The organism is Bradyrhizobium sp. SOJA106, assembly GCF_059448745.1.
Map to the genome: position 1 here is coordinate 5,654,146 of NZ_CM182549.1, position 54,035 is coordinate 5,708,180.

General features: G+C 65.2%; 58 protein-coding genes and 1 riboswitch (2 of these 59 only partly in view). Of the genes, 24 read left to right on the top strand and 34 right to left on the bottom strand.

Annotated features, from left to right (window positions below; all coding sequences use genetic code 11):
* Positions 1 to 211 carry the 5' portion of an OsmC family protein gene (locus tag AC5V87_RS26675; RefSeq protein ID WP_456837619.1) on the bottom strand. 332 nt of this gene lie to the left of the window's left edge, so only the first 211 of its 543 coding nucleotides appear in the window; it begins with the start codon at positions 209 to 211; its stop codon lies beyond the left edge, outside the window.
* A 246-nt stretch (positions 212 to 457) separates the two neighbouring features.
* Between AC5V87_RS26675 and AC5V87_RS26680 the strand changes: the two genes are divergently transcribed.
* Positions 458 to 1,111, top strand: a complete 654-nt coding sequence (locus AC5V87_RS26680; RefSeq protein WP_456837618.1) for a TetR/AcrR family transcriptional regulator — start codon at positions 458 to 460, stop codon at positions 1,109 to 1,111.
* 122 nt (positions 1,112 to 1,233) lie between these two features.
* On the opposite strand, the gene AC5V87_RS26685 is transcribed toward AC5V87_RS26680, so the two are convergent.
* On the bottom strand, positions 1,234 to 2,433 hold the full coding sequence (locus AC5V87_RS26685; protein ID WP_495368193.1) for a TrmJ/YjtD family RNA methyltransferase: 1,200 nt from the start codon (positions 2,431 to 2,433) through the stop codon (positions 1,234 to 1,236).
* A gap of 339 nt (positions 2,434 to 2,772) precedes the next feature.
* On the opposite strand from AC5V87_RS26685, the gene AC5V87_RS26690 reads away from it, so the two are divergent.
* The gene (locus AC5V87_RS26690; RefSeq protein ID WP_495368194.1) at positions 2,773 to 3,987 is read left to right on the top strand and encodes an NADP-dependent isocitrate dehydrogenase; all 1,215 of its coding nucleotides are present in this window, start codon (positions 2,773 to 2,775) and stop codon (positions 3,985 to 3,987) included.
* A 128-nt stretch (positions 3,988 to 4,115) separates the two neighbouring features.
* Here the strand turns inward: AC5V87_RS26690 and AC5V87_RS26695 are convergent, their stop codons facing one another.
* Positions 4,116 to 5,342: a cyclic nucleotide-gated ion channel gene (locus AC5V87_RS26695; protein WP_495368195.1), complete on the bottom strand. Its 1,227-nt coding sequence runs from the start codon at positions 5,340 to 5,342 to the stop codon at positions 4,116 to 4,118.
* 6 nt (positions 5,343 to 5,348) lie between these two features.
* The gene (gene alaS / locus AC5V87_RS26700; RefSeq protein WP_495368196.1) at positions 5,349 to 8,030 is read right to left on the bottom strand and encodes an alanine--tRNA ligase; all 2,682 of its coding nucleotides are present in this window, start codon (positions 8,028 to 8,030) and stop codon (positions 5,349 to 5,351) included.
* A 222-nt stretch (positions 8,031 to 8,252) separates the two neighbouring features.
* Positions 8,253 to 8,341, top strand: a riboswitch (glycine riboswitch).
* Positions 8,342 to 8,487: 146 nt separating this feature from the next.
* Between alaS and gcvT the strand changes: the two genes are divergently transcribed.
* The 3 genes from gcvT to gcvP all read left to right on the top strand — a co-directional run bounded on the left by gcvT (position 8,488) and on the right by gcvP (position 13,054).
* Positions 8,488 to 9,636: a glycine cleavage system aminomethyltransferase GcvT gene (gene gcvT / locus AC5V87_RS26705; protein WP_495368197.1), complete on the top strand. Its 1,149-nt coding sequence runs from the start codon at positions 8,488 to 8,490 to the stop codon at positions 9,634 to 9,636.
* 9 nt (positions 9,637 to 9,645) lie between these two features.
* A complete protein-coding gene (gene gcvH / locus AC5V87_RS26710) occupies positions 9,646 to 10,014 on the top strand; it encodes a glycine cleavage system protein GcvH (protein ID WP_456837612.1) in 369 nt (122 codons plus the stop codon).
* Between the two features lie 175 nt (positions 10,015 to 10,189).
* Positions 10,190 to 13,054 (top strand): aminomethyl-transferring glycine dehydrogenase, encoded by a 2,865-nt coding sequence (gene gcvP, locus AC5V87_RS26715; protein ID WP_495371946.1) that lies wholly within the window; start codon positions 10,190 to 10,192, stop codon positions 13,052 to 13,054.
* 284 nt (positions 13,055 to 13,338) lie between these two features.
* Here the strand turns inward: gcvP and AC5V87_RS26720 are convergent, their stop codons facing one another.
* Together AC5V87_RS26720 and recA are read right to left on the bottom strand one after the other, a co-directional pair.
* Positions 13,339 to 13,962 carry a hypothetical protein gene (locus tag AC5V87_RS26720; RefSeq protein WP_456837611.1) on the bottom strand — a complete coding sequence of 208 codons (624 nt, stop codon included), beginning with the start codon at positions 13,960 to 13,962 and terminating at the stop codon, positions 13,339 to 13,341.
* 337 nt (positions 13,963 to 14,299) lie between these two features.
* Positions 14,300 to 15,388 carry a recombinase RecA gene (gene recA / locus AC5V87_RS26725; protein WP_456837610.1) on the bottom strand — a complete coding sequence of 363 codons (1,089 nt, stop codon included), beginning with the start codon at positions 15,386 to 15,388 and terminating at the stop codon, positions 14,300 to 14,302.
* Between the two features lie 486 nt (positions 15,389 to 15,874).
* On the opposite strand from recA, the gene AC5V87_RS26730 reads away from it, so the two are divergent.
* Positions 15,875 to 16,033: a hypothetical protein gene (locus tag AC5V87_RS26730; RefSeq protein WP_456837609.1), complete on the top strand. Its 159-nt coding sequence runs from the start codon at positions 15,875 to 15,877 to the stop codon at positions 16,031 to 16,033.
* An 802-nt stretch (positions 16,034 to 16,835) separates the two neighbouring features.
* Here the strand turns inward: AC5V87_RS26730 and AC5V87_RS26735 are convergent.
* Positions 16,836 to 17,093, bottom strand: a complete 258-nt coding sequence (locus AC5V87_RS26735) for a DUF2798 domain-containing protein (protein WP_456843299.1) — start codon at positions 17,091 to 17,093, stop codon at positions 16,836 to 16,838.
* 377 nt (positions 17,094 to 17,470) lie between these two features.
* Between AC5V87_RS26735 and AC5V87_RS26740 the strand changes: the two genes are divergently transcribed.
* On the top strand, positions 17,471 to 17,704 hold the full coding sequence (locus tag AC5V87_RS26740; RefSeq protein ID WP_495368198.1) for a DUF6894 family protein: 234 nt from the start codon (positions 17,471 to 17,473) through the stop codon (positions 17,702 to 17,704).
* A 9-nt stretch (positions 17,705 to 17,713) separates the two neighbouring features.
* Here AC5V87_RS26740 and AC5V87_RS26745 read toward each other — a convergent pair whose 3' ends face one another.
* Positions 17,714 to 17,968 carry a hypothetical protein gene (locus AC5V87_RS26745; RefSeq protein ID WP_456837607.1) on the bottom strand — a complete coding sequence of 85 codons (255 nt, stop codon included), beginning with the start codon at positions 17,966 to 17,968 and terminating at the stop codon, positions 17,714 to 17,716.
* A 107-nt stretch (positions 17,969 to 18,075) separates the two neighbouring features.
* Entirely contained in the window at positions 18,076 to 18,375 is a 300-nt protein-coding gene (locus AC5V87_RS26750; protein WP_456837606.1) for a hypothetical protein, read from the bottom strand.
* A gap of 365 nt (positions 18,376 to 18,740) precedes the next feature.
* Here AC5V87_RS26750 and AC5V87_RS26755 point away from each other — a divergent pair, with 365 nt between their 5' ends.
* Positions 18,741 to 19,205: a PaaI family thioesterase gene (locus AC5V87_RS26755; protein WP_456837605.1), complete on the top strand. Its 465-nt coding sequence runs from the start codon at positions 18,741 to 18,743 to the stop codon at positions 19,203 to 19,205.
* A gap of 227 nt (positions 19,206 to 19,432) precedes the next feature.
* Complete coding sequence (locus tag AC5V87_RS26760; protein WP_495368199.1) at positions 19,433 to 19,675, top strand: PilZ domain-containing protein; 243 nt, start codon at positions 19,433 to 19,435, stop codon at positions 19,673 to 19,675.
* A 44-nt stretch (positions 19,676 to 19,719) separates the two neighbouring features.
* Here the strand turns inward: AC5V87_RS26760 and AC5V87_RS26765 are convergent, their stop codons facing one another.
* Together AC5V87_RS26765 and AC5V87_RS26770 are read right to left on the bottom strand one after the other, a co-directional pair.
* Positions 19,720 to 21,825, bottom strand: coding sequence for a pyrroloquinoline quinone-dependent dehydrogenase (locus AC5V87_RS26765; RefSeq protein WP_495368200.1), 2,106 nt, complete (start codon positions 21,823 to 21,825; stop codon positions 19,720 to 19,722).
* Positions 21,773 to 22,003, bottom strand: coding sequence for a hypothetical protein (locus AC5V87_RS26770; RefSeq protein ID WP_456837602.1), 231 nt, complete (start codon positions 22,001 to 22,003; stop codon positions 21,773 to 21,775). Before AC5V87_RS26770 ends, AC5V87_RS26765 begins: the two co-directional genes overlap by 53 nt.
* A gap of 167 nt (positions 22,004 to 22,170) precedes the next feature.
* On the opposite strand from AC5V87_RS26770, the gene AC5V87_RS26775 reads away from it, so the two are divergent.
* Both AC5V87_RS26775 and AC5V87_RS26780 read left to right on the top strand, forming a co-directional pair.
* Positions 22,171 to 22,575: a hypothetical protein gene (locus AC5V87_RS26775; protein WP_495368201.1), complete on the top strand. Its 405-nt coding sequence runs from the start codon at positions 22,171 to 22,173 to the stop codon at positions 22,573 to 22,575.
* A 143-nt stretch (positions 22,576 to 22,718) separates the two neighbouring features.
* Entirely contained in the window at positions 22,719 to 23,045 is a 327-nt protein-coding gene (locus AC5V87_RS26780) for a hypothetical protein (RefSeq protein WP_456837600.1), read from the top strand.
* Between the two features lie 56 nt (positions 23,046 to 23,101).
* Here AC5V87_RS26780 and AC5V87_RS26785 read toward each other — a convergent pair whose 3' ends face one another.
* Positions 23,102 to 23,569, bottom strand: coding sequence for a DUF6691 family protein (locus AC5V87_RS26785; protein ID WP_495368202.1), 468 nt, complete (start codon positions 23,567 to 23,569; stop codon positions 23,102 to 23,104).
* A 5-nt stretch (positions 23,570 to 23,574) separates the two neighbouring features.
* Positions 23,575 to 24,003, bottom strand: a complete 429-nt coding sequence (locus AC5V87_RS26790; RefSeq protein ID WP_495368203.1) for a YeeE/YedE family protein — start codon at positions 24,001 to 24,003, stop codon at positions 23,575 to 23,577.
* A 169-nt stretch (positions 24,004 to 24,172) separates the two neighbouring features.
* On the opposite strand from AC5V87_RS26790, the gene AC5V87_RS26795 reads away from it, so the two are divergent.
* A complete protein-coding gene (locus AC5V87_RS26795) occupies positions 24,173 to 25,342 on the top strand; it encodes a GNAT family N-acetyltransferase (RefSeq protein ID WP_495368204.1) in 1,170 nt (389 codons plus the stop codon).
* 6 nt (positions 25,343 to 25,348) lie between these two features.
* On the opposite strand, the gene AC5V87_RS26800 is transcribed toward AC5V87_RS26795, so the two are convergent.
* Both AC5V87_RS26800 and AC5V87_RS26805 read right to left on the bottom strand, forming a co-directional pair.
* Entirely contained in the window at positions 25,349 to 26,014 is a 666-nt protein-coding gene (locus tag AC5V87_RS26800; RefSeq protein WP_456837596.1) for a DsbA family oxidoreductase, read from the bottom strand.
* Between the two features lie 82 nt (positions 26,015 to 26,096).
* On the bottom strand, positions 26,097 to 26,918 hold the full coding sequence (locus AC5V87_RS26805; RefSeq protein ID WP_495368205.1) for a helix-turn-helix domain-containing protein: 822 nt from the start codon (positions 26,916 to 26,918) through the stop codon (positions 26,097 to 26,099).
* A 102-nt stretch (positions 26,919 to 27,020) separates the two neighbouring features.
* On the opposite strand from AC5V87_RS26805, the gene AC5V87_RS26810 reads away from it, so the two are divergent.
* Both AC5V87_RS26810 and AC5V87_RS26815 read left to right on the top strand, forming a co-directional pair.
* On the top strand, positions 27,021 to 27,251 hold the full coding sequence (locus AC5V87_RS26810) for a hypothetical protein (protein ID WP_495368206.1): 231 nt from the start codon (positions 27,021 to 27,023) through the stop codon (positions 27,249 to 27,251).
* A gap of 37 nt (positions 27,252 to 27,288) precedes the next feature.
* Positions 27,289 to 27,687: a hypothetical protein gene (locus AC5V87_RS26815; RefSeq protein WP_495368207.1), complete on the top strand. Its 399-nt coding sequence runs from the start codon at positions 27,289 to 27,291 to the stop codon at positions 27,685 to 27,687.
* 98 nt (positions 27,688 to 27,785) lie between these two features.
* Here AC5V87_RS26815 and AC5V87_RS26820 read toward each other — a convergent pair whose 3' ends face one another.
* Positions 27,786 to 28,340, bottom strand: coding sequence for an SET domain-containing protein (locus AC5V87_RS26820; protein ID WP_495368208.1), 555 nt, complete (start codon positions 28,338 to 28,340; stop codon positions 27,786 to 27,788).
* Positions 28,341 to 28,496: 156 nt separating this feature from the next.
* Here AC5V87_RS26820 and AC5V87_RS26825 point away from each other — a divergent pair, with 156 nt between their 5' ends.
* On the top strand, positions 28,497 to 29,102 hold the full coding sequence (locus AC5V87_RS26825; protein WP_495368210.1) for a hypothetical protein: 606 nt from the start codon (positions 28,497 to 28,499) through the stop codon (positions 29,100 to 29,102).
* Between the two features lie 9 nt (positions 29,103 to 29,111).
* On the opposite strand, the gene AC5V87_RS26830 is transcribed toward AC5V87_RS26825, so the two are convergent.
* A complete protein-coding gene (locus AC5V87_RS26830; RefSeq protein WP_456837371.1) occupies positions 29,112 to 29,843 on the bottom strand; it encodes a TetR/AcrR family transcriptional regulator in 732 nt (243 codons plus the stop codon).
* 105 nt (positions 29,844 to 29,948) lie between these two features.
* On the opposite strand from AC5V87_RS26830, the gene AC5V87_RS26835 reads away from it, so the two are divergent.
* From AC5V87_RS26835 to AC5V87_RS26855, 5 genes are all read left to right on the top strand, one after another.
* A complete protein-coding gene (locus tag AC5V87_RS26835) occupies positions 29,949 to 31,346 on the top strand; it encodes a carotenoid oxygenase family protein (protein WP_495368212.1) in 1,398 nt (465 codons plus the stop codon).
* A 68-nt stretch (positions 31,347 to 31,414) separates the two neighbouring features.
* Complete coding sequence (locus AC5V87_RS26840; RefSeq protein WP_495368213.1) at positions 31,415 to 31,672, top strand: hypothetical protein; 258 nt, start codon at positions 31,415 to 31,417, stop codon at positions 31,670 to 31,672.
* A gap of 75 nt (positions 31,673 to 31,747) precedes the next feature.
* A complete protein-coding gene (locus AC5V87_RS26845; RefSeq protein WP_456837368.1) occupies positions 31,748 to 32,323 on the top strand; it encodes a hypothetical protein in 576 nt (191 codons plus the stop codon).
* Between the two features lie 12 nt (positions 32,324 to 32,335).
* Positions 32,336 to 32,890, top strand: coding sequence for an inner membrane-spanning protein YciB (locus AC5V87_RS26850; RefSeq protein WP_456837367.1), 555 nt, complete (start codon positions 32,336 to 32,338; stop codon positions 32,888 to 32,890).
* A gap of 107 nt (positions 32,891 to 32,997) precedes the next feature.
* Positions 32,998 to 33,294: a hypothetical protein gene (locus AC5V87_RS26855; protein ID WP_495368214.1), complete on the top strand. Its 297-nt coding sequence runs from the start codon at positions 32,998 to 33,000 to the stop codon at positions 33,292 to 33,294.
* A 101-nt stretch (positions 33,295 to 33,395) separates the two neighbouring features.
* Here the strand turns inward: AC5V87_RS26855 and AC5V87_RS26860 are convergent, their stop codons facing one another.
* The gene (locus AC5V87_RS26860; protein ID WP_456837365.1) at positions 33,396 to 35,051 is read right to left on the bottom strand and encodes a fumarate hydratase; all 1,656 of its coding nucleotides are present in this window, start codon (positions 35,049 to 35,051) and stop codon (positions 33,396 to 33,398) included.
* A 243-nt stretch (positions 35,052 to 35,294) separates the two neighbouring features.
* Here AC5V87_RS26860 and AC5V87_RS26865 point away from each other — a divergent pair, with 243 nt between their 5' ends.
* Positions 35,295 to 35,768, top strand: coding sequence for a hypothetical protein (locus tag AC5V87_RS26865; RefSeq protein WP_456837364.1), 474 nt, complete (start codon positions 35,295 to 35,297; stop codon positions 35,766 to 35,768).
* Between the two features lie 275 nt (positions 35,769 to 36,043).
* The gene (locus AC5V87_RS26870; RefSeq protein WP_456837363.1) at positions 36,044 to 36,217 is read left to right on the top strand and encodes a hypothetical protein; all 174 of its coding nucleotides are present in this window, start codon (positions 36,044 to 36,046) and stop codon (positions 36,215 to 36,217) included.
* Here the strand turns inward: AC5V87_RS26870 and AC5V87_RS26875 are convergent, their stop codons facing one another.
* From AC5V87_RS26875 to flgB, 11 genes are all read right to left on the bottom strand, one after another.
* A complete protein-coding gene (locus tag AC5V87_RS26875) occupies positions 36,218 to 36,502 on the bottom strand; it encodes a hypothetical protein (protein ID WP_456837362.1) in 285 nt (94 codons plus the stop codon).
* Positions 36,503 to 36,679: 177 nt separating this feature from the next.
* Positions 36,680 to 37,387: a glutathione S-transferase gene (locus AC5V87_RS26880; protein ID WP_456837361.1), complete on the bottom strand. Its 708-nt coding sequence runs from the start codon at positions 37,385 to 37,387 to the stop codon at positions 36,680 to 36,682.
* Between the two features lie 96 nt (positions 37,388 to 37,483).
* On the bottom strand, positions 37,484 to 38,164 hold the full coding sequence (locus AC5V87_RS26885) for a lectin (RefSeq protein ID WP_495368216.1): 681 nt from the start codon (positions 38,162 to 38,164) through the stop codon (positions 37,484 to 37,486).
* A gap of 145 nt (positions 38,165 to 38,309) precedes the next feature.
* On the bottom strand, positions 38,310 to 39,326 hold the full coding sequence (locus AC5V87_RS26890; protein ID WP_456837359.1) for a Tim44 domain-containing protein: 1,017 nt from the start codon (positions 39,324 to 39,326) through the stop codon (positions 38,310 to 38,312).
* A 247-nt stretch (positions 39,327 to 39,573) separates the two neighbouring features.
* Positions 39,574 to 42,159, bottom strand: a complete 2,586-nt coding sequence (gene cckA, locus AC5V87_RS26895) for a cell cycle histidine kinase CckA (protein WP_495368217.1) — start codon at positions 42,157 to 42,159, stop codon at positions 39,574 to 39,576.
* A 154-nt stretch (positions 42,160 to 42,313) separates the two neighbouring features.
* Entirely contained in the window at positions 42,314 to 43,393 is a 1,080-nt protein-coding gene (gene flhB, locus AC5V87_RS26900) for a flagellar biosynthesis protein FlhB (RefSeq protein WP_495368218.1), read from the bottom strand.
* A gap of 6 nt (positions 43,394 to 43,399) precedes the next feature.
* A complete protein-coding gene (gene fliR, locus AC5V87_RS26905; protein ID WP_456837357.1) occupies positions 43,400 to 44,170 on the bottom strand; it encodes a flagellar biosynthetic protein FliR in 771 nt (256 codons plus the stop codon).
* Between the two features lie 180 nt (positions 44,171 to 44,350).
* Positions 44,351 to 44,614, bottom strand: a complete 264-nt coding sequence (gene fliQ, locus AC5V87_RS26910; protein ID WP_011088555.1) for a flagellar biosynthesis protein FliQ — start codon at positions 44,612 to 44,614, stop codon at positions 44,351 to 44,353.
* Positions 44,615 to 44,735: 121 nt separating this feature from the next.
* The gene (gene fliE, locus AC5V87_RS26915) at positions 44,736 to 45,044 is read right to left on the bottom strand and encodes a flagellar hook-basal body complex protein FliE (protein WP_008142413.1); all 309 of its coding nucleotides are present in this window, start codon (positions 45,042 to 45,044) and stop codon (positions 44,736 to 44,738) included.
* Between the two features lie 16 nt (positions 45,045 to 45,060).
* Entirely contained in the window at positions 45,061 to 45,486 is a 426-nt protein-coding gene (gene flgC, locus AC5V87_RS26920) for a flagellar basal body rod protein FlgC (protein WP_495368219.1), read from the bottom strand.
* Between the two features lie 18 nt (positions 45,487 to 45,504).
* Entirely contained in the window at positions 45,505 to 45,909 is a 405-nt protein-coding gene (gene flgB, locus AC5V87_RS26925; protein ID WP_495368220.1) for a flagellar basal body rod protein FlgB, read from the bottom strand.
* Positions 45,910 to 46,270: 361 nt separating this feature from the next.
* On the opposite strand from flgB, the gene AC5V87_RS26930 reads away from it, so the two are divergent.
* The gene (locus tag AC5V87_RS26930) at positions 46,271 to 47,236 is read left to right on the top strand and encodes a flagellar biosynthetic protein FliO (protein ID WP_495368221.1); all 966 of its coding nucleotides are present in this window, start codon (positions 46,271 to 46,273) and stop codon (positions 47,234 to 47,236) included.
* Positions 47,233 to 47,991, top strand: a complete 759-nt coding sequence (gene fliP / locus AC5V87_RS26935) for a flagellar type III secretion system pore protein FliP (RefSeq protein WP_235545130.1) — start codon at positions 47,233 to 47,235, stop codon at positions 47,989 to 47,991. Before AC5V87_RS26930 ends, fliP begins: the two co-directional genes overlap by 4 nt.
* A gap of 173 nt (positions 47,992 to 48,164) precedes the next feature.
* Here fliP and AC5V87_RS26940 read toward each other — a convergent pair whose 3' ends face one another.
* The 5 genes from AC5V87_RS26940 to fliM form a co-directional block, all read right to left on the bottom strand.
* Complete coding sequence (locus AC5V87_RS26940; RefSeq protein ID WP_495368222.1) at positions 48,165 to 48,401, bottom strand: hypothetical protein; 237 nt, start codon at positions 48,399 to 48,401, stop codon at positions 48,165 to 48,167.
* 81 nt (positions 48,402 to 48,482) lie between these two features.
* Positions 48,483 to 52,199 carry a tetratricopeptide repeat protein gene (locus tag AC5V87_RS26945; RefSeq protein WP_495368223.1) on the bottom strand — a complete coding sequence of 1,239 codons (3,717 nt, stop codon included), beginning with the start codon at positions 52,197 to 52,199 and terminating at the stop codon, positions 48,483 to 48,485.
* A gap of 103 nt (positions 52,200 to 52,302) precedes the next feature.
* Positions 52,303 to 53,064: a MotE family protein gene (locus AC5V87_RS26950; protein WP_495368224.1), complete on the bottom strand. Its 762-nt coding sequence runs from the start codon at positions 53,062 to 53,064 to the stop codon at positions 52,303 to 52,305.
* Between the two features lie 9 nt (positions 53,065 to 53,073).
* A complete protein-coding gene (locus AC5V87_RS26955; protein WP_495368225.1) occupies positions 53,074 to 53,520 on the bottom strand; it encodes a DUF6468 domain-containing protein in 447 nt (148 codons plus the stop codon).
* On the bottom strand, positions 53,517 to 54,035 hold the 3' portion of the coding sequence (gene fliM / locus AC5V87_RS26960) for a flagellar motor switch protein FliM (protein WP_495368226.1). 684 nt of this gene lie beyond the right edge of the window; only the last 519 of its 1,203 coding nucleotides appear in the window; the start codon falls outside the window, past its right edge; its stop codon occupies positions 53,517 to 53,519. The genes AC5V87_RS26955 and fliM overlap by 4 nt, the downstream gene beginning before the upstream one ends.

Sequence of the window (54,035 nt, forward strand, 5' to 3'; positions counted from 1 at the left end):
CGAGTAACCCCGGCGGCTCGTCGACGATGTAGGGCGGCAGGTTGCGGATGTAGTTGGCGTGGCGGAATTTGCCTTCCGCGACCGTCTTGCACTTCAAGGTCTTGATGACCTTCGGATTCGCCTTGCCATTGGCGATCAGTTGCTCGAGGCCATTCTTGTCGATCGGCGCGAGGCAACCCGTCAGCACGGTCTTCTGAACGACGGCAGTCATCTTCTTCTCCCTGGCAGAAGTGAAAATCGGCAGGATACCGAACGGTCTGTTTTCTTGCATGGAGCGTGCCAGAGCAGCCCGAAAACGAAATGCGAAGCATTGTAGCCGCTTAGCCGCCGCTGCCTGCCGATTGACCAGCGCCCGCTTGCTCAAAGGCAATGCAGATGGGCGAGCCTCTGCGAATCTTTTCAGCGCGGAACAGATGCGGCTTGCTGATGCGGCGCGGCTGCGGGTAAGTTTGGACTCATGGCAAAAGCTTCATCGAAGAAGACTGCAAACGCGCCGCATTCGGGCGCAGGCGACGACGAGTCCGCACGTGGGCGCCTGCTCAGCGCCGCAACGCATCTGTTCTGCAAGAACGGCATCAACGCCACCGGCATCGACGCGATCATCGAGGAAGCCGGCACCGCCAAGACCACGCTGTACAAACTGTTCGGCTCCAAGACCAATCTGGTCAACGCGGTGCTGGAGAGCGAAGGCAAGCAGTGGCGCGAATGGTTCATCGGCGCCATGGAAGCGGGTGGCGGCGACGCGCAGGCGAAGCTGGCGCGCATCTTTCCGGCGCTGAAGAGCTGGTTCGCCGAAGAACGCTTTTACGGCTGTCCCTTCATCAATGCGGTCGGCGAGCACGACAAGGACGCCAAGCAATTCCGCAACATCGCGCTGAAGCACAAAAAGATCGTGCTCGGCCACATCGAGAAGCTCGCCGGCGAGCTCGGCTCCAGCGAGCCCGCAGTGCTGGCGCACCAGCTCGGCCTCATCATCGACGGCGCCATCGTCGCGGCGATGATCTCGCGCGACCCGGGCGTGGCCGATACGGCGGCGCTCACGGCCGGCCCCCTGCTCGGGCAGCCTAAGGCGAAGAAGAAGCGCGCGGCGGATCAGCTCGAGACGGTGTGATCCTGGCGTGATCTCGTAGGGTGGGCAAAGCGGAGCGTGCCCGCCATCTCTGCGACACACAAAGTGGTGGGCCCGGCGCTGCGCGCCTTTGCCCACCCTATGAGCCCTGTGCGCGACAAGACCTACGCGCTCTGCTCCACTATCCCCTGCAGCCGCACCAGCTCCGCCTCCAGATCGCGCTCCACGTCAGCGGCTCGGATATCCAGCACCCGATAGTCACGCGCCTCAAGCCACGCCCGCCGCGACGCGCGGTCGGAGGCGATGGTCTCACCCTCGCCTGCGTTCACCAGCTCGATCGCGATCCGGTGCGGGAAGGAGACGAAGTCCGGAATGTGGCGCCCCACCGGGGTCTGGCGCTTGAACTGGCCGGCGAAGCGGCGGTCGCGGGTGAGCGCCTGCCAGAGCAGGCGCTCGGCATCGGTAGGATTGCGGCGGAGCAGGCGCGCGAGCCCGCGCACGGTCGAGGCGCTGTCGGAGGCGCCGCCGGCCTGGCCATGCTCGGCGAGCAGCGCGCGCAGGCGCGTCGCCTGCTCGCCGTCGAGCACGCCGCCCTTGGCCGGGCCCTTGCGTCCCTCGGCGATCGCCATGACGACTCCGTGCAGCGTGTGCATGTCCTGCTTGGTCGGGTCCATCCGGGTGAAGATGTTGCGCAGGTTGACCAGCATGGTGTCGCGCTTCTCGGCCGGCCGCAGGAACTCCACCTTGTCGAGCTCGCGCACGAGGTTCTCGAAGAAGGCCTGGATCTGGTGCTGCGAGGCGCGCTCGGAACGCTCCGGCATGGCATGCGGCAGCGCGCCGGAGGTGGCCCGCTTGAACCATTCATAGCCGACCAGCAGCACGGCCTGGGCAAGGTTGAGCGAGGCAAAGCCCGGATTGACCGGGAAGGTGATGATGCGGTTGGAGAGCCCGACCTCCTCGTTCGTCAGCCCCCAGCGCTCCCGGCCGAACAGGATACCGCACCTGCCGCCGGTCGCGACGTGCCCGGCGATTTCGCTCGCTGCGGCCTCCGGACCGACCACGGGCTTGGCCTGGTCGTGGGGGCGAGCCGTGGTGGCGAACAAGAGGTCGAGGTCGGCGACCGCCTGCTCTACCGTGTCGAACAATTCGACGTTTTCCAGAATATGGTCGGCGCCGGCCGCGGCCCGCTGGGCCGCGATATTCGGCCAGCCGTCCCTGGGATTGACGATGCGCAAGCGGCTCAGCGCGAAATTGCCCATGGCGCGCGCGGCCATGCCGATGTTCTCGCCGAGCTGCGGCTCGACCAGGATGACGATGGGACCATCGAGGGACAGGCCCGCCTTGCTCTTGTCAGTCCCCGACATCTCGCTTCGCTTTCACACTGTCTCTCAAGGCCTTGGCAAGGCGCTCTCAGGAATAGATTCAAGGCCGGACGCAGGGCCGGCCATGGCCGTCAGCCTGTCGTTTGCCTGTCCTGACGAAATTCTCAAGAGAAATAACGGGGTTAGATTCGACTTTTGAATCTCCCCTGAAACTTCATCCGCCCCCGCCGGTAGACCCCGCCCGTCCCCCATCTGTGGAAGCTGGATGAGCTAAAAGTGCATAATCCCTTGGCTTTCGCCCGCTGCTATCAGGTGCTAAGAGGCGGCGGATCTTCACGTTGGCGCGCCACTAGCGCCGTTCCCAAGAGGGCTTCCCCGATCATGGCAAAAATCAAGGTATCCAATCCCGTCGTCGAACTCGATGGCGACGAGATGACCCGGATCATCTGGCAGTACATCAAGGACAAGCTGATCAACCCGTTCCTTGACGTCGAGCTGCTGTATTTCGACCTGGGCATGGAGTACCGCGACCATACCAACGATCAGGTCACCATCGACGCCGCCGAGGCGATCAAGAAGGTCGGCGTCGGCGTCAAGTGCGCCACGATCACCCCGGACGAGGCCCGGGTGAAGGAGTTCAATCTCAAGCAGATGTGGAAGTCGCCGAACGGCACCATCCGCAACATCCTCGGCGGCGTGATCTTCCGCGAGCCGATCATCTGCAAGAACGTGCCGCGCCTCGTTCCCGGTTGGACCAAGCCGATCATCATCGGCCGCCACGCCTATGGTGACCAGTACCGCGCCACCGACATCAAATTCCCGGGCAAGGGCACCCTCTCGCTGAAGTTCGTCGGCGAGGACGGCACCGTGATCGAGAAGGAAGTGTTCAAGGCGCCGGGCGCCGGCGTCGCCATGGAGATGTACAATCTCGACGACTCCATCATCGACTTCGCCCGCGCCTCGTTCAACTACGGCCTCTTGCGCGGCTATCCGGTGTACCTCTCGACCAAGAACACGATCCTCAAGGTCTATGACGGCCGCTTCAAGGACATCTTCCAGGAGATCTTCGACAAGGAGTTCAAGAAGGAGTTCGATGCCAAGGGCCTGACCTACGAGCACCGCCTGATTGACGACATGGTGGCCTCGGCCCTGAAGTGGTCGGGCGGTTATGTCTGGGCCTGCAAGAACTACGACGGCGACGTGCAGTCGGACACGGTGGCGCAGGGCTACGGCTCGCTTGGCCTGATGACCTCGGTGCTGCTCACCCCGGACGGCAAGACCGTGGAAGCCGAAGCTGCCCACGGCACGGTGACCCGCCATTACCGCGAGCACCAGAAGGGCAAGGAGACCTCGACCAACTCGATCGCGTCGATCTTCGCCTGGACCCGCGGCCTGTCGCACCGCGCCAAGCTCGACAACAATGCCGAGCTCGCCAAGTTCGCGGTGACCCTCGAGAAGGTCTGCGTCGACACCGTCGAGGCCGGCTACATGACCAAGGACCTCGCGCTGCTGGTCGGCGCCGACCAGCGCTGGCTCTCGACCACCGGCTTCCTGGACAAGGTCGCGGAAAACCTCGTCAAGGCGATGGCGGCGTAAGCTGCCATCCGCAATTTCGCCCGACTGGGCCAGACATCATCCCGGGCCGCGCCAAAAGCGCGGCCCGTTTCTTTTTCGAGAGCCATTGCGGAGACGCCGGCTACGTTTCAAGAAGAAAGGCTGGCCGCTCAGCGGTCCGTCCCTTCCTTCTCCGCCTGCGCCAGTTCCGCCGCCGCAAGATCGCCGGTCTCCTCCAGCCGCGCTTTTGCGGTTTCGTGGACGTGAGCGGCGAGCGTCGGCATGCGCGCGATCAGGGCGTGAAAGTCCTGGGCGTCGAGCAGCAGGAGCCGCGTCTTGCGCGTCGCCGTCACCGTGCCGCTGCGTTTGGTTTTATGCAGCAGCGCGATCTCGCCGAAGAAGGTGCCGTCGCCGAGCCGCACCTGCTGGCTCGGCAGCGATATCTCGACCTCGCCGGCGGTGATGAAATACATCGACGAGGCGACGTCGCCGCGGCGTACCAGCACCTCGCCCTGCTCGATGGTGCGCGCCCGCAACAGGCGCATGATGTCGGCGATCTCGGCGGCGGAGAGATGCGAGAACAGCGGCACCCGCGCCAGCATGCCCCAGGTGACGACGAAATCGCGCCGCCTCACCTCTTCCGCGAAGGCTGAGGAGATGATCGCGACCGGCAGCGCGATCATGGCAAAGCCCGAGATGATCGCGAACACCGAGATGAATTTGCCGAGCGGCGTCACCGGCACGACGTCGCCATAGCCGACGGTGCCGAGCGTCACGATCGCCCACCACATCGCCTGCGGGATGGTGCCGAGCTTGTCCGGCTGCACGTCGCGCTCGACGGCATAGAGCAGCGAGGCAAACGTCAGCACCACACCGAACAGGATGACGACGCAGCCGATCAGCGCTCTGCGCTCGGCATGCACGGCCGCGAGCAGCGAGCGCATCGCCGGCGAGTAGCGGATCAGCTTGAAGAACGGCAGCACGCCGAGCCCGGCCAGGGTCGCGTGCCGGCCGGTGGCGAGCACGATCGCAGCCGGCAGGAACGCCATGAGGTCGATGATGCCGAGCGCGGAGAAGGCATAAGAGAGCCGGTCGGAGAGCGCCGAGCCCTCGCCCTGGGTGTGCCCCGCCACCGTCCAGAGCCGCGCCAGATATTCAAGCGCGAACACGATCACGGCGAAGACGGCGATCGCGCTGAACAGCGTGTCGAACCGGGCGTCCAGCTCCGGCACCGAGGCCAAAATCATCGCGGCGACGTTGAGCACGATGACGCCGATGATGAGCTGGATGAAGCGCGATCCGACCGAATAGGCCAGCGGATCGTGCTCCAACAATTCGTAGAGGCGATCCCTCAAGTCGGGATCGGAAAGCCCACGTCCTCGCGGAACGAGGCGCATGGTGCTTTACGCAGCCCCCATGGCTTTTTCGATCGCAGCCAGCGCCTCGGTCGCCTTGGCGCCGTCGGGGCCGCCGGCCTGCGCCATGTCGGGCCGGCCGCCGCCACCCTTGCCGCCGAGCGCTTCGGAGGCAACGCGCACCAGGTTCACGGCGTTGAAGCGCGCGGTGAGGTCGGCGGTGACGCCGACCACGACGCCGGCCTTGCCGTCCTCGGTGACGCCGACGATCGCGACCACGCCCGAGCCGATCTGCCTCTTGCCGTCGTCGGCGAGGCTCTTGAGATCCTTCATCTCGATGCCTTCGACCGCGCGCGCCATCAGCTTGACGCCGCCGGCCTCGCGCACGCTTGCCGCTGCGCCATTGCCGCCGGCCGAGGCGCCGCCGCCCATCGCGAGCTTCTTGCGGGCATCGGAGAGCTCGCGCTCGAGCTTCTTGCGCTCCTCCATCAGCGCGGCGATGCGCGCCGGGACGTCGTCGAGCGAGGTGCGCAGCTCGTTGGCCGCAGTCTTCGCCAGCGCCATGGTGTCGTTGGCGTGCTTGCGCGCGTAATTGCCGGTCAGCGCCTCGATGCGGCGGACGCCGGAGGCGACCGCGCTCTCGCTGGTCAGCGTGATCAGGCCGATATCGCCGGTGCGCTTGACATGGGTGCCGCCGCAGAGCTCGACCGACCAGCCGAGCGCATTGGCGCCGCGCTCGCGCGCGGTCCTGCCCATGGAGACGACGCGGACCTCGTCGCCGTACTTCTCGCCGAACAGCGCGCGCGCGCCGGCTTCGCGGGCCTCGTCGACCCCCATCACGCGGGTGGTCACCTCGTCATTTTCCAGCACGACGTCGTTGGCGATGTCCTCGACGCGGGCAAGCTCCTCCGCCGTGATCGGCTTCGGATGCACGAAGTCGAAACGCAGGCGGTCCGGCGCGACCAGCGAGCCGCGCTGGGCGATATGGTCGCCGAGCACCTGGCGCAGCGCCTCGTGGATGAGGTGCGTCGCCGAGTGATGCGCGCGGATCGAGGAGCGCCTGCCGTGATCGACCTCGAGCTGCAGCGCGCTGCCGACCTTCACTTCGCCGCTCTCGACGGTGCCGATATGCACGAAGAAGTCGCCGAGCTTCTTCTGCGTGTCGGTGACGCGGAATTTGACGCCGCCCTCGCCGGTCAGAACGCCGGTGTCGCCGACCTGGCCGCCGGACTCCGCATAGAACGGCGTCTGGTTCAGCACGATCGAACCCGTGTCGCCGGCCTTGAGGCTGGCGACCTCCATGCCGTCCTTCACCAGCGCGGACACCACGCCTTCGGCGCTCTCGGTCTCATAGCCCAGGAATTCGGTCGCCCCGAGCTTCTCGCGCAGCGGGAACCAGATCGCCTCGGAGGCGGCTTCGCCCGAGCCCTTCCAGGACTCGCGCGCCTTGGCCTTCTGCCGCTCCATCGCGTCGGTGAACGCGGCCTGGTCGACGCCGATGCCGCGCGACTTCAGCGCGTCCTGCGTCAGGTCGAGCGGGAAGCCGTAGGTATCGTAGAGCGTGAAGGCGACGTCGCCGTCGAACATGTCGCCCTTCTTCAAGGACGCCGACTTCTCGTCCAGAATTGCCAAGCCGCGCGACAGCGTCTTGCGGAAGCGGGTCTCTTCCAGCCGCAGCGTTTCCTCGATCAGGTTTTCCGCGCGCATCAGGTCGGGATAGGCCTGGCCCATCTCGCGGACCAGCGCCCAGACCAGCCGATGCATCAGCGGCTCCTTGGCACCCAGTAGCTGCGCATGGCGCATCGCGCGGCGCATGATCCGGCGCAGCACGTAGCCGCGGCCCTCATTCGAAGGCAGGACGCCGTCCGCGACCAGGAAAGCCGAGGAACGCAAATGGTCGGCGATGACGCGGAACGAGGCGGCGTTCTGCTGGGTCGGTCCGCTGCCGAGCGCGGACGCGGTCGCGTCGATCAGATGACGGAACAGGTCGGTCTCGAACACGCTGTCGACGCCCTGCAGGATGCAGGCCATGCGCTCGAGGCCCATGCCGGTGTCAATCGAGGGACGCGGCAGATCGACGCGCTCCTCCTTCGTCACCTGCTCATATTGCATGAACACCAGGTTCCAGAACTCGAGGAAGCGGTCGCCGTCCTCTTCCGGCGAGCCCGGAGGTCCGCCCCAGATGTGATCGCCGCGGTCGATAAAAATCTCCGAGCACGGCCCGCACGGGCCGGTGTCGCCCATCGCCCAGAAATTGTCGGAGGTCGGGATGCGGATGATGCGGTCGTCGGAGAAGCCGGCGATCTTCTTCCAGAGGCCATGCGCCTCGTCGTCGGTGTGATAGACGGTGACGAGCAGCTTGTCCTTCTTCAGCCCGAAATCTTTCGTGATGAGCTTCCAGGCGAGCTCGATCGCACGCTCCTTGAAGTAGTCGCCGAAGGAGAAGTTGCCGAGCATCTCGAAGAAGGTGAGATGGCGCGCGGTGTAGCCGACATTGTCGAGGTCGTTGTGCTTGCCGCCGGCGCGCACGCATTTCTGCGACGTGGTGGCGCGCTGATAGGGCCGCTTCTCCACGCCGGTGAAGACGTTCTTGAACTGCACCATGCCGGCATTGGTGAACATCAACGTCGGATCGTTGCGCGGCACCAATGGCGAGGACGACACGATCTCGTGGCCGTTCTCGGCAAAGAAGTTCAGAAAGGTCGACCTGATGTCGTTGACGCCGCTCATGTTCATCCAATCGGGTGTGCTTGGACCCGCCGATTTGCCATCCAAACCTGTCGATTGGGCTGATATCTGCGGGCCAATGCGCTTTTAGACAAGGCCAGCTTCGCTGTCCAGAAACTGTGCAGAGAGATCAGTGGGTTGCCGCAGGCGCGCAATCCCGTTGAAAGCCAAAAGGAGCGCGTTGACAGGCTTGGCTCCCCTGTGGTCTCTACCCATCTGTATCGTACGGCCACGTCGGGAGAGACCGGCTTCATTGCCGGCGCCGAAGGAGCAACCGCCCCGGAAACTCTCAGGCAAAAGGACCGCGTGGCTTTGACGACATCTGGAAAGAGGCGCCGGCGGGCTTAGGGCCCGGATAGCGTCCGCCGACGGGATAATACTCTCAGGCACAGCGACAGATGGGGCTTCGACTGGTTTGTCTCGGGGAATCGTCCCCGGGGAACCGCCGAGGGCCCCTGTGATGCTTGTTCCAGACGACAAGAACTCCCTGAAGCGTACCCCTCTTTACGACCTTCATGTGTCGCTCGGCGGCAAGATGGTGCCGTTCGCGGGCTATGACATGCCTGTGCAGTATCCGGCGGGCGTGCTGAAGGAGCACCTCCAGACACGTTCATCTGCCGGCCTGTTCGACGTCTCTCATATGGGCCAGATCGCGCTCCGGCCGAAATCCGGGAGGATCGAGGACGCCGCCCGCGCGCTGGAACGGCTGGTGCCGCAGGACATCGTGGCGATCGCGCCCGGCCGGCAACGCTACGCCCAGTTCACCAATGAAGATGGCGGCATCCTCGACGATCTCATGGTCGCCAATTTCGGCGACCACCTGTTCCTGGTCGTCAACGCCGCCTGCAAGGACGCGGACGAGGCCCATCTGCGCGCGCATCTCTCGGGCGACTGCATCATCGATTCGCTCGCCGATCGCGCGCTGATCGCGCTCCAGGGCCCGAAGGCTGAGGCCGCGCTGGCGAAATTATGTGCAGAGGCTCCTGCCCTGAAGTTCATGGATGCCGGCCCGCATGAGGTCGCCGGCCTCGCCTGTTTCGTCTCCCGCTCGGGCTACACCGGCGAGGACGGCTTTGAGATTTCGGTCGCCGCTGCTGACGCCGAACGCCTCGCCAAGATGCTTCTGGAAAACCCGGACGTGATGCCAATCGGCCTTGGCGCCCGCGACAGCCTGCGGCTCGAGGCCGGGCTTTGCCTCTATGGTCACGATATCGACACCATGACCACACCGGTCGAAGCCGCGCTGGAATGGTCGGTGCAGAAGAGCCGCCGCACCGGCGGTGTGCGCGCCGGCGGCTTTCCCGGCGCTGAAAAGATCCTCGCTCACTTCGACACCGGCGCATCCCGCCGCCGGGTCGGCCTGCGGGCCGAGGGCCGCGCGCCGGTGCGCGAGGGCGCGCTGCTGTTTGCAGATGACGCAAGCGGCGAGCCCATTGGAAAGGTCACCTCGGGCGGCTTCGGCCCGAGCCTGAATGCGCCGGTGGCGATGGGCTATGTGCCCACGGCGCTGAGCGCGCTCGACACAAAAATCTTCGCCGAGGTGCGCGGGCAACGTTTGCCGCTCACCGTCGCCGCCATGCCCTTCGTGAAAAACACCTACAAACGCTGAGGATCGACAATGACCACGACGCTGTACACTTCCGATCACGAGTGGCTCGCCATCGACGGCGATATCGCCACCGTCGGCATCACCGACTATGCGCAGCAGCAGCTCGGCGACGTCGTGTTCGTCGAATTGCCCAAGATCGGCCGCGCCTTGAAGAAGGCCGAAGCCGCCGCCGTCGTGGAATCCGTGAAGGCCGCCTCTGACGTCTACGCCCCAATCTCGGGCGAAGTGCTCGCGACCAACCCCGAACTCGCCGCCGAGCCGGCGCTGGTGAACACGGACGCACAAGGCAAGGCGTGGTTCTTCAAGATCAAGATTGCCGACAAGAGTGAGCTCGGCGGCCTCATGGATGAAGCCGCCTACAAGGCCCATACGGCGTGAGATGAAGCGAACTCTGAGCTCATATTCGGTGTCATCGCCCGCGAAGGCGGGCGATCCAGTACGCCGCAGCTTCTCGGTTCAAGACGTGACGCCTGCGTGTACTGGATGCCCCGCCCCCGTGCGCAATTGCGCACTAGGCGGAGCATGACAGAGAAATCTAAAGCGAGGACCCATGATGACCGCGCACCGCAAATCCAACGGCGACACCGCCGCCTTCGTCCGCCGCCACATCGGCCCTTCGGCCCACGATGTCACCGCCATGCTCGAAACTGTCGGGGCTAGAAGCGTCGACGCGCTGATGGCGGAGACGCTGCCGGCCTCGATCCGGCAGGCCGCCCCGCTCGATCTCGGCATCCCGCTCAGCGAGACCGAGGCGATCGCGCATATGACCGAGCTTGGCCGACAGAACCAGGTCTTCACCTCGCTGATCGGCCAAGGCTATTCCGGCACGATTTTGCCCGCGGTGATCCAGCGCAACATCCTGGAGAATCCGGCCTGGTACACGGCGTACACGCCCTATCAGCCCGAGATCAGCCAGGGCCGGCTCGAGGCGCTGCTCAACTTCCAGACCATGATCTGCGACCTCACCGGGCTCGACGTCGCCAACGCCTCGCTGCTCGACGAGGCAACCGCTGCGGCCGAAGCCATGGCGCTCGCCGAGCGGCATTCGCAGGTGAAGGCCAAGGCCTTCTTCGTCGACAAGGACGTGCATCCGCAGACGCTCGCGGTGATGCGCACGCGCGCCGAGCCGCTCGGCTGGAATCTGGTCGTCGGCGATCCCCTCACCGATCTCGACAAATCAGACGTGCTCGGCGCGCTGCTGCAATATCCGGGCTCTTCGGGCGCGGTCCGGGACTTGCGGCCCGCAATCGCGGCGCTGAAGGCCAAGGGCGCGCTCGCGATCGTTGCGGCGGACCTCCTGGCACTCACCCTGCTCGCCTCGCCCGGCGAGCTCGGGGCCGACATCGCAATCGGATCGGCGCAACGTTTTGGCGTGCCGATGGGCTATGGCGGCCCGCACGCGGCCTATATGGCGGTGCGCGATGCGCTGAAGCGCTCGCTGCCCGGGCGCATCGTCGGCCTCTCCGTGGATTCGCGCGGGGCACCGGCCTATCGCCTTGCGCTGCAGACGCGCGAGCAGCACATCCGCCGCGAGAAGGCGACCTCCAACATCTGCACCGCGCAGGTGCTGCTCGCCGTGATCGCCTCGATGTATGCGGTCTATCACGGACCCGAGGGCCTGACGCAGATCGCGCGCACCGTGCATCGCCGCGCCGCGGTGCTCGCGGCGGGCCTGCGCAAGCTCGGCTTTGCGTTGCAATCGGAAAGCTTCTTCGACACGCTCAGCGTCGATGCCGGCGCCAGGCGCGCCGAGATCATCGCGCGCGCGGCAGCTGAGAAGATCAATCTCGGCGTCAGCGAGACCAGCTTGCGCATCGCGCTCGACGAGACCACGACGCCTGCGACGGTGGAAGCCGTCTGGCGCGCCTTCGGCGGCCAGCTTGCCTATGCCGAGATCGACGCGACCACGCGCGAGGCGCTGCCGGACGCGCTGAAGCGCACGACCGATTTCCTCACCCATCCCGTTTTCCACGCGCATCGCTCGGAGACCGAGATGCTGCGCTACATGCGCAAGCTCTCGGACCGCGACCTCGCGCTCGACCGCGCCATGATCCCGCTCGGCTCCTGCACGATGAAGCTGAACGCGACCACCGAGATGATGCCGCTGACCTGGCCGGAGTTCGGCTCGCTGCACCCGTTCGTGCCGCGCGAGCAGGCGGCCGGCTATCACACGCTGTTCGCGCGGCTGGAAAAATGGCTCTGCGACATCACCGGCTATGACGCGATCTCGCTGCAGCCGAATTCCGGCGCGCAAGGCGAGTACGCCGGACTTCTTGCCATCCGCGGCTATCACGCCGCGCGCGGAGAGAGCCACCGCAAGATCTGCCTGATCCCCTCCTCCGCGCACGGCACCAACCCCGCCTCGGCCGCGATGGTCGGCATGGACGTGGTGGTGGTCGCCTGCGAGAAGAACGGCGACGTCGACGTCAACGATCTCCGCGCCAAGGCGGAAAAGCATGCGAGCGACCTCGCCGCTGTCATGATCACCTATCCCTCGACCCATGGCGTGTTCGAGGAGCATATTCGCGAGATCTGCGACATCGTGCACGGCCATGGCGGCCAGGTCTATCTGGACGGCGCCAACCTCAATGCGCAGGTCGGCCTTAGCAGGCCCGGCGATTACGGCGCCGATGTCAGCCATCTCAATCTGCACAAGACCTTCTGCATCCCGCATGGCGGCGGCGGCCCCGGCATGGGCCCGATCGGCGTCAAGGCGCATCTCGCGCCGTTCCTGCCCGGTCATCCTGCGACGCAGGCAGATGCACCGGTCGGCCCGGTCTCGGCCGCGCCGTTCGGCTCGGCTTCGATCCTGACCATCTCCTACATCTACATCCTGATGATGGGCGGCGAAGGCTTGAAGCGCGCCACCGAGATCGCGATCCTCAATGCCAACTACATCGCAGCGCGCCTCGATCCGCACTTCCCGGTGCTCTACAAGAACGCCAAAGGCCGCGTCGCGCATGAGTGCATCGTCGATCCCCGTCCGCTCAAGACGACGTCTGGTGTTACGGTGGACGACATCGCCAAGCGCCTGATCGACTACGGCTTCCATGCCCCGACCATGAGTTTTCCGGTGCCGGGCACGCTGATGATCGAGCCGACCGAGTCGGAATCCAAGGCCGAGCTGGATCGCTTCTGCGATGCCATGATCGCGATCCGGAAAGAGATCGCCGAGGTCGAGGCCGGCCGCTTCAAGATCGAGGCCTCGCCGCTGCGCCACGCCCCGCACACGGTGCACGACATCGCCGACGACGATTGGAAGCGCGCCTACTCTCGCGCCGAGGGCTGCTTCCCCGCGGGCACCTCGCGCACCGACAAATACTGGTGCCCTGTGGGCCGGGTCGACAATGTCTACGGCGACCGCAACCTCGTGTGCTCGTGCCCGCCGGTGAGCGATTACGCGGAAGCCGCGGAGTAAGACGCAACGGAGGTTTCGTAGGGTGGGCAAAGCGGCTTGTCCGCCGTAGCTCGAAGAGCGAAGTGCCCACCATCTTTGCATGCGATGAAGGATGTGGGCACGGCGCTTGCGTGCCTTTGCCTATCCTACGGCACTGAACGCTTGTTTAAGGCGCGACCAACGATCGGCTTTCGCGATCCCACCGCCAGAGCCATTCGTTCGTCAGTTCGGTACCGCCCCACCAACGCTCGATCGGGTTGTAGAATCGGAAATCCTCGTCCCCTGCCAGCACCGATTTCCCGAGTTCAGTGACGACAAGCGGGATTGTTTGTATCGTGCGCGACGGAGAGCATCGTCATGCATATCGAGCGAGAATGGTCCCTCTTCCAACCGGCTACGGCCGGCACCGCACATCGCGCGAGGCCATCAAGCAGCGCGCCGACTTCCCAGTAGTCGAACACGCGACGCTCGTTGCGCTTCAGATAGCCCGGGAAGACGTCAAAGGGCTGCACGTCGCCCGCCGCGACTAATTCGAGTATCCGCGTTTCTGTGGCTCCAAGACCTGTGGTGAGGTTTGGAAGCTCTTGGAGCAGGTCAAGGGCACATCGCTCAAGCTGCGGAAGCGGTTTCAAATCCGCCTTGAGGAGGTCGAACCAAGCCTGTGGCGTCGGCGCGCGATAGGCCCGCCACGCATGACCAGCCAGCTGCAGGTGACCTTGCGCGGGCTTGATAACAGGCGGATCCAGCTGCGCAAGTCGATCTGGCTCGATACCACCAACAGCAATGTCCAGGCGACGTATCATGAGTTTGGAGATTGCCGCTCTGTCGCTGCTGCAGTGATCGAGCAGCCAGAGCAGAACCAATTGCCCATTTGGTTCTGGCCCCATCCACAATTCAGCCGAGTCGCATTCCGACAGCAGCTCGATCAATCCCCGCCCGCCAACGCCCGATTTCTCAATACGCCAGGCTGGCGTATCGTCCAGCCAATGCAGGTGAGGTTGCTGGGTCGTACGCGCCGCGAAGAATGCCTCGAGCTCGGAGTCGGACGGCAGCGGCCCCCCAGACGAGCCGGCGCTCGATCGCGATCACGAGATCGGCGAGACCGGCGCGTTGCAGAGCGCCGGCGGCGGACGATTCTGTTGTCAGAATGAGCCGGGTCAACGAGATCACCCGCTCTCGTTTAGTCCTGCCAAAACGAAACGGACACCGAAGACGTCGGCAACTCAACGTCCTCAGTGCCCGCTCCTCGCGAAAATTCGCTAGGTCTTACTCTTCGGCCGGCTCCTCGCCGTCAGCGTCGCGCTCGGGGGTGCCGGCGAGAATCTGCTCGGCGATCAGGCCGGAGTTCTGGCGGATCGAGGTCTCGATCTTGGCCGTGATGTCGGGGTTGCCCTTCAAGAACGCCTTGGCGTTCTCGCGGCCCTGGCCGAGGCGCTGGCTGTCATAGGAGAACCATGCGCCGGACTTCTCGACGATGCCGGCCTTGACGCCGAGATCGAGGATCTCGCCCATCTTGGAGACGCCCTCGCCGTACATGATGTCGAACTCGACCTGCTTGAAGGGCGGCGCCAGCTTGTTCTTGACCACCTTCACGCGCGTGGTGTTGCCGACCACTTCGTCGCGCTCCTTGATCGCGCCGATGCGGCGGATGTCGAGACGAACGGAGGCGTAGAACTTCAGCGCGTTGCCGCCGGTCGTGGTCTCGGGCGAGCCGTACATCACACCGATCTTCATGCGGATCTGGTTGATGAAGATCACCATGGTATTGGACTTGTTGATGGAGGCCGTCAGCTTCCGCAGCGCCTGGCTCATCAGACGCGCCTGCAGGCCCGGCAGCGCATCGCCCATCTCGCCCTCGAGCTCGGCCTTCGGCACCAGGGCCGCAACCGAATCGACCACCAGCACGTCCACCGCACCCGAGCGCACCAGCGTGTCGCAGATTTCCAGCGCCTGCTCGCCGGTGTCGGGCTGCGAGATCAGAAGCTCGTCGATATTGACGCCCAGCTTGCGGGCATAGACCGGGTCGAGCGCATGCTCGGCGTCGATGAAGGCACAGATGCCGCCCTTCTTCTGCGCTTCCGCCACCGTGTGCAGCGCCAGCGTGGTTTTTCCCGAGGATTCCGGCCCGTAGATCTCGACGATGCGCCCCTTTGGCAGGCCGCCGATGCCGAGCGCGATATCGAGCCCGAGCGAGCCGGAGGACACCGCCTCGATGTCCATCGACCGGTCGCTCTTGCCGAGCTTCATCACCGATCCCTTGCCGAACTGGCGCTCGATCTGGGAGAGCGCGGCGGCCAGGGCTTTACTCTTGTCCATGGAAGATCCTTCGACGATACGCAGGGCAGTGGCGGACATTGGGTCGTGCTCCTTATGGCGAGGATTCGCGTGTGGGACAAACGATTGGCGAGGCGCTCGGCGATAAAAGCAATGTACACCATCTGTTCTATGTTCGCAATATGTTCTTTTCACAGGTCGGGGACAGCACCACAGGTCGAGTACTGTCCGTATTTGACCCCCGGTGTCCCAAGTTGATTGTCGCCGTGTGCAAGCCGCCTGATCCGCCTCAGCGGGTGTCCCGCCACGTGACACAAAACCTTGGCACAGATCGTGCAGACTATTCATCACCGGGGAATTGCTCGTTCCGACCCGGGGCTGGAAAGCCGCCGCCCGCGCTCAATTTAAGCGGGCGGCGTTTTTGTTGGCCGTGCCTCTGTTCGATTGAAACTGATCCACAGCAAAGACGCAGCCGCGGCGCCGTCATAAATCCGCAATGCTGCGGCACCGAACTTTCTGGGGCCACCGGCTTTGTCGGGTAGCGGGGCCGCCACAGCGGGGATCTCCATGACGGAAAACACGCACCACGATGCGACGAGGCGCAATCACCTCCTCGAGGCGGCGCTCGAGGAGATGGCGAAGTTCGAGCGCAGGGAAAACGAGTTCCGTAGGAAGGACCGCGAAGAGCGCGCCGCCGAGCTGCGCCTTCCCATCAAGGTTCATTAGGCCGCGGCAGGAGCTGGTTTCGCCGGGACCTTTTTCGCCAGGACCTTTTCGCCAAGACCGTTTCGGAAGCTGACCCGGTTTCTACCGGCGCCGCTCCCGTGCCTGTCCCGCATTCGACCAGGAATGGCTCGGGACAAAGCGGCGCTATAGGTACTTAAATACCTAAATCGAGCCGTTGATTCCGCAGCGACATCTCCCCGCGTCCTACTGTGCATGGGGTTGTTTTCGGTTCTTGAAAGCCGCCATTGTGCGGATCCGATGGCTCGGGCCCGCTTGCGGCTGCGCCTGACGCCGCCCTACAGCAGCATCAGCAGCGCGACGCCGATGACCAGCACCACGAAGCCAGCCGCCGTCGCGGCGGCAAATGACCGCTCTACGTTATCCATGATGCCACCCCGTTCTCGGCGCGCCACGTTTCCCCCATGGCCTCGCCGATGGAACGGAATCTCGCCCGCCGGTGTGGCTCCAGTTGTGCGATCGGATGGCCAAATTGGGACCGGTGCGGGGCCAGTCTGCGACCTCCTGGCGCGCCGCTTTCAGGACAGCCGTCAGGCGCCTGTAAGCCGACTCTCCTAATTTCGTCTCGCCCGGTGGACCAACACCGGGCCTCCATACCAGTCGGTGACCCCGCTCGGCACCGAGCGGGGTTTTCTCGTTGCACGACACGCAAGCGGCGCGATCTGCCGGAATGTCAGGCTGCCGTAAGCTGAGGCCGCTAGGGTCGTCGGGCTATGGTGTTGCAGCCCAGCACCTCAGCCTCCAATAACCTCAAACCCGCTTGGCTCTCCCCAAGCGGGTTTTTTCAGGCCTGCCCGCCCGTTCGCGGGGCGGTCTCCTCCCGCGTCAGCCGCAGCGAGAAGGCGCGGATCGCGGGTGCGGCCACGAGCACGATCGGCAGCATCGCAGCCCATGCGACCAGCCACGACAGCGTCCAGTGCTGCAGGAAGAGCGTCGCGCTTGCCGCGGGAAAGCTGGCGATCCCCGCCGCGATCAGCGAGGTCAGTCCGGACTGGACGACGCCAAAGACGAAATGACTGTAGCGGCGGGGGATGCCGAGCATGATGCGCCCATGTCGTTGCTTGTTGCTGCCGTCGAGCGGCCAAGCAAGGCACATGCCGGTGCCCGCAGAGATGCGGCCCGATGCGCGCTGCCGCGCGCCGGCGTCGATCAGTGTCGCGCGCCGCTTCGGAACTCTGTTCATGGTCGGAGAACCACGGAGTACCGCCTCTCGCGGATGGCCTCTTTCGAAATTCGATCTCGTCTGTTTCGGAAGACGGCTCGAGCAAGGCGGCGGGCCGGTCTCGGCGCAGCATGCCGTCGCGGTTCGACGGCGGCCTATTCCGTAGCCACCCGGAATTGATCTGGGCGTGGTTTGGGACTGCACTGCGCGCCCGTGGCCTTGGGGGGCGGGGCCGTCACGCGTGATCGGTGCCAGCCATGCCGCGCTACTTCTTTCGAATCCGGAACGGCCGCTATTCCGGCTGTGCGGACCAGGCGACGGAATTTGTCGATCGCGATTCGGCCTGGCGGGAGATGACCAGCGTCTGCGCCGACATGGCGGCCGGCATCGCCCGCAAGCTCCAGCAGAATTCTGAATGGCATATGGAGCTGCTCGACGAGGCCAAGGAGCCCGTGTTCCGGATCCGCATCGTCGCAGAAACCTTGGAATAGGGGCCCGCCCTAATCCGCGCTGGGCAGCCGCCGCATGGTGAACTCGATCTCGCCGCCCGGCAGCTCGCGCCAAGTCTCGACGGCGCTCATATAGCCGGCCTTGGGGTAGCGGGCGAAGAAGGCCTCCGCCCTCGCCCGCGCCGCCGGGCGCGGCAGGATGAAGGTCTCGCGCAGATAGCCGTCGCCGGTGGTCGCGCCCGGCTTGCCGCCGGTCTTGCGACGGCGCGCCATCCGTTCGGCGAGATCCCTCGGCCGGTCGGCCATGTCCGCCCTCCTCTACGCAATACTGACCGGCTCAATGTAGGGAGCGAGTTGTCGGAAGAGGAGTCCTATTCCGGAGGCGTCGTTGCGGCCTCCGACGGACGTCGCAGTCAGTTGGCCGTGGTACCCATCTTGCCCTTCTTCGGTGCGCTGGTTGCGGCCGAGGCCTTCGGCGCCGCCGGCTGCTTCGGCGGGTCGGAGCGCATGCCGCCCCAGGGATCACTGGACGATTTGGCGTCCGGAATCTTCTTCAGCGTTTCCTTGTAGGCCTTCTCACGTTCGGCGTCCGCGGCCTTCTCCTCGGGGGTCTTGCCCGGGCCCTCCTGCAGCAGATTGAGATTGGGCATTTGCGCGTAGGCAGGTCCCGCCACCACGGCCAGCAGCACCGCCGCCATACGGAAAAGCTTCATCACTCACTCCTCGATCATTCAATCAGGGGCGGATCAACCGCGCCTCGTCATCCCTGTCAACGGCCGCTCGGGGCCGAACGGCGCGCTAGAGCCGGTCCGACCGGCACGATTTCGGCGTGTGCAGCCAATCGTCCCAGATCGGGCCGCATCTGGTGCAGCCCTCCAGTACGAGGCCAAGTGCCATCAGCGAAAACACGAGGACACACCGACGCAACATCGTCCACCCGCTCCCAAGCGCGCTATCATACCGGGCGAAGTCAGGCATTTTCAAGCCGACGGGGCCAGCGCCGGGACGGGTGACTTTGCCGCGCCGATCCGCGCAGAATGCGCCGAGACATCCGGCAACGATGGAGGACACGACAGCAATGCAAACGCAGCCAGAAGCCGAGTTCGGCATCGCTGATGCGAGACGCATCCTCGGCGAGGTCTTTGCGCCCTGGGTCCAGGATCTCAACCTCGCCGTCGAGCGCATCGAGCACATCCAGCCGGCGGACGTGCCGGACTGGCAGCCCGGCGCGCTGCTGCGAATGCCGTTTTCGGAGCGGCTGTGCCGCAACGGCGGCGTGGTCTGCGGCCAGGCGCTGATGGCGCTCGCCGACACCGCGATGGTGATCGCGAACCTCGCCGCCAATCGCGGCTACCGTCCGATGACGACGGTCGACCAGACCACGCATTTCATGCGCGCCGTCTCCTCGTCGGACGTGCTGGCCGATGCGCGCGTGGTGCGACTCGGACGCTCCATGAGCTTTGGCCGCGTCACGCTGCTCTCGGCCGCCGACAACAAACAGGTCGCGATGGTGTCGAGCGCGTTCGCGATGCTGCCGGGCTGAGCATTGGCCGGCAAAGAAGAGAGCCGCGAGAGCGCAAAGCGCCGCGGCTCTCCATCTCCATCGGAGCGTAGGGCCAAAAAGCTTGTCGGGAAAGTCGGGAGCAAGTGACCCACCGCTTCAACGTCGTAAACGAAATCTGAAGTGTTGCACAAGTAGCGCCAGTATTGAGTTTAGTTCAACGTAATTTCTATGCACTACCTCACTATCGTCGTTTTGGATGAATCCCAATGATCGAGAAGCGTGCAGCGCAGCGTCACCGTGTTTTCAAGGGAGGGACGATCACCTTTGAAAACAGCGGCATCGCGTGCACGGTGCGAAACATGTCTGAAGGCGGCGCGGCGATCGACCTCGATTCACCCGTCACACTGCCGCAATCATTCACGCTCTCCATCGCGCGCGATAATTTCGTGCGCAATTGCCGCCCCGTATGGCGTAGCGACCGGCGCGTCGGCCTCGGCTTCGTGCAATAATTCGCGCGATGTGAACAAGCGTTCGCATCGCATGCACATCGCGATCAAGAAGGCGTGATACGACGACGGCGTCGCCAGCGCAGCGCCGCGGTCACAAGCGCGATGATCGCGAGAGCGATCGTCGTCGATGCCGCAACAAATCGTCCGCCCGGACGATCGATCGTGCGCGACCATAACGATAGCGCTTCGCCGGGCCGTGCCAGACGAAACGCAACGACGCTGTCGCCGATCGAGGTGCCCGCCTCGGAGTGGCCGCCGGCGCCGATCGCGACATATTGCTCGCCCTTCCAGAGATAGGTCATGGGATTGGCGACGCCGGGCACCGGCAGCCGGCCCTGCCAGAGCTCCGCGCCGCTGCGCGCATCGAAGGCACGCAGATAAGCATCCATCGCGCCGGTGAAGACGACACCGCCGGCGGTGACCGCCGGCCCGTTGAGAAGCGGCGCGCCCCAAGGCAGCGGCACGCCCAATGGCGCAAGATCCTCAGTGGTGCCGACCGTCGCGCGCCAGAGGATTTTTCCGCCCTTCAGATCGACCGCCACCATCTCGCCCCATGGCGGCTTGTTGCAGAGCATGCCGAGCGGCGAGGTCACCATCGCGCGTGACATCGCGAATGGCGCGCCGCGCTGCCGGCCGAAATCATGACCGGGCGGCGGATTGAATCCGGCCGCCTCCGCGCGCGGGATCAGCTTGATGAGATGAACGGCACGGCTGGTGTTGACATAGAGGATCTGACCAGCCGGATCGAACGCCGCACTGCCCCAGTTCACCCCGCCGCCGGTGAATGGAAATTCCAGCGTGCCCTGCACCGAAGGCGGCGTGAACAGCCCCTCGTTGCGCGCCTCGGCGAACTGCCGCTCGCAAGACGCGCGGCCCAGCCCGGGCAGGAGCGAGAGCGCATCATCGGCCGAGATCGTTTGCGACGTCAGTGCCGGCACATGCGTCGGGAACGGCTGCGTCGGCGACAATCTTTCGCCTTCGGCGCCGCCCTGCGGCACCGCGCGCTCCTCGACCGGCCAGACCGGCTTGCCGGTGTCGCGATCGAGCACGAACACAAAGCCCTGCTTGGTCGCCTGAATCACGACATCGCGTAGGCCCTCGCCGGTGTCGAGGCGCGCGAGCGTCGGCTGCGCCGCCAGATCGTAATCCCAGACGTCGTGATGCACGGTCTGGAATGCCCATACGAGCTCCCCGGTTTCGACGCGCAGCGCGACGACCGAATTGGCGTGTTCATTATTGCCCGGCCGCCTGCCGCCCCAAAAGTCCGGCGACGGGGAGGTCGTCGGCAGGAAAACCAGCCCGCGCGTCTCGTCGACCGACATCGGCGCCCAGACATTGGCGTGGCCGGCTTCAATGCCGTCACGCTGGAGTGGCTCGAAGGTCCAGCGCGCCTCGCCGCTGCGCGCGTCGAACGCGCGGACCCTGCCGCTCGGCGCATCGACGCGGCTGTTGTCGGCGATCGCGGAGCCGACCACGACGATACCGTGGCCGACCGCCGGTGGCGAGGTGATCTGGAATTCGCCCGGCCAATCCAGCCGCATGCCGGTATCGAGCTTGATCTCGCCGTCCCTGCCGAAACCGGCGCAGGGAATGCCGGTCTTCGCATCGAGCGCGATCAGGCGGACATCGTTTGTGCCCATGAAGATGCGCGATCGGCAAGCGGCATCTGGCGGCGCCTGATCGTCGACCCACCAGGTGACGCCGCGGCAGACATAGCGATTGGCGGGACGCTGATTGGTCGCGATCTTCGCATCGTAGCGCCATTTTTGCGCGCCCGTGCCGGGATCGAGCGCGATCACCTCGTTGAACGGCGTGCAGAAGATCAGGCTGTCCTCGACGAACAGCGGCGTCGCCTCGAATTTGGTTCGCCGCATCACCTCGGGGGCGCGCGCGGCGAGATCGCCGGTGTGATATTCGAAAGCACGGACGAGCTGGCCGACATTGTCGGGCGTGATCTGTCGTAGCGGCGAGAAGCGCGAGCCGCCGGCATCGCCGCCCCAGCTCTCCCAAGCCGAGCACGGCGGCGCGGCACACAAGAGCGCAATGAGCGCGCCGGCGATATGCAGGCGGATGCGCAAGCGCAACGCCCGTCTCGCTTTATTTCGGCTTCTTGGCGGGCTCGGTGGGGCGGGCCCCGCCCCACGGATCATATTTTTCCTTGGGCTCCGGAATGCGCTCGAGCGCAGCCTTGTAGGCCTTGTCGTCGAGCTTGGGCTTGTTGTCCGCCTTCTGGCCGCCTTCATTGGGCTGACCTCTGCCGCGGCCCTGCGCCTCGGCCGAGACAGCCGTCAGCGCCAGCACGGCGGCCGCAATGACCAAAATCTTCATTGGTGCAATCCCCCACCTCTGGCGGACAAACTAGTCTGCAATCCCATAATAGCAAATGCCGCGCGGCGCATGTTTTCAGCAAATCGGCCTTCAGCAAATGTTGATCGGCCGGGACTTCGCCAGACCGCATTCGTGCCTATCTGTTCGCCCGCAGGGGACCTCCAGGGATGTTGCGGATCATTGCTCATGCGGCGCTGCTCGGCGGCGCACTCGCGCTCGGTGCCTGCGGCTTTGCCGACAGCCGGGCGCCCTTGCCCGAGTTCATGCGCGTGAAGGAAGCCGAGCCGCCGCCGCCCGAGCCGCCCCCCGACGTCAAACGCGTGGTACGCGAGCAGATCGACGTGGTCTTTCTTAACACCTCCTATCCACGCGAGGTGCATGTGGCACCGCCACATCATCAGGTGCGAGGACCCGGCTGGACCGCCTGCGTCCGCGCACAGCTGACCTCGGCGACCGGCACCGCGCTCGGCATGCAGACCTACATTGTGACGATATCAAGCGGAAAGGTCGTCGATCGCCGGCGTGCCGAAGCCGACGACATGTGTGGAACGGAAACCTACGAGCCTATCTAGGACCAAGACCTGGGACCAAGACCTGGGACCAAGACCTGGGACCAAGACGCCTCGCGCAGTTCCGGGAAAAACCTGTAAATGGGCCGGAACGATCCCCGCCTCCGCTTCTTGTTACCGCCGAGGGCAGTATCGAGGAGGACGTGATGAGGACGTTTACGATTGCACTGCTGGCTGGCGTCGGAGCCCTGGCAGCGGCAAGCGGCGCAAAGGCCGCTGACATCTATACGACCAGCGAATACGCCAGCCCGGATCTGATCCAGGAAGTGCGGCTCGTGTGCGACGATGCCGGCAATTGCTATCGCACGCATGGCGGCGCGCGCGTGGTCGTGCGCGACTCCTACGCCAGGATGCCGCGTGAGCGCTATTACGAGCGTCGCACCTATCGCGACTGGGACGATGGTCCGCGGGCCGGCGTCGGCATTCACACGCCGGGCGTCAGCGTGGGCGTCGGTGTCGGCGACCGCTGGTAATCGATGAAGTGATGATGGGCGGGACCGGGCGAGACAATTCGCCCGGTCTCGTCGTTTCAGGTCTCGAGCGGATCGCTTGCCGCGGCAACGCGCGCCGACCACGGAAGGTTCGCGATGAAGCGCGCGAGCATCATGCCAGCGCACATCGCAGCGACGAAGACGAAGGCCGACCGCGAACCGAATCCGAGTGCGGTGAGTGCCGGACCGGGACAGAAGCCCGCCAATCCCCAGCCGATGCCGAAGATCGCGGGACCAACGACAATCCTGGAGTCGATGTCGTTTCGGGTCGGTACATAGAAGCGCTCGGCGAGAAACGGACGTGGAAGCTTGAGGACACGGCTGAATCCGATGAAGGTCACTGCGACCGCGCCGGCCATCACGAAGGCGAGGCTGGCGTCCCATGTGCCCGCGGTGATGCCGCCGACGTCCAGGAAGTTCAGCACCTTCGCCGGGTTGGACATGCCGGAGATGATGAGGCCGAGACCGAAGATCAGGCCGATCGCGAATTGAACGAGGATCGTCATCGTCGTCAGCTCCAGTGACGCAGGACGAAGACGGTGGCGACGCCCGTCGCCATGAAGGTGATGGTCGCAACCAGCGAGCGCGCCGACAGCCGCGACAGGCCGCAGACGCCATGGCCGGACGTGCAGCCGCTGCCCCACACCGAGCCGAAGCCCACGAGCAATCCGGCGATGATCAGCGCCGGAATCGTCGCGGCGATCGCTTGCGCCGGCAGGCGTTCGGTCACAAGCAGAACCAGGAGAGGTGCGGCGACGAGTCCCGCGACGAAGGCCAGCCGGCCGGCGAACTCGCGGTCCTCATAAGGCGGAAACAGCCGCGCCGCGATGCCGCTGACCCCGGCGATACGCCCCGTCGCCCACATCAGGAGCACGGCGGACAGACCGATCAACGCGCCACCTAGGAGCGAAGCAATCGGCGTGAATGATGTCGCGATCATGGTGATCCTCCGGGGCGAGAGCAATCCTTCGTCCATCGATACGGCCGGCGATCGTCGGCCCGGATGCTGAACGGGGTGTTAATATTACCACTCGAATTGAAGCTGCGTCCCAACGGTATTTTCCAATCTTTGCGCTAAGCATAACCTCCTGAACGGGGAACAACGGGACGTGGTCGACATCGCTCACCAGGCTGCGATCAATCCGGCATCGGCAAGGCACGCCGCGGCCATGGCCGCGCGCGTCCCGCTCACTGCGATCGACGTCAGCCAGTGGCGCGCGCTGGCGCAGCGCGCGGTCGAGCCGAACGGATATTATCTGCCTGCCTGGGAGCTCGCCGTCAGCGCGAGTGCGCGCAGCCGCACCGATGCCTCCGCGCTTGCCGCATATGATGGATCCTCGGTGCGGCTGATCGGGCTGATGCCGGTGATCTCGCTCTGGCGCGCCTGGAAGATCCCCCTCCCCGCGCTGGTCAGCGCGCATCCTTATGGCACGCTGTGCAGCCCGCTGATCGACCGCGACGCCCCGATCGAGGCCGCCGCGCATCTGTTGCAGCAGGCGCGTGAGGCCGGCGCGCATGCGCTCGTGCTGAACGACGTCGCGCTCGACGGCGCGGCGATGAATGCGCTCAAGCAGGTTCTGGATCGCGACAGCCTGAAGCCTCGCGTGCTCAGTTCCTACATCCGCGCCAGCCTCGATGCGACGCAGGATGGCGAGATGCTGCTGCGCGAGGCGCTCGGCACCAAGAAGCTCAAGGAGCTGCGCCGCCAGCGTCATCGTCTGGAAGAGCACGGGCCCGTCGCCTTCGAAGTCGCGCGCAAGCCGGACGAAATCAGGCTTGCGCTCGAAACATTCTTGCAGCTCGAAGCCAGCGGCTGGAAAGGCAAGCGCGGCACCGCCCTGATCCAGCATCCGGGCGATGAAACCTTCATCCGCCGCGCCGTGCCGGCCCTGGCGGAAACTGCACAGTGCGAGATAGTCAGCTTGCGTGCCGGCACGACGCCGATCGCGGCCGGCATCGTGCTGCGCCATCAGGAGCGCGCCTTCTTCTTCAAGCTCGGCATCGACGAGCATTTTGCAAAATTTTCGCCGGGGGTGCAGCTCACGCTCGACCTCACCCGCCATCTCTGCGCCGATCCGGCCATTGCGAGTGCGGATTCCACCGCGAGCGCCGACCATCCCATGATCAATCCGATCTGGCGCGGACGCTTCGCCATCGGCGACGTGCTGATCCCGCTGCGGCGAAACGATCCGATCGTCGCGCTGATTCACGCAGCCCTGGCTGGCCTCAACGTTGCTCACGAGGCGGCGCGACGCGTGGTGCACCGCCTCCGAAGATAGCGAAGACTACTCCGCCGCCTGCGCGTTGATCTCCTCCGAGACCTGGCGGATCGCACGAGCGAGCAGATTCGGATCCTGCGCACCGGAGACGGCATACTTCTGCGCGAAGACATAGGTCGGAACGCCTGAGATGCCCTTTTCGGCGGCTTCCTGTGCGTCGGCAGACACGCGTGCAACGTCCTCGTCAGTGGCGAGACGCTTGCGCACGTCTTCGGCGTCGAGGCCGATATCGGCGGCCGCCTGCACCAGCACATTGAGATCGGTGAGATCGCCGCCGTCGCGGAAGTAGAGCTCCATCAGGCGCTGCTTCATCTCGGGCGCCTTGCCGATCGCCTCGGCCCACAGGATCAGGCGATGGCAATCGGTGGTATTGGGCTGGCGCGCTACCAGCTCGGGCTTGTAGACGAGGCCCTCTTCGCTTGCAGCCGCAACGACGCGCCCGGCAATGCCTTTGTACGCTTCGACCGAACCGAACTTCTGGGTGAGATAGGCCTCGCGGCTAATGCCCTCGCGCGGCACCCAGGGATTGAGGAAAAAGGGACGGAAATTCAGCTTCACCGGAACGTCGGGCACGAGCGCCAGCGCGCTCTCGATCCGGTGCTTGCCGATATAGCACCAGGGACACACCACGTCGGAGACGACGTCGATCTGGAGCGGTTTGAGCGTGCTCATGTCAGGCGCCTCCTTCGGGCGGTGCGAGTTCGCTCCAAGATAAGCCGAACCCGTCCCGAGGCAATGGCGCCCGATATGGCCGCTAGGACATGACTGCTGCCATCTGCTTGAGCCGCTCGGCCGTGCGTTCATCCGCTGGAAAGAACGTCTCCAGCGCCAGCTCGGACAGGGTGATGTCCACGGGCGTGCCGAACACCATGGTGGTGGAGAAGAAACTTAGTATCTCTCCATCGTGACGCAGCTTGAAGGGAATCGCGACAGTGTCGCTAGACAACGGCGCCGAGCGCGCTGGAATGGGATAGCTCTTGAGATCGTTGTAGAGCTTGATCAGCTCAGGGTCGGCCGTCGCCTCGCATTGCCGGTGCAGCCGCTCGAGCAGATGTCCGCACCATTCCGCGAGATTGACGGTGCGCGGCGCCAGCGCCTCGGGATGAAAGGCAAGCCTCAGCACATTGAAGGGCTGGCCGAGCAGCCGCTGCGGAATGCCGTCGAGCAGCGGCGCGACCATGCGATTGGCCGAGACCAGGTTCCAATGCCGGTCGACCGCCAGCGCGGGATTGGGCTCATGCGCTTTGAGGACAAGGTCGATTGCCTGGCGGGCTGATTTCAAGGCGGGATCCTCCAGCGGGCGCTGCGGGAACGCGGGCGCGAAACCCGCCGCGACCAGCAGCACGTTGCGCTCGCGCAAGGGCACGTCGAGCCGCTCGGCGAGCCTGAGCACCATGTCGCGCGAGGGCGCAGCGCGTCCGGTCTCGACAAAACTCAAGTGCCGCGCCGAGATTTCCGCTTCGCCGGCAAGATCGAGCTGGCTCATGCGGCGGCGCTGCCGCCATTCGCGCAAATGATCGCCGATATGGACCGGCTGGCTGCGTTCGGCCTGTGCCGTGGATGCGTGTGCGTTCATGGTCCAAAACCTAGCATGCGGATTTCAGCCCTTCCATTACCCGCGAGGTAATCGAATTGGGGCGCGGGCGCGCGCATCTTCGGTCGCAATAGGGAGATGACCATGATCGCGCTGTTGCTCTACCGGACCGTCACGGACCACCTTCTTCCCTGGGCGATCGCCCTCGCCAGCCGCATGCTGGCGCGCAGCCTCAACGTGCCGGAGCCGCTGCTGCATTCGACCGGCGACTATGTCGTCGCGCAGGTCATCGCCTTCGAGCACGGCGTCGGCAGGAGCCTCTGCCCGTTCCGCCTCGCCCGCCTGCTCCGCGCCTGGTGGCGCGGACTGTGCTGAATTCCACCCCGAGTCCAACCAGCCAAGGAGACCTACGATGATCGACGCATCCGCCTTCCTGCGCCGCGCCTTGCTCGCCGACGCCATCTTCAGCGGCATTGCTGCCCTCGGCTTCACGTTCGGCGCAAGCGCGTTTGCTGCGCTGTTCGATCTGCCCGAAGCGCTGCTGCGCGAAACCGGGCTGTTCCTAATCGCCTATACCGCGCTGGTCGGCTGGCTCGCCTCGCGCGCCTGCCTTGCAAAGCCGCTCGTGCTGCTGGTCGTGATCGGCAACGCGGCGTGGACAGTTGGCAGCATTGCGCTGCTGTTCTCGGGCGCAGTGTCGCCGAACCTTGCCGGCGAGCTCATGATCGTAGCGCAGGCGATCGCAACAGGCGTGTTCGCCGAGCTGCAATATGTGGGGCTGCGGAAGAGCGGGAACGTGGTGGCGGCGTGAGGCCCAGCTCACCGTCATTCCGGATCGGGTGCATCGGCACCAGATCCCGAATCACACCTGACGATGGCCCCGCTTTCGCGTGGGCATGACAGCGGAGACTATGCCCGCGCGCGGGACTTGCCGAACGCGTGACCGTTCAGCTTCTTCTTTTTGGCGCCCTTGACGGGCGCCTTCTTGGCCTTGGCTTCCGTGCGCGCCTTCACCTTGGCGCGTTCGGCCCGCGCCTCGGCGCGCAGTTTCTTGCGCTTCTTTTCGCAGGAGTCGCACTTGCAGCCGATCGGCTTCAGATAGGCCTTGAAATAATCGGTGCCGTAATCGTAGTTGATCTCGTCGCCGGGCTCGATGTTCTTGATGGCGCGGATGAACACCTTGCGCTCGCGCGGCCGGACATCGGACTCCGCGTTGGGCCGGCAGGAATGGTTGATGTAGCGTGCGAGGTTCTTGCGCACCGAGCCGTCGATGGTCCAGCGGCCGTTGAGCTCGAACAGGTATTTGTTCTCGATCTCGTCCTGCTCGGGAATGCGCGAGTCCAGGATCGGTCCGAAATAACGGATGATCCGGGTTCCCTTCTTGATCGGTTTGGTGGCGAAGAGGCCGAGTCCGGTCTTGGAGCGGCCGACGCGATAGGGTTTGTTCGACGGTGTGGCTGGCATGATCAAAAGAACGAGGACGCGGCCGGATGAGCCGAAGCGAAGCCGCTCTTCTAGAACGATTCCGCGGCGCTGTCAGGTGTCTCACAATCTTGTTTCGAACCTTGCCCACAATCAAGACGTCTGATGGGAGAGTTCCGCTCGCATCGAGGTCTCCTCATGATCCGTACTGCCACCGCATGCCTCACTATGTTGCTGATGTGCACCGGTCTGGAGGGTGCCGCCGCCCAATCCCTCGGCAGCACCTACACCTCGACCGCACCGAAGACCTGCCGCCAGATCGGCAAGCCCAGCGAGCTTGACGGCAGCACGACGCGGGTCTGCCCGGGCAAGGGCGGCCTGATCGTGTTGATCGACGAGGACGATCTGCGCGAGATCGTCTCGGTCGGCCGCAGCCGCAGCGTCGCCGCGGAGGAACCGGCGGCACAGAGCTGGTTCGCCCCGTTCAATTCGTCCGAGGCCACCGTCGAATGGCGCGCTGCGGGCACAAAGCCGTTTGCGATCATCCAGCGCTGGCACATCGCCGACAATAACGATACCAACAAGCGGGGACGGCCGAACACCAAGGCGATGCTGGTGGTGACGCGGCTGCCGCCGGGCCCGGTCTGCCACGTCGCCTATGTCGATGCGATCGCCAATCCCGACGCCAACGGGCTCGCGCGCAAGGCCGCCGACGATTTCGCCCGCAGCTTCACTTGCGGCAAGGACGAGGTGAAGATCATCGGCAATCGAGGCCGCGCCGTCGAGCTCGCAACGATGCGCTAGCCCGGCCGATCAGGGCCCTGGCAGCCTGCTCGTGACGGGCGCCGTCAGCATCGCCTCGAGCAGGCGCTCGGCAGTCGTGCCCTCGGGCATACGCTCCAAGATGTCCTCAAGGCGCCCGTCGAGCAGCAGCATGGTGAAGCCGTGCACCATTGACCACGCGCGCGCGATCGCCGCGCCCTGGTTCAGCGTCAGCGTATCGCCGCTGATCTGCTCCTGCCGCATCGCACCGATCGCATTGGCAAGTCCGGCAAACGAAGCCTCAGCCGCCTCTTGCAGCGACGGTCTGGAATAATCGAGCCGCTCGGTGCGGAACATGATGCCGTACATGCCGGGATGCGCCTGCGCATAGGCCACATAGGCCTTCGGCCGCGCCAGCGCGCGCTCGAGTGGCGTGGCGGCGGCCTCACAGGACGAGGCCATCGCCGCGTTGAACTGGCGGAAGCCGACGGCGGCGAGCTCGCTGAGCAGCCCCGTGAGATCGCCGAAATGATGCGTCGGCGCGGCATGCGAGACGCCGGCCTCGCGCGCTACCGCCCGCAATGTCAGGCCGCCAAGCCCGTCGCGCTCCAGCACCCGTTCGGCAGCCTGGAGCAGCGCTTCCCGCAACGCGCCGTGATGATAGCGCGTCTCGGTCTTCGCACTCGCTCCGCGGCGCGCCGGGCGCGGCGCAGCGGTCGACGTTGTTCTTCTGGGGGCACGTGGGTGACGCGCTGTTTCGCCCTTGGTGTCGCTCTTGGCCATTTGCAAGCTATATGACGCAATATTGACAGTGTAAAGATTTCACTTGACGGAAGGCGCGACTAGCCTTAATCGATCTTGACGATGTAAAGATACGGAGGCCACGCCGTGCAGCAGGATGCTATCGCCGAGCGCCGCCACAATCTCGGCCCGATCCCATTCGAGGCCGACGCCCCCTTCCTCAAGATCGTCGGCGAATTGCCGCGCGAGCTGAACGGCACGCTCTATCGTAATGGCCCCAACCCGCAGTTCGATTCGCCCGGCGCGCACTGGTTCGTCGGCGACGGCATGCTGCACGCTTTCCACCTCGAGAACGGCCGTGCCAGCTATCGCAACCGGTGGGTCCGAACGCCGAAATGGCTCGCCGAGCACGATGCCGGCCGCGCGCTGTTCGGCGGCTTCGGCCGCAAGCTGCCGGATGCGCCTGCGAACCTCACCGACGGCGGCGTCGCCAACACCAACATCATCTTCCATGCCGGCAAGCTGCTCGCACTGGAGGAAGCACATCTGCCGACCGAGATCGAGCCGGCCACACTCGCGACACGCGGCTATCACAACTACCAGGGCCGCCTTGCCGGCAGTTTCACCGCGCATCCGAAGGTCGATCCCGTCACGGGCGAGCTCGTGTTCTTCGGCTACAACGCCGCAGGGCCGCTGACACCTGCCCTCTCCTACGGATCGATAGACGCCTCCGGCCAGGCGACGCGCTTCGAACGGTTCGAGGCGCCCTATGCCAGCATGGTGCACGACTTCATCGTCACCGCGAACTATGTGCTGTTTCCGATCCTGCCCATCACCGGCAGCATGAAGCGCGCGATGAGCGGACGGCCGCCTTATGCCTGGGAGCCGGACAAGGGCGCCTATGTCGGCGTAATGAAGCGCAGCGGCACGGCGAAGGACATCACCTGGTTTCGCGCTGAGGCCTGCTACGTCTTCCACGTCATGAACGCATGGGAGGACGGCGATCGCATCATCGCCGACGTCATGCAGTTCGAGGAAGCGCCGCTGTTTCCACATCCCGACGGCCGGCCGACGGATCCGGAGAAATCACGCGCCCGCCATTGCCGCTGGACGTTCGATTTGTCGGGAAATACCGACCGCTTCCAGCAGACGTACCTGGACGATCTCACCGGCGAATTCCCGCGCATCGACGATCGCCGTGCCGGGCTGAAGAGCCGTCACGGCTGGTACGCCTGCGCCAATCCGAAACTGCCGACGTTCGGCGCGCTGTCGGGCGTCGTCCATGTCGACGACAACGGTCGGCGGCTTGGCCATTATCTGCTGCCCACTGGCGACACCATCTCGGAGCCGGTGTTCGTCGAGCGCTCGAAAGATGCGGTCGAGGGCGACGGTTGGCTGCTCGCCGTGATCTGGCGCGCGCGGGAGAACCGCAGCGACCTCGCGGTGTTCAACGCCACCGATATCGAGGTCGGGCCCGTCGCGCTGGTGCAGCTCGCCCACCGCGTGCCGGATGGCTTCCACGGCAATTGGGTGGGGGCGGCGTAGCCCCGCCGTCGTTGCAGGGCGCGACGACGTCGCGAGCCCGGAATGACGGAGAGAGGAGTCAGATTTACATGTCCACGATCACCGCGGACTACCTGGTCGTTCTCGCCATGGCCTGCGCAGCGCTCGCATTCTGCATGATCCGGCTGCGGCAACAGCATCATGCCATCTTCAACGGAGGCATTCTGCTCGCTGCCGGCCTCCTGGCTGCCTCCGCGCTGCCGCTCCTGGCACGCCTGCCCTGGGCGGAGTTGGCCGGCGAGGCGTCCGACCAAGCCGTTACAGCCGTTCACTTTTTAGAAATTGCCTACACCATTTTGACATTGTAAAGATTTTGCTTGACCCGCGGTCGCTCCTGAACTATTGATCTTTACATCGTAAAGATCGACCTGACCGAGGCGCCCATGGCGATTTTCCTGATCCTCGCGCCCTACGGCGCTTTCACCTTCCTGATGCTGGTGACGTCGGCCGCGGTCAGCGTGTTCGCGGCATCCGCGATCTGCCTCGCCACCATCGCGATCGATGTACTGCGCGGCCGCTCCGCGAAGATCCTGGCCACGGGCTCGGCGATCATGTTCGCCGCGATCGGCCTCTATCTCATGCTGCTCGACCCCGCGCTCGGGACGCTCGGCGTCAAGCTGTCGGTCGACATCGGAATTTTCGTCATCTCGCTCGGCTCGATGCTGGTCCGCCGTCCCTTCACGCTGCAATATGCGCTTGAATCGGTCCCGGCCGAGACCGCAGCGATGCCCGGCTTCCGCTACGCTAATTACGTCATCACCGGCGCCTGGACCACGGCCGCGTTGCTGATGGCGGCTGCCAATCTCGTGCTGCTCTACATCCCAGGCCTGCCGCTCTGGTCGAGCCTTGCGGTCGCCTTCGCCGCCCGCAACAGCGCCATCTACTTCACAAAGTGGTATCCTGAGTATCGCCAGATCAAGTACGGTACGCCGTCCGGCGCACTGCCCGCCCCTCGCTGAACAGGACCGACGATGAAGGACGTATTCGCCCGCCTCGCCTCCGACTTCCTCTCCGCGATCGTCTTCCTGGTCATTTATCTCATCACCGACAACGTCATCCTGGCGACGTCGGTGGCAATTGCCGGCGCGGTGGCGCAGGTGATCTATGCCCGGGTCAAGCGAAGGCAGCTCAACTACATGACCTATGCGAGCCTCGCGCTCGTCGTCGTGCTCGGCACGGTCACGCTGCTGACCAATGACCCGCGATTCATGCTGGCAAAACCCTCGATCGCGCATTTCGCGATCGGCGCCATCATGCTCAAGCGCGGCTGGATGCTGCGCTACATGCCGCCGATCGTCGCCGAGACCGTTCCAGAATATGTGACCGCCGCGGGTTATGCCTGGGCCGCGCTGATGTTCGCGATCGGCGCCGGCATGATCTTCGTGGCTTCGACCGGCGATCTGAAGCTGTGGGCGTTCTACATCACGGTGGTCGCGGGCGGCGCCAAGATCCTGGCCTTTGCCGTGCAGTACGTCGTGCTCCGGCTCATCGTCACCAGCCGCCGGCGCGCCGCTGCCCGCGCCTAAATGCCTCCAATGCAGGGTTAGGCAGGCGCTGCGAGTTGGGCTATAGGCTCCTCCAGGACTGGCCGCGGATCGTCGTGGCCCGCCGGGATTTGTTTCGGGAGATGGGAATGGCCGTGGACGGCAACTGGAATCTGACCATGACGACGCCGATGGGCGAACGTCAGGCGACGCTGACGCTGAAGGCTACCGGCGGCACGCTCACGGGCACGCAGGGTGCGGAAGGCAATACCGCCGAGATCTTCGACGGCACCGTCTCTGGCGAGAACGTCAACTGGAAGGTCTCGATCACCAACCCGATGCCGCTCACGCTCGAATTCACTGGCACGGTCACCGGAGACAGCATGAGCGGCGAAATGGGCATCGGCCCGATGGGCAGCTTCCCGTTCACCGGCGCGCGGGCGTAAAGACCGCGCGGCATTCATATGCGGGCATGACCCGCGTATCCATCTCGCTTGAAGAACGATGAATGGCCGGGTCAAGCCCGGTCAAGCCCGGCCATGACAGCTCAGCCCAGATTCAACTCCTTGAAGAAGTCGTTCCCCTTGTCGTCGATGATGATGAACGCCGGGAAGTCGACGACTTCGATGCGCCAGATCGCTTCCATGCCGAGCTCGGGATATTCGAGCACCTCGACCTTCTTGATGCAGTGCTCGGCGAGGTTCGCCGCCGCACCGCCGATCGAGCCGAGATAGAAGCCGCCGTACTTCTTGCAGGCCTCGCGCACGGCCGGCGCGCGATTGCCCTTGGCCACCATCACCATCGAGCCGCCCGCGGCCTGGAACTGGTCGACAAAGGAATCCATGCGGCCCGCCGTGGTCGGACCGAACGCGCCGGAGGCATAGCCTTCGGGCGTCTTGGCGGGGCCGGCGTAATAGACCGGATGGTTCTTGAAATAGTCAGGCAGCGGCTCGCCCTTCTCCAGCCGCTCGCGCAGCTTGGCATGCGCAGAGTCGCGCGCGACGATCATGGTGCCGGTCATCGAGACGCGGGTCTTGATCGGATACTTCGAGAACGTCGCCAGAATGTCCTTCATCGGCTGATTGAGGTCGATCTTGACCACCTCGCCGCCGAGCGACTGCTCGACCTGCGGCAGATACTGCGCCGGGTTGTGCTCGAGCTCCTCGAGATAGATGCCGTCCTTGGTGATCTTGCCCAACACCTGGCGGTCGGCGGAGCAGGACACGCCCAGCCCGATCGGGAGCGAGGCGCCGTGACGCGGCATGCGGATCACGCGCACGTCGTGGCAGAAATACTTTCCGCCGAACTGCGCGCCCACACCCAGGCTTTGCGTCATCTTGTGGATTTCCTTCTCCATCTCGACGTCGCGGAAGGCGTTGCCGTCGGGCGAGCCGTGGGTCGGCAGCGCATCGAGATAGCGGGCGGAGGCGAGCTTCACCGTCTTCATGCAGAGCTCAGCCGAGGTGCCGCCGATGACGATGGCGAGGTGATAAGGCGGGCACGCGGCGGTGCCGAGGGTCAGGATCTTTTCCTTCAGGAAGGCAAGCAGCCGGTCCTTGGTCAGCACCGAGGGCGTCGCCTGGAACAGAAAGCTCTTGTTGGCGGAGCCGCCGCCCTTCGCCATGAACATGAACTTGTAGGCGTCGTCACCCTCCGCGTAGATCTCGCACTGCGCCGGCATGTTGTTGGCAGTGTTCTTCTCCTCGTACATCGAGAGCGGCGCGACCTGCGAGTAGCGCAGATTGCGGCGCAAGTAAGCATCGCGCGCGCCTTCCGACAGCGCGGCCTCGTCGTCTCCGTCGGTGATGACGTTGCAGCCCTTCTTGCCCATGATGATCGCAGTGCCGGTGTCCTGGCACATCGGCAAAACGCCGCCGGCCGCGATGTTGGCGTTCTTCAGGAAGTCCAGTGCGACGAACTTGTCGTTCGGGCTCGCCTCGGCGTCCTCCAAGATCGCGCGAAGCTGCTTCAGATGGCCGGGCCGCAGATAATGGTTGATCTCGCCGAAAGCCGCCTCGGACAGCGCCCGCAGCGCCTCGCGCGACACCACCAGCATGTCCTTACCCAGGACCTTCTCGACCCTGACGCCGTCGGACGAAATCTTCTTGTAAGGCGTCTCGTCCTTGCCCAGTGGAAACAGTGGGGTGTGCTTGTAGGGCGGGACGGGCTTTGACTGATCGGGGAAGGCGGTGGGAGCGTTCATGAGGCAAATCTCGGGGTTTTGGAGCCCTGGCGGGCCCTAGCATAGAAGCGTTCTAAGCTTTTTTGACGTAAAGGGAAGGCGTTCTGGCGCGGTCGGGGCATCCGGATTCGACACCCTGACCACCCTGTTCCAGCGATGTCAGTGAAGTCCCGTCGCCATCATGATGCCTGGGAAGACCGGGCTGCACCCCTTGCGCTCCGGTCGTGACGAAGGTTCAATGCGCGCCCTCAGGGGCTTTTCATCATGATTTTCAAACCGACCATCCGCGGCGCGATCCTGGTCGCCGCCGCCATCACCGGCCTTGTGACCCTCACCTCGCCCGCGCGCGCGGACCGCTGCGACGACAGCGCCAAGGAGCTGGCGGACCAGATCGACCGTCTCAAGGTGAATTTCCGCGCCGCCAACATCGTATACCTGACGCATCCCTCGGCCAAGGAGCTGTCGGTCGGGTGCCGCGGCGATAAATATTCGATCGAGCTCTATGCCAAGGGCGACCGCAAGCCGACGCCGGAGTTCCTGACGCTGGTGGGCTCGATGGCGGCGATCGTGTTCACCGTGACCAAGGACGACACCACGACCGGCGCGACGCGCTGTCTGAAGCGGATGGGTCTCTTGCGCGGTGACAAGATCACGATGCGCTACCGGCGGCTCAACATGGAATGCACGCGTACCAAGACGGACGCGTCGATTGCGATTACGCGCGGCAAGGACGAATAGAGGGGCACCTGCTCTTTCCACGGGCGCCGCGGCGTGCGCGTCGCGGCGCCACCGCCACACACCCCGGCATTGCGAGCGCCTTGTCCGCGAAAGCGAAGAGCGACGGCGGAAGCGAGGCAATCCAGCGTCTTTCCGCGAAGACAGACTGGGATTGCTTTCGTCGCAACGGCAGCTTCCGCCACTGCCCCATTCCCTCGCATTTTAACGATTGTCTTGAAGGAAATTTCGGTCCTCCCGGAGCAAGGTCAATTGTTTCCATCTGTGAGGATTTGTGGATGAGCGTTTCGACCGTTGCGCCGCCGCCGATCGCGATCGTGGTGCCGAGCTACGACACGACCAAGCAGCAGGACGACCAGACCAAGACTCAAGACAATGACCCGACTTACAAGCCGCAGCCGCCCGCACCGCTGCCGCCGGGCCAGGGCACGCGGATCGATCAGCTCGCCTGATCAGGCCCTTCCCAAGTTGAAACGCCCGATCCGATCGATCGGGCCTTTCGCGTTTCCGGCCGCATCGTTGCCGGCTGGCTGGATCGATATCGAGCGCGGTTGACCACGCGCCCCACGCGGCACAACGACCCTCTTCATCGCGGCGGCGCGCCACTGTTCGCGGTCCGCCATCAGCAAGGCAGCGATCGATACGATCGTCGCGCCCGACCTCATCCGCAAGCTGTTCAAGCTGACGCCGACCGAGCTGCGCGTGTTCCTCGCCATGGACGCGACAATGTTCTGCAAGCCGCCCTGTCCCGACGAGCGCGAGCCCCTTGATTCAAGTGAGCGGCCTGGTCACGAGCGCTCGCAGCTTGCGGGAAGCTATCAGGTTTTCGGGCGATTGATCGCGTCCGAAACGGCCGGTCCGGGACGGGGGCTGCCGCCAGCCTAAGTCCGGGCCGGCTAAAGCATCATCGCGCTTTAACTGTCGAGCTCGCGATAGCGGCGGAAGATGCCCTGCTCGTTGAACGGTATCCGTCGCTCGCTTGCGAGATAGGCCTTGATGTTCGGCCGCGCGGCGATGCGGTCATGCAGGCCGACGAGCCCCGGAATATCCGTCTCGAACGTCTTCATGCGTTTAGGGAACGCGTAGCGCAGCCCCGCGACGATCTGGAACAGCGAGAGATCGACGTAAGTCAGCCGGCGGCCCGTCACGTAGGCGCCACCATTGTTGGCGAGCAGCTGCTCGAAATAGCCGAGATATTTCGGCACGCGCTCGTCCCAGAACTCGGCCGTGCGCTTCTTCGCCGCCGGCCGCGCGTCCTCGTAATAGAGCGAAGGTCCGAGCGGATGATGGGTATCGTGGATCTCGACCACGAGATCGGTGATGGTGAGCTGAAGCTGGTGCACCCAGAGCTGGCCTGCTTCCGCCTTCGGCGCGAGGCCGTGACGGCTGCCGAGATAGAGCAGGATGTTGGCGGTCTGGCCGATTACGAGCTTGCCCGCCTTCAGGAACGGCGGCGCAAAGGGCGGCGTGCCGCCACCCCCCTCCATCATCTTCATCATCGCACTGGTGCCGCGCGGCCCCCGCGCGACATCGACGTAAGCCGCTCCCGCCTCCTCCAGCGCCAGCCGCACATATTCGCCGCGGCCCTGGATCTCGGGCCAGTAGTAGAGCTCGTATTTCATGGGAGGGTCCGTGAGCGTGAATGCTGCGGAACCAATGTAGCATGCGCCTCAGGGTTCCGTCGGGTGAGACGGAACCCTCTCGCAACGACCGGAGTCTCAATTCGCCGCCAAGCAGTACAGCAGCCCATCGCCGCCGGTGCTCTTCAGATCGGCCTGCGAGCAGCCGCCGTCGGGACCGCGCGAGGGGTGAGAGCTGTTCCAGGACCTTGACGGCTCGTCGTCGCGCAGGCCCTTACGATCGGCATGGCCGACGACCGCCGCGCCTTGCGTACTGGATGTCCAGTTCTTGCAGGTCTTGTCGTCTCCCGGGGCAAAAGCGGTGCCGTCGGGTTGCGATCCCGTGAGGATATCGTGCCGGTTTGGCGTGTCGCCGGCACCGTTGATGACCTCGCCCTTCTCGCTGAGTGCTGTCTGCTTGGTGAGATTGTTGGCCGGACCGTGCAGGTCGGCAACGTCCTTGGCGATGACCGTGCCCTTGGCATTCTGCCAGGGTCCCTTGCCGATGCGATCGCGGGCGTTGACGGCCGGCTTGCCGTCGGCGGCCTGCGTTGAGAGATAGGCGCGCCAGGTCTTGGCGCCGGCGCCGGCGGCCTGAGCGAGCTTCGCGCAGTGCGCATCGGCTCCTTCCAGGCCGCCAAGATCGGCGCCCTTGCCCGGGCCGCTGGAGGTCACGAAGAACGTCATGTCAGCTGACTGCGCGTGCGCGGATGGCGCCGCGAGCAAGGCCAGCGCGAGCGCGAGCGCTGAAATCGTCACGGATCTCTCGATACGTATCATCTTGTCCTCCCAGGAGTGTTTTTGGTTCGCCGCCTGACTTCAACCCGAGCCGGGCCCGCTTATTCCGATCCCGCGCTGCGGAACCGGCCAAAGAAAAGGGCGCCGTGCCGAAGCACGACGCCCTGGTTTCTCATCTCGTCCGCAATCAGTTGGTCTGCTGGATCGCCGACAATTCCCAGCCGCCGTTCGGGCGGCGGGCAAAGGTCCAGATTTCGGTCGCCTCGCCCGGCTGCTCGCTGCCGGCGACGATCGCGCCGGTGTTGCGGTCCACCGTCTTGTCGGTGAGCGCAAAGCGCAGCGCCACCGTGGCGTAGTCGGTCTCGCCTTCGCGCCAGGCTTCCGCGAGGTCGCCCTGGAGCAGCTTGACGTTGGTCACCTTGTTCACGACGTTGCGCGCGCGGTTTTGGGCGAGATCCTGCTCGAAATAGGAGACCATCTCCGGCGTCGCGAGCGTGTGCAGCTTGGCTACGTCCTCGTTCGACCAGGCGGTCTGGATCTCGCCGAGCAGGCGCTCGAACGCCTCATAGTCATCGGGCTTGATCTCGAGGGGCGCATTGTTGTTGCCGCCGAAGCCGAAGCTGCCAAGACCACCACCAAGACCACCACCAAGTCCGCTGCGATAGTTCGTCTGAGACCCCGGACCGGTACCTGCGTCAGCGTTGGCATAAGCCGCCTGCGGGCTGTGACGGCGCTGCCACCATGACATCGCCAGCCGCACCACGAACACCACGAGCACGATCTGGATGATCAGGCCGAGGATCGAGGACAGGCCGCCGAGGCCGCCGAACAGGCCGCCGCCGAACAGCATGCCGAGCAGGCCTGCGCCGAGGAAACCGGCCGCGAGGCCGCCGAGGAAGCCGCCGCCGCGGCCGAACAGGCCGCCGCGCGCCGGCGCGGCTGCAGCCGAATTCATGCCTGCGCCCGGCTGGGTGTAGGTGCGGTTGAACTGCGAGGTCGAGCCCGGGGCGGTCGTGGTTGACGGCGGCGCCGAAAAGGTCCGCGAGCCGCGCGACCCCGACGACATGCCGCCACCGACGCGCGCGTCGGCAGACGAGATCGCGAGCGCAGTCGGCAGTGCAAGCGCCAGCACGACGGCGATTGTCTTGAAGAGACTGCGGGAGCGTTGCGAGAAATTCATGTGTGTTTCCCAAATCCCCGGCATGGGGACGTGCCCCTAAGATGGGCAGACTTCCCGAAAAGTGAAGTCGGTTTCGAAACCCGCAGCTGCGGCCCTCAGTCGCGGGGATGTGGCAAAAACCCATATTTGGCGGGGGCTTGGCCGGGGTGCGCGCGGAACCGTGGTCGCCCATTACCGGCCCTTCTCGCGGTGATATTGCCGCCTTTTCCTCGTCATTGGCGTGCGGCTGTCACCACCGTCATGTATGGACAGCAAGCGGTGTGGGGCGGCCTCACCCCTGCTTCGTCATCGTCTCCTTCACCGCCGCCACGAGCTGGCTGAGAGTGAAGGGCTTTGGCAGGAAGTCGAACTGCTGGCCCTCGGGCAGGCTCTTCTCGAAGGCGTCCTCCGCGTAGCCGGAGACGAAGATGAACTTGATGTCGGGATTCTTGTCGCGCATCGCCTTGAGCAGCGTCGGGCCGTCCATCTCCGGCATCACGACGTCGGAGACGACGAGATCGATTGCGCCGCTCTGCTCGTCCAGCACCTCCATGGCCTCGACGCCGTTCTCGGCCTCGACGACGGTGTAGCCACGTGAGCGCAGGCCGCGGGCGTTGAGTGCGCGCAAGCCCTCCTCGTCCTCGACCAGCAGGATGGTTCCCTGCCCCGTGAGATCCGTGCGTGGCTTTGCCTCCGCCGCCGCGGGCGCGGCCTCCTTCGCGGCGCCATTGGTGGCGCTGACCGCGGCCGCCGGCTGCTCGACCTGCACCTCCGCCTCGGGATGATGGCGCGGCAGGAAGATGTGGAACGAGGTGCCCTGTCCCGGCTCGGAGTCCACGTAAATGAAGCCGCCGGTCTGCTTGACGATGCCGTAGACGGTGGAGAGGCCGAGGCCGGTGCCTTTGCCAACTTCCTTGGTCGAGAAGAACGGCTCAAAAATCTTGTCGCGGATGTCGGCGGGAATGCCGGTGCCGGTGTCGGCGACCTCGATCCGCACATAGTCCGCGGCCGGCATGCCCTTGTAGGCGAGCTTGGCCGCTTCCTCGGCGGTGACGTTGGCGGTGCGGATGATCAGCTTGCCGCCGTCGGGCATGGCGTCGCGCGCGTTGACCGCGAGGTTGACGATGACCTGCTCGAACTGTGAGACGTCGACCTTGACCGGCCAGAGATCGCGGCCGTGGATGGTCTCGTGCTTGACCTTCTCGCCGATCAGCCGGCGCAGCAGCATGGCGAGGTCGGACAGCGCGTCGCCGAGATCGAGCACTTGCGGCCGCAGCGTCTGGCGCCGCGAGAACGCCAGCAGCTGCCGCACCAATGTGGCGGCGCGCGTCGCGTTCTGCTTGATCTGCATGATGTCCTGGAACGACGGATCGGTCGGCTTGTGCGCGTTCAGCAGGAAATCGTTCGCCATCATGATGGCGGAAAGCACGTTGTTGAAATCGTGGGCGATGCCGCCGGCGAGCTGACCGACCGTCTCCATCTTCTGCGACTGGTTGATCTGGTTCTCCAGCGCGCGCCGCTCGGTGGTCTCGAGCATGTGCACGATGGCGGCTTCCGCCTCGTTCTCGGCGGCATCCACGGGCGTGACGAAGAACTGGCCCCAGCGCTCCTTGGTGCCTTCCAGCGCCACCTCGACCGGCGCGATGTCGGCCTGGCCGTCGGCGGCCTGGTTGATGGCGGCGATCAGGAGGTGACGGTCGCGCGAATTGACCGCGCGGAAGATCGACTTGGAGGCACTGTCCAAGCCGAGCGCCTGCCCGAGCTTGGCGTAGCGGGCATTCGCCCGCACGACATTTCCGGCGCGATCGACCGTCGCGATCGCCATCGGCGTGTGGTCGAAGAAGCGCATGAAGCGCACTTCGGCGGCACGATCGGGGTCGCTGCGCTCGTCGCGGGCGCGGCTGATGACCAGCGTGCGCGACGGTCCCGGCGCCCCGTTGGCGCCGAAGGCGAGCTTGTGATAGAGCCGCACCGGCATGGTCTTGCCGGTGCGCATGCGCAGGTCGATATCGAAGACTTCCGTCTTCACCTCGCCCGGCACTGCCACGATCGCGGTGAGCAACGAGGCGCCGTCGCCGGAGACAATGTCGGTGAGCTTCAAGCCGCCGGAACCGATCTCGGCAAGGTCGTAGTCGAGCCAGTTCGCCAGCGTCGCGTTGACATAGGCAAGCTCGCCGGCCGGATTGACCGAGAAGAAGCCGCATGGCGCATGATCGAGATATTCGATCGCGTGCTGGAGCTCCTGGAACACGTCCTCCTGGCGCTCGCGGTCGCGGGTGATGTCGGCGATCGACCAGACCGCATATTTCGCCTCGCGCTTGCCGCTGCCGAGCGGGCGTACCCGCATCCGCAGCCAGCGGCCTTGGCTACCCTCATGGCCGGAGATGCGTACCTCTTCCTGCTGCCGCTTGCCTTCGCGGGCAGCCTTCAGCAGGCGGAACACGGCCTCGGAAACGTCGGGGTTGCCGATGAAGACGCGCTCGACGGGCCGCACGTCCTGCGGGCCGGCAGCGCCGGTCAACGTCAGATAGGCCGCATTGGAATAGACGACATGGCCGCGCGGATCGGTGACGGCGAGGCCATCGAAGGCATGATCGGAGATGCGGGCTATGATCGGATCGTCGAGGTTGCGGTCGGCGAAGCGGATGATGCCGGCGGCGAAGGCGAACAGGTTGAACAGGCCGACCATCGCCAGCACGGCGAGGATGCCGAGGATGTAGGGCTGCGCCTGCGCGCGCCCGAGCGTCATCAGTCCGACGGCGACCGCGACGAGACCGGCGGCCACCAGCAGCACCAGCGCAATGCTGCCCGAGCGCGGCGACGGCTCGTGCGCCGTAACGGGCTCGCGTGTGAGGTCGTGGTCGGTCTCAGCAGTCATATCAAGCCGGCGCAGCCTGTCGGCAGAGAATCAACGCGCCTTCGCGCGCGCGGGGCCTTCCCTGCCTCAATCGGACCCGCAGGCGCAAGGGCAGCGGAGGCGAAACGTACGCTGATTCCCAGATTACGGCCATTTCCGGTACTTTTCGGGTATTTTATCCCCGCCCGGCGCCGAATCCGCGCTTCAGCCGCATGACGTAGCCGATGACCTCGGCGACCGCATGGTAGTGCTCGGTCGGGATTTCCTGGTCGATATCGACGGTGGCGTAGAGCGCGCGGGCCAGCGGCACATTCTCGACGATGGGGATATCGTGCTCGCGCGCGATCTCCCGGATCTTGAAGGCGAGGTTGTCGACGCCCTTGGCGACGCAGATCGGCGCCGACATGCCGCGCTCGTAGGACAGCGCCACCGAATAGTGGGTCGGGTTGGTGATGATCACGGAGGCCTTGGGAACCGCCGCCATCATGCGCTTCTTGGAGCGCTGCTGGCGCAATTGCCGGAGCTTGCCCTTGATATGCGGGTCGCCTTCGGACTGTTTGAACTCCTCCTTGATCTCCTGGAGCGACATCTTCTGCCGCTGGAACCAGCTGCGATACTGGAAGAAGTAGTCGCCGATGGCGATGATCGCGAGGGCCGCAACCACCGCGCCGAGCAGATGGACGGTCATGCTGGTGCTGGCGCCCAGCATGGCGGCCGCATCGAGCCTGACCATCGCCTCCATGCGATGGCGCTCCGGCCATAGGACTATGGTCATAACCGCGCCGAGCACGACGAGCTTGCCGAGGCCTTTGAGGAAGTTCGCCGCCGCCTGCTTGCCGAAGATGCGCTTGAACCCCTCGGCTGGCGAGAGCTTGCTGAACTTGGGCTTGAGGGATTCGGCCGACCACACCAGGCGGTGCTGGAGCATGTTGCCGGCAATCGCCGCCAGCACCAGCATCAAGAGCGGCACGCCGACCGCCGCGAGCACGGCGAACTCGATCTGCTGCATCAGCGCGAGCAGATTCCTGCCGTCGGTCTTGATCATCCAGGAATTGGCGAGCAGGTTGCGCATCGGCGTCACCAGCCCGCTGCCGACCGATCCCGAAAAGGTCGAGACCACGAGCGTACCGCCCGCGATCATGAACCAGGTGTTGATCTCCTGGCTTTTCGCAACGTCGCCGCGTTCGAGCGCCTCGTCGAGGCGCTTTTGTGTCGGGTCTTCTGTTTGACTTTCGGGATCGTTGTCTTCCGCCATCGATCGTTACTTGAGTGGCATCATCTGGTGCATCACACCGATGAAGTAATCCAGGTAGGTGCCCATCATCGCGGTGAGCACCACGGCCAGCACCAGGAAGCCGGCGAAGATCGACAGCGGCACGCCGACGAAATAGACCTGCATCTGCGGCATCAGCCGCGCCAGCACACCGAGCCCGATGTTGAACACGAGGCCGAACACCAGGAACGGCCCGGAGAGTTGCAAGCCCAGGCGGAACGCGGCGGCGAAAGCGCGCGTCGCCAGCGAAGCGACATCGCCGCTCGACACGGTCTCGCCCGGCGAGAAGATCGAGTAGCTGTCGTTCAGCGCCGCAATCACGAGATGATGGCTGTCGGTGGCGAACAGCAGCGTGACCCCGAGCATGGTCAGGAAGTTGCCGACCAGCACGCCCTGCTGCCCCTGCGTCGGATCGACCGAGGTGACGAAGCCAAGCCCCATCTGTTGCGCTATGACGGAGCCGGCGACTTGCAGGGCCGACAGCGTCACGCGCGCGGTGGCGCCCAGGACGATGCCGATCACGATCTCATGCAGCATCAGCACCAGAAGCGGCGCGAGCGATCCCATGTCGACGTGATAGGAATTGCGGTGCAACGGCAGAATGATCAGCGTGAGCAGCAGCGCGACCGACAGTTTTATGCGCGTCGGGATGTTGGTCTCGCCGAGGCCGGGCAGCAGCATCACCATCGCACCGACCCGGGCGAAGGCGAGCATGAAGGAGGCGGCGAGCGCCGGCAGCAGCGAGACGTCGATGCGCATAATCGGATGCCTCGGCTCCAACATTCGCACGCCGTGGCGGCAGGCACTTTTGCGAATGTTGGAGCCAAAGAGGCATTCGCAAATATCAATAGCCGTTCGGCTATCGGATTTGACATTCGCCAACGCAGCTCGCGGAGCCCCCAAGGCGAATGTCAATTCCACCGGCCGGCGCATTGTGCCTCAGCCGCCGATGATTCGCGACGAGATCCGCAGCATGTGGGCGTGGAGCGAGTCGGCCATGAACGGCAACGCCAAGAGCATCGTGGCAAAGATGGCCAGGATCTTCGGCACGTAGATCAGCGTCTGTTCCTGGATCTGCGTCAGCGCCTGGAACAGCGACACGATGACGCCGACCACGAGGCCGACCACCATCAGTGGCGACGACACGATCACGATGGTCCAGATCGCATCACGGGCGACGTCGAGGGTCTCGGGTCCGGTCATTTTGGATTTCTCGCTTCCAGTAATTTCTTCCGTCATTCCGGGGCTCGCGCAGCGAGAGCCCGGAATCTCGAGATTCCGGGTTCGATGTTTCGCACTGCCCCGGGAATGACATGCCTAAAAATCAGATCGGCATCTTCATGATATCTTCATACGCCGCGATCACGCGATCGCGAACCGAGACCAGCGTGGACACCGCAACGTCTGTGTCGGCGACGGCGGTCACGACATCCATCACATTGGCCTTGCCGGCGGCCATCGCCACCGTCTGCGCGTCGGACTTGCGTCCGGACTCCATGACGCTGCCGACGGCATCTTTCAGCAGCGAGGCAAAGGACTGCCCGCTCGCTTCGCTGCCCTTGCCGGCGCCGCTGTTCTCCAGCACACGGGCGAGGTTGGCGTAGGCATTGGCGGCGATTGTCGGTGATGCCATGGCTCAAATGTCCTGTTCAGCTCTTGAGGATGTCGAGCGTGCGCTGGATCATCCGGCGCGTCGCACTGATGATGTTGAGGTTGGCCTCGTAGGACCGCTGCGCATCGCGCATGTCGGTCATCTCGACCACCGAGTTCACGTTGGGATATTTAACGTTGCCGCTCGCATCCGCCGCCGGATTATTCGGCTCGTACTTGACGCGGAAATTGGACTGGTCGGGCTTGATCTTGCCGAGCGTGACGACCTGCGCGTCGAGCGTGCGGTCGAGCGCGGAGGAGAAGGTCGGCACCTTGCGCCGGTAGGGATCGCCACCGGCCGTTTGCGAGGTCGAGTCCGCGTTCGCGATGTTTTCCGAGATCACCCGCATGCGCCCCGCCTGCGCGCGCAGACCGGAGGTCGCGATCGCCATCGATCGGGCAAAGTCGCTGCTGTCATTCGCCATGATCTGCTTCCTTTAGTGCTAGCCCTTGCCGATCGCGGTCTTGAGCAGATGCAGGCTCTTCGAGTAGAGCGAGGTCGCCGCCGCGTAATCCATCTGGTTGCTGGCGGCCTTCATCATCTCCTCTTCGAGATTGACGGCATTGCCCGCTGGGCGGGTCTCGAAGCCCGCATTCCTGTTCTGGTCGAAGCTGGGGGCCGCGCCTGACGACGTCATGTGGGAGGCGCTGGTGACGGTCAGCGCCAGCGGACCCATCGAGCCGGTCACCGCGCCTGATTTGTCGAGCTTCGGCTCGACCAGGTCGCGTGGCCGGAATTTGGGGGTATCGGAGTTGGAGACGTTCTCGGACAGGACGCGCTGGCGCTCCTGATGCCACTGCATCTTGGTGCGAAGCGCCGACAGCACCGGGAGGTCGTTGATGGACATCGTTGCGGCTCCTTCCGCCGTCGGACGTGTGTCCGAAGCTAGGCAGAATTTGCCGCGTGTATGGTTAACAGGTGGTTAAGGATGCCGGGGACGCCTGACGCTCGCTTGTCCCTTGCCGGGACACGAATTTGGTGCCTCCGTGATTCTACGTTCCCAAAAGTGGCATTAACCCAACCGCTTGGCGGGGGCGCACACAGGCCAAGAAGTCGTTTTGGATCGGGCGATTCATGGGTTATTAAGAGTTGGGGACGGCAAAACTTGCCGTGGGACGTTAAGAGATCGCAGTTTTGGGGCATCCTACGCCGGTGGTTGGCGCATCTGACCATGGGCGCAAGAAAAGCGCCATTTGTCGGGGACAAGTATGCAAGGCAGCCCTATCACCTTCATCCTCGCGTTCATCGTCGTTCTGGCGTTGATCGGCGTCGCTGCATGGCTGGTGCGCCGATTCGCCGGCAACCGGCTCGGCGCCAACACCCAGCGCGGCAGGATGCCCCGGCTCGCCGTGATCGATGCTGCCGCGGTCGACGGCCGGCGCCGCCTGGTGCTGGTCCGGCGCGACAATGTCGAGCACCTCCTGATGATCGGCGGCCCGACCGACATCGTCGTCGAACCCAACATCGTTCGCGCGGCGTCCGGCCGCGACCAGCTCCCGCAGCGTTCCAACGCCGAACCGCCCCGCCTCGCCCCGATGCCGGATGCCGGCGGCTGGACCGATGAGGCTCCGCGGCCCGAACTGCTCGATCATCCCGAGCCGCAACTGCCCGAGCCGCCGCCGCGACCCGGGCGCCCATCCTTTGCCGACGAAGTGCGCCGGCCAGCGCCCGCTTTGGCCGAACGCCGCAGCGAGCCGTCGCTGCCCGGCTTTTCGCCGGAGCCGATCGCCCCGCGTCCCGAGCGCGAGTCGCGTCCCGAGCCGCCGCCGCCGCGCATTGCCCGCAGCGAGCCACCGCTGATGCCGCGTCCGCCCCGCCAGAGCGAGCCCGTGAAAGTGCCGCCGGTCCGCGCCGAGCGTCCGGCCGCACCGCCGCCGCCCGTGCCGCAGGCGCCGCCCGTTCCGCCGCCGGCCCCCGCCGCTGCGCCCTCGAGCGCCGAGCAGAATCTCGCCGAGATGGCGCAGCGTCTCGAAGCTGCGCTGCGCCGACCCGCCGGCGAGACGGTCGCGCCTCCGGTTGCGCCCGAGCCGTCTGCGCCGCCCCCGCGCGCAGCCCGCGGCGAGCCGCCGGCGCCACCGGCCCCGTCACCGAAGCCGGCCGCGGAGAAGACCAGCTTTGAAAATCTCGAAGACGAGATGGCCTCCCTGCTCGGCCGTCCGAAGCCGTCTTCGTGAGGCTGCCGGCCCTTCCGCGTAGAGTTGTTTTTCTTTCTGTCCTGATCGGCGCGGCTTCGCTCGCGATGCCTGCCTATGCGCAGGACATCAGCATCAATCTCGGCGGCGGTGCTGGCGGCGGCGGCGTTACCGAGCGCGCGATCCAGCTCATTGCGCTGCTCACGGTGCTGTCGATCGCGCCGTCGATCCTGATCATGATGACGTCGTTCACGCGCATCGTGGTGGTGCTGTCGCTGCTGCGCACCGCAATGGGCACGGCGACCGCGCCGCCGAACTCGGTGATCATTGCGCTGGCGATGTTCCTCACCTTCTTCGTGATGGGACCGGTGCTGCAGAAGTCCTACGACGAGGGCATCCGCCCGCTCGTTGCCAATCAGGTCAGCGTCGAGGATGCGCTGCAGCGCGCCTCCGTCCCCTTGCGCGGCTTCATGCAGAAGAACGTGCGCGAGAAGGATCTCAAACTGTTCCTCGATCTCTCCGGCGAACCGCCGCCCGCCACCCCGGACGAGCTCGCACTTCGCATCCTCATCCCCGCCTTCATGATCTCCGAGCTGAAACGCGCCTTCGAGATCGGCTTCCTGCTGTTCCTCCCGTTCCTGATCATCGACCTCGTCGTCGCCTCCGTGCTGATGTCGATGGGCATGATGATGCTGCCTCCGGCGACGATCTCGCTGCCGTTCAAGCTGATCTTCTTCGTGCTGGTCGACGGCTGGTCGCTGGTGGCTGGGAGCCTGGTGCAGAGTTACGGGGGATAGCGGGAGCGGCTTCCGCTGTCATGCCGTGCGCAATTCCGCATGTAAGCGGGCACCCAGTACGCCGCCGCTTCTCCAGTCAATCACGGCCGTCTCGGAGTACTGGATCGCCCGCCGTCGCGGACGATGACACCGAGAATGTGGGGCACGGTGAGACGACGTCTACAGTTCGCGCGCTATTCCTTCACGTCATACTGCTTGCTGAGGTGATCGCCGATCTGCACCAGCATGGCAACGCTTTCGGGGAAGCCTGGCCGCTCTCGCGTCGCCTGATCGGCGTCGGCGCGGAACTCCCAGCTGTCGCCGTCGCGGACGATTGAGATGGCGAGGTCGTCCGGGCCATCGGCATGGGCCCTCAACTCGGCCCGCGCCATGGCGATGAGTTCGGCTTCGGTCTTGGCAGGCTTGCTCATTTCAACGCTCTCCCGGCATGCAGGGGTACAAGTTGCCGCCTTGCGCGGCACCTGTCGAGAGGCAGAGAGGTAGCAGGGTTCCTAGCGCGTCATCTTGATCTGCCGCACGACAGGGATCGTGGGCAGCGAGCCGGTGTGGTCGCTCTCGTCATGGGCCTGCGGCGCGGCCGGCGCGCGGGCGGTGGCGTCCGGGAAGCGCTGCTTCATCTCGCGCAGGAAACCGTCGAGCGTGTCGACGCTGGCCGCTAACTTGGCGATCTCGGCGAATTCGGCGCTGGAGGCCGCGGCCGGCTTGCTGGCGATGTCGAAGGCGACGCGGTCGGCGCTCTCGCTCATCAGCGGTGCGTATTTCTCGCGGAAGCGCGACAGGCCGATCGAATCGTCGGCGAGCGCATAGCCGACGGCGGCGCGGATGATGTCGCTCTTCTCCACCGCATTGAGCGGCTTGAAATCGCGGAAGCGGTCGCCGTAGTAGAGCTCGATCTGCTCGGCGGACTCGCGCCAGCGCCGCGCCGCCCAGAAGATGTCGGAGCGAAGGCGCAGCACCTCGCGCCCGGAGACGTTGGAGACGATGTCGAGCGCGAGATCGTGACGGCCGATGTCGCTCTGCGCCCGCGCTTCCAGCAACAGGCGCTGCTGCCGCAATTCGCCGGAGAGATCGCTGATGCGGCTCGCGCGCAGCGCCGTGATCGCCATGTCGGGCTTGCGGTTGGCGAGATAGATCATGGACAGGCGCGCGGCGACCTGCGCACGGGCAGCCCCTTCGAGGCGGTGGTCGACCTGGTATTGCAGCAGCTCGGCAGCCTGGTCGAGCAGGTCGATCGAGGCGAGACGATCGGCGAGCCGGCGGATTAGTTCGTCGCCGCGGCGGCCGATCGGCGTCAGCTCGCGGAACTCGTAGAACATCCCGAGCGCCTCGACCGGCGGCAGTTCGTCGCCCTTCGGCCCCAGGAAGATCTGCGTGAACAGGTCGGAGGCGAGGTCCTGCGCCTGCCGCGAGGCTTCCGCGTTCGGCTGGAGCTTCGTCGCGGTGCGCGCCGCGGCGAGCGCGTCCCGATAGCGCCCGTTCTCGGCATACATTTTCGACAGCATCTGGAGCGTCTTGACCTCGATCGAGTCACCGCGCCAGGTCATCGACAGCGTCTCGAGATCGCGCAGCGCGTCTTCCTTGCTGATCTCGTCGCGCTTTTGGAGCAGCGCCACTTCGAGCTGCTTGGCCTCGGCCGCCGCCTGGCGGTCGTTCGAGGCCACCGCGAATTTGTAGTCGTCGAGCGCGTCCTTGTCGTGGCCGAGCGCCTCGGCGAGCCGGCCGCGCAACACGGCAAAGCCCGGCGCCGCCTCGGGCGGCACACCGACCACCTCGATCTCGCCGCGGCGCTTGGAGGCGCCGGCATAGTCCTTCACCTCGAGCGCAGCGCGCATGGCCTCCATCGTCACGATGCGCTGAATGTCGAGCGGCAGCGAGGCGATGGCGAATTCGACATTCTTGAATTTCTCGCGGGCGTCCGCCCATTTGCCCTGGCGCGCATAGGCGAGCGCTTTCCAGAGCTGGGAATCGTGGCTGTTGCCGATCACGGGATTGGCGAGGTCCTTCAGGCCCTGCGCCGGCCGGCCGATCAGGATGCTCGCGATCGCATGCATGATCAGCGCGCCGCTCTCCTCCTTGTTGAGGGGATCGCTCAGCATCACGTCGGTCACGGACTTGGCTTCGTGGTACATGGCGCGCGACATGTAGAACTGCGCAAGGTCGAGCCGCGGCAGCGAACGCTGCCCCGGCTCGACCGCCGAGATCGCCGTGACCAGATCGCTCTGGCGCGTCCAGAAATTCTCCGACTGGCCCTTGCGCCAGCCCTCGGGGCTGAAGATCGGACGCACCGCGGTCGGCGCACGCTCGGCCGAGATGTCGACCGGCGAGAGCGTCAATCCGCCCTTCTTGCCGAGGATGACCTTGTCGGACCCCACCTCGACGCCGACCTCGTCGGAGTTCGGACGGATCGCGATGCCGTGCGCGGATTCAAGCAGCGAGAGATCGACGAGATCCTGCCGCTTGATGAAGCCGCGCACCGGGCGCTGCGCGGTGACCACATAGAGCGTGTCGCCCGCATCGGGATCGGTCAGCTTGTGCAAGAGGCCCGGATTGGCGAAGGGGATCGCGATGTTGGCGAGCGCGGGATCGGTGATGTTGCGCGACATCATCAGCGGCAGCGGCGTCGCCTGGATCTTGTCGGCGAGCGTGAGCAGCCAGTTGGTCTCCTTGCCGACCTCCTCGCTGGTCAGCGAATAGACCAGCGGCCGGGTGAGACGAATGCGGACCGCCTGCCCCTTGTCGAGCGGCAAGCGGCCGACCTCGCCGATCATCGCGCCGCCCCTGGTGCGGATCGCCTCGACATCGATCGGCTTCGGCGTGTCGAACACCAGCCAGACCGTGTCGCCGCGACGGAACGCCGCCGCAGCCGTTGCGACCTGAATCGGGAACGTCACGCGCAGCCCGTCGCTGTCGCGGCGCGCATCGACGCTGGCAGTCGCGAGCTGCGGCGCGGCGGGCGCCTCGGCAGGTGCAGCCTTGACCGGCTCCTTCGCGACCTCCTTGGGCGCTTCGGTAACCTCCGCCTTTGCGGGCGCAGCTGGAGCTTCGGCGGCGGGTGGCGCGGGCTTCGGAGCTTCCCTCACGATGGGCGCTTCCGCTGCGTGCGCGGCTTGAACCGCGGGAGCCGCCGCCGGCTTCGGCGCTTCGACGGGCAGCATCGCCGCGGGCGCTTCCGGCTTCACCTCGGGCTTCACCTCGATCTTGGCTTCGCGCGCGATCGTCTCCGATGTCGGCGGCGCGATCTCGCGATGGGCCTCTTTCGGCTTCTCGGCTACAGGCTTTTCCGGCGCAGGCGCCGGTCCATGCCCTTGCGCCCCAGGCTTGGCCTGCGCGATCACGGACTCCGCGGTCGCCGCGGTCTTGCCCTTCTCCGGCTGGAACGAGATGTCGACGACGTAATTCTTGTCGTCGCGGAAGGAGTGCACGTCGGAATCGCCGATCAGCGCGATCTCGACATTGGTCTGGTCGATGTCGGCCTTCTGCTTGATCGAGGCGACGTTCGGCGGTGCCGCGACGACGGCGTCCGCAAGATCGAAATTCAGGTTGGCATTGAAGGCGAGCGTGAGCTTCTGCTCGTTGAGCACGGAGGAGACGCCGACGCCGTCGGGCATCTCGAACACGAAGCGTACGAAGGTCGGCTGCACCGAGGCGCGCACGCGGATCTGCGGACGCTTCTTGCTCTCGGCCGCGGCCCGCTGCGCACGCAGGGCGCGCTCGGCCACGCGCGCGCGCTCGGCGAGCTCCTTGACCACCTCCATCGGCAGGCTCGGCGGCGGTCCCTTCCAGCCCTCGGGCAGGAGATCGATGAAGGTGCGCTCGCCGGCATTCATGGTGTTGACGGTGACGCGCCGCGCCAGCGACAGGCGGATGGCGCTGCCATCAGGATCGCGCCGGGCGGAATTGACGTAGTCGGGCGCGCCTTCGGGAACGCGGTCGACCGGAACGTCGACCGGCCGGTCGAACCGCACGATGAGGATGGAGCCTGCGGTCGTCACCTCGGAGGGAACGTCCTCGCCGAGCTTGATCACCAGACGGGCAAAGCCGCCACCGACCGAGAAGGTCGCCTCGCCCCGGACCGGATCGGCGGCCCGGGCCATGCCGCCGCAGCCGATCACCAGGCAGACCACCAGCAACGGCGCCTTGCGGACATGACGCGACAGCCCTCGCGCCACAGCGCGGGCTCGCGACAACAATCCAGCCTCTCGCGCCATGGGCGGCATGTCTTCCGGCTTCGACGATCCACGCCGGCACCAAGGCCGGCCCCTGCCTTCGAATGTAGGTTTTGCCAATTAAGGACTTCTTAAGTATGAGCCCTCAATTCGGCTTTTGCGTCGGCTTGCCATCAATCTTGGGCAGGTCGCCGGCCGAGGCGGAGAGATCGCCGCCGCCGTTGGCTCTTCGGGCCATCTCGACCGTCAGCCGCTCGGCGGCCTCCGGCGACATCAGCCCGAGGATGTCCGACATCTTGCGCGGCGCGATCGCCGAGGCGATCTCGATCAATACGCCCATCTCCAGCCGGTCGAACACCCGCGCGGCGTCCTTGGGCTTCATGCCTTCATACATGGTCACGAGGCCCTTCATGCGCTGGGCTTCGGCGGCCTTCTGCTCGGCTTGCGTCGCGGAGATGCGGGTCTCGACCGCCTTCATCTCCTCGACCTTGTTCTCGATGCGCTTCTCGGCCGACTTGAGCAGGCTCTCGCGGATGTCGATCTCGCGCTGGCGGGCCTCGATCTCCTGGCGGCGCGCCTGCAGGCGCTCGAGGATCGCGCGCTCGGAGGCGGAGACCTGCGGCTGGGCTTCCTCCACCTTGACCACGGTGCCTTCGGGCTTGGTCTCGGGTGCGGCGGGCTTTGGCGCCTCCTTCGGCGCGCCGTGGGTCGATCCCGTGATGTCGGGGTCTTCGCGGCCGGTCGGGAAGTTCAGATTCTCCTGGGCCCAGGATTTCTTGGTCGGGTTCGGCTTGTAGTCGAACACGTAGCCGCCATTGATCACGAGGCCCACGACCTTCAGCGTGGCGAGACCTGCGACGGCAACGAGGACGACTGGAATGACGCGGATGTTACGAAAGGACTTCATACCCTGACTTCATGCGGCAATGCCGTTGGATCGGCGGCGCTCGGAAAAGGCTTCAGCGGCCGCCGCCACCGCCTTCGCGGAGGCGGGCTTGGCTGCGGGCACGGCGGCCGTGTCCGGATTGGTGACGGGGCGCGCGGCGATCGCGATCTTGGACAGGCGCCGCACCACGTTGTCGGCCTCGCCGAGCTGCTTGTAGAGCTGGTCGGACATCTGCGTCGCCGCGGCGAGCTGGCTGCCGAGGTTCTCGTTGACGTCGCGCACGGCGAGCTTCAGCCCGCCGATCGCGCGCTCGGCGATCTCGGTCGCGGTGATCAGCTCGGCGATCACGGCCTTCAGCGAATGCTCGTCGGCCTTTAGCCGCGTCAGGCGCTTATTGAGCAGGACGCAGTAGCCGATCGTGAGCATCAGCAGGACAGCCACCAGCATCTCGATCGCCATTCCCAGGGAGTGGTTCATGGGGCCTCCATCATCTTGTTCTGCTCGTCCACCTTCTCGAACATCGCAAGTGTCGTACTTGGCTTGCGCAAGGGTTTCGTCACGCGGATCGCGACGCGGTCGCCAACCCGCCCCATCCGCCCCTCGGTCAGCGTGACGCTGCCGCAGCGCACGGTGACGTTGGCGTCGGCGCGCATGTCGAGCGGCAGCGTGTCGCCGACCTTGAGCCGCATCAGCTGCTTGAGCGGGATGTCGGCCTCGTAGAGCACGGCATCGACGGCGATCTCGGCCTGCACGATCTCGGTGGCGAAATGGCCTTCCCAGATCGGGTCGCGGCCGAATTTCTCGCCCATGAACATCTGGAGCAGGACGCCCCGGATCGGTTCGATGGTGGCGTAAGGCAGCAACAGCTCGATATTGCCGCCGCGGTCTTCCATGTCGATGCGCAGGCGGACAAGGATCGCGGCATTGGCGGGACGGCTGATCGCGGCGAAGCGCGGATTGGTCTCGAGCCGGTCGATCGTGAAGGTCACCGG

What these genes read in the sequence shown, in the direction of transcription:
- AC5V87_RS26955 (WP_495368225.1), bottom strand. Translation starts at nt 53,520, where the DNA reads ATGAACCACTCCCTGGGAATGGCGATCGAGATGCTGGTGGCTGTCCTG.
- fliR (WP_456837357.1), bottom strand. Translation starts at nt 44,170, where the DNA reads ATGCGCATCGACGTCTCGCTGCTGCCGGCGCTCGCCGCCTCCTTCATG.
- alaS (WP_495368196.1), bottom strand. Translation starts at nt 8,030, where the DNA reads ATGAGCGGCGTCAACGACATCAGGTCGACCTTTCTGAACTTCTTTGCC.
- gcvT (WP_495368197.1), top strand. Translation starts at nt 8,488, where the DNA reads ATGCTTGTTCCAGACGACAAGAACTCCCTGAAGCGTACCCCTCTTTAC.
- AC5V87_RS26820 (WP_495368208.1), bottom strand. Translation starts at nt 28,340, where the DNA reads ATGCCAGCCACACCGTCGAACAAACCCTATCGCGTCGGCCGCTCCAAG.
- fliE (WP_008142413.1), bottom strand. Translation starts at nt 45,044, where the DNA reads ATGGCATCACCGACAATCGCCGCCAATGCCTACGCCAACCTCGCCCGT.
- AC5V87_RS26865 (WP_456837364.1), top strand. Translation starts at nt 35,295, where the DNA reads ATGATTTTCAAACCGACCATCCGCGGCGCGATCCTGGTCGCCGCCGCC.
- AC5V87_RS26740 (WP_495368198.1), top strand. Translation starts at nt 17,471, where the DNA reads ATGCCGCGCTACTTCTTTCGAATCCGGAACGGCCGCTATTCCGGCTGT.
- AC5V87_RS26845 (WP_456837368.1), top strand. Translation starts at nt 31,748, where the DNA reads ATGGCGATTTTCCTGATCCTCGCGCCCTACGGCGCTTTCACCTTCCTG.
- gcvP (WP_495371946.1), top strand. Translation starts at nt 10,190, where the DNA reads ATGACCGCGCACCGCAAATCCAACGGCGACACCGCCGCCTTCGTCCGC.
- AC5V87_RS26805 (WP_495368205.1), bottom strand. Translation starts at nt 26,918, where the DNA reads ATGAACGCACACGCATCCACGGCACAGGCCGAACGCAGCCAGCCGGTC.
- cckA (WP_495368217.1), bottom strand. Translation starts at nt 42,159, where the DNA reads ATGACTGCTGAGACCGACCACGACCTCACACGCGAGCCCGTTACGGCG.
- AC5V87_RS26695 (WP_495368195.1), bottom strand. Translation starts at nt 5,342, where the DNA reads ATGCGCCTCGTTCCGCGAGGACGTGGGCTTTCCGATCCCGACTTGAGG.
- AC5V87_RS26680 (WP_456837618.1), top strand. Translation starts at nt 458, where the DNA reads ATGGCAAAAGCTTCATCGAAGAAGACTGCAAACGCGCCGCATTCGGGC.
- AC5V87_RS26750 (WP_456837606.1), bottom strand. Translation starts at nt 18,375, where the DNA reads ATGAAGCTTTTCCGTATGGCGGCGGTGCTGCTGGCCGTGGTGGCGGGA.
- AC5V87_RS26730 (WP_456837609.1), top strand. Translation starts at nt 15,875, where the DNA reads ATGACGGAAAACACGCACCACGATGCGACGAGGCGCAATCACCTCCTC.
- AC5V87_RS26830 (WP_456837371.1), bottom strand. Translation starts at nt 29,843, where the DNA reads ATGGCCAAGAGCGACACCAAGGGCGAAACAGCGCGTCACCCACGTGCC.
- AC5V87_RS26685 (WP_495368193.1), bottom strand. Translation starts at nt 2,433, where the DNA reads ATGTCGGGGACTGACAAGAGCAAGGCGGGCCTGTCCCTCGATGGTCCC.
- fliQ (WP_011088555.1), bottom strand. Translation starts at nt 44,614, where the DNA reads ATGACCGGACCCGAGACCCTCGACGTCGCCCGTGATGCGATCTGGACC.
- AC5V87_RS26855 (WP_495368214.1), top strand. Translation starts at nt 32,998, where the DNA reads ATGGCCGTGGACGGCAACTGGAATCTGACCATGACGACGCCGATGGGC.
- AC5V87_RS26880 (WP_456837361.1), bottom strand. Translation starts at nt 37,387, where the DNA reads ATGAAATACGAGCTCTACTACTGGCCCGAGATCCAGGGCCGCGGCGAA.
- AC5V87_RS26840 (WP_495368213.1), top strand. Translation starts at nt 31,415, where the DNA reads ATGTCCACGATCACCGCGGACTACCTGGTCGTTCTCGCCATGGCCTGC.
- AC5V87_RS26790 (WP_495368203.1), bottom strand. Translation starts at nt 24,003, where the DNA reads ATGATCGCGACATCATTCACGCCGATTGCTTCGCTCCTAGGTGGCGCG.
- AC5V87_RS26945 (WP_495368223.1), bottom strand. Translation starts at nt 52,199, where the DNA reads ATGGCGCGAGAGGCTGGATTGTTGTCGCGAGCCCGCGCTGTGGCGCGA.
- AC5V87_RS26800 (WP_456837596.1), bottom strand. Translation starts at nt 26,014, where the DNA reads ATGAGCACGCTCAAACCGCTCCAGATCGACGTCGTCTCCGACGTGGTG.
- AC5V87_RS26690 (WP_495368194.1), top strand. Translation starts at nt 2,773, where the DNA reads ATGGCAAAAATCAAGGTATCCAATCCCGTCGTCGAACTCGATGGCGAC.
- AC5V87_RS26815 (WP_495368207.1), top strand. Translation starts at nt 27,289, where the DNA reads ATGATCGACGCATCCGCCTTCCTGCGCCGCGCCTTGCTCGCCGACGCC.
- AC5V87_RS26860 (WP_456837365.1), bottom strand. Translation starts at nt 35,051, where the DNA reads ATGAACGCTCCCACCGCCTTCCCCGATCAGTCAAAGCCCGTCCCGCCC.
- AC5V87_RS26890 (WP_456837359.1), bottom strand. Translation starts at nt 39,326, where the DNA reads ATGCCGGGGATTTGGGAAACACACATGAATTTCTCGCAACGCTCCCGC.
- AC5V87_RS26870 (WP_456837363.1), top strand. Translation starts at nt 36,044, where the DNA reads ATGAGCGTTTCGACCGTTGCGCCGCCGCCGATCGCGATCGTGGTGCCG.
- gcvH (WP_456837612.1), top strand. Translation starts at nt 9,646, where the DNA reads ATGACCACGACGCTGTACACTTCCGATCACGAGTGGCTCGCCATCGAC.
- AC5V87_RS26825 (WP_495368210.1), top strand. Translation starts at nt 28,497, where the DNA reads ATGATCCGTACTGCCACCGCATGCCTCACTATGTTGCTGATGTGCACC.
- AC5V87_RS26850 (WP_456837367.1), top strand. Translation starts at nt 32,336, where the DNA reads ATGAAGGACGTATTCGCCCGCCTCGCCTCCGACTTCCTCTCCGCGATC.
- AC5V87_RS26775 (WP_495368201.1), top strand. Translation starts at nt 22,171, where the DNA reads ATGTTGCGGATCATTGCTCATGCGGCGCTGCTCGGCGGCGCACTCGCG.
- AC5V87_RS26940 (WP_495368222.1), bottom strand. Translation starts at nt 48,401, where the DNA reads ATGAGCAAGCCTGCCAAGACCGAAGCCGAACTCATCGCCATGGCGCGG.
- AC5V87_RS26930 (WP_495368221.1), top strand. Translation starts at nt 46,271, where the DNA reads ATGCAAGGCAGCCCTATCACCTTCATCCTCGCGTTCATCGTCGTTCTG.
- AC5V87_RS26950 (WP_495368224.1), bottom strand. Translation starts at nt 53,064, where the DNA reads ATGAAGTCCTTTCGTAACATCCGCGTCATTCCAGTCGTCCTCGTTGCC.
- flgB (WP_495368220.1), bottom strand. Translation starts at nt 45,909, where the DNA reads ATGTCCATCAACGACCTCCCGGTGCTGTCGGCGCTTCGCACCAAGATG.
- AC5V87_RS26755 (WP_456837605.1), top strand. Translation starts at nt 18,741, where the DNA reads ATGCAAACGCAGCCAGAAGCCGAGTTCGGCATCGCTGATGCGAGACGC.
- AC5V87_RS26785 (WP_495368202.1), bottom strand. Translation starts at nt 23,569, where the DNA reads ATGACGATCCTCGTTCAATTCGCGATCGGCCTGATCTTCGGTCTCGGC.
- AC5V87_RS26745 (WP_456837607.1), bottom strand. Translation starts at nt 17,968, where the DNA reads ATGGCCGACCGGCCGAGGGATCTCGCCGAACGGATGGCGCGCCGTCGC.
- AC5V87_RS26735 (WP_456843299.1), bottom strand. Translation starts at nt 17,093, where the DNA reads ATGCTCGGCATCCCCCGCCGCTACAGTCATTTCGTCTTTGGCGTCGTC.
- AC5V87_RS26885 (WP_495368216.1), bottom strand. Translation starts at nt 38,164, where the DNA reads ATGATACGTATCGAGAGATCCGTGACGATTTCAGCGCTCGCGCTCGCG.
- AC5V87_RS26810 (WP_495368206.1), top strand. Translation starts at nt 27,021, where the DNA reads ATGATCGCGCTGTTGCTCTACCGGACCGTCACGGACCACCTTCTTCCC.
- AC5V87_RS26780 (WP_456837600.1), top strand. Translation starts at nt 22,719, where the DNA reads ATGAGGACGTTTACGATTGCACTGCTGGCTGGCGTCGGAGCCCTGGCA.
- flhB (WP_495368218.1), bottom strand. Translation starts at nt 43,393, where the DNA reads ATGGCGGAAGACAACGATCCCGAAAGTCAAACAGAAGACCCGACACAA.
- AC5V87_RS26765 (WP_495368200.1), bottom strand. Translation starts at nt 21,825, where the DNA reads ATGATCCGTGGGGCGGGGCCCGCCCCACCGAGCCCGCCAAGAAGCCGA.
- AC5V87_RS26760 (WP_495368199.1), top strand. Translation starts at nt 19,433, where the DNA reads ATGATCGAGAAGCGTGCAGCGCAGCGTCACCGTGTTTTCAAGGGAGGG.
- flgC (WP_495368219.1), bottom strand. Translation starts at nt 45,486, where the DNA reads ATGGCGAATGACAGCAGCGACTTTGCCCGATCGATGGCGATCGCGACC.
- recA (WP_456837610.1), bottom strand. Translation starts at nt 15,388, where the DNA reads ATGTCCGCCACTGCCCTGCGTATCGTCGAAGGATCTTCCATGGACAAG.
- AC5V87_RS26770 (WP_456837602.1), bottom strand. Translation starts at nt 22,003, where the DNA reads ATGAAGATTTTGGTCATTGCGGCCGCCGTGCTGGCGCTGACGGCTGTC.